This window comes from Pseudomonas pichavaramensis (assembly GCF_050473265.1).
Classification (GTDB): domain Bacteria; phylum Pseudomonadota; class Gammaproteobacteria; order Pseudomonadales; family Pseudomonadaceae; genus Aquipseudomonas.
Map to the genome: position 1 here is coordinate 1 of NZ_JBJKFJ010000021.1, position 48,858 is coordinate 48,858.

General features: G+C 60.6%; 50 protein-coding genes and 2 tRNA genes. 19 read left to right on the forward strand and 33 right to left on the reverse strand.

The features are described from left to right. Positions 1 to 152: 152 nt before the first annotated feature. From dctP to rfbB, 7 genes are all read right to left on the reverse strand, one after another. On the reverse strand, positions 153 to 1,145 hold the full coding sequence (gene dctP, locus ACJRW5_RS23675) for a C4-dicarboxylate TRAP substrate-binding protein DctP (protein ID WP_484572934.1): 993 nt from the start codon (positions 1,143 to 1,145) through the stop codon (positions 153 to 155). A 304-nt stretch (positions 1,146 to 1,449) separates the two neighbouring features. Next, complete coding sequence (locus ACJRW5_RS23680) at positions 1,450 to 2,835, reverse strand: sigma-54-dependent transcriptional regulator (protein ID WP_484572935.1); 1,386 nt, start codon at positions 2,833 to 2,835, stop codon at positions 1,450 to 1,452. Beyond that, complete coding sequence (locus tag ACJRW5_RS23685; protein ID WP_484572936.1) at positions 2,832 to 4,646, reverse strand: sensor histidine kinase; 1,815 nt, start codon at positions 4,644 to 4,646, stop codon at positions 2,832 to 2,834. The genes ACJRW5_RS23680 and ACJRW5_RS23685 overlap by 4 nt, the downstream gene beginning before the upstream one ends. A gap of 61 nt (positions 4,647 to 4,707) precedes the next feature. Continuing rightward, complete coding sequence (rfbD, locus tag ACJRW5_RS23690) at positions 4,708 to 5,571, reverse strand: dTDP-4-dehydrorhamnose reductase (protein WP_484572937.1); 864 nt, start codon at positions 5,569 to 5,571, stop codon at positions 4,708 to 4,710. Beyond that, positions 5,568 to 6,116 carry a dTDP-4-dehydrorhamnose 3,5-epimerase gene (gene rfbC / locus ACJRW5_RS23695; RefSeq protein ID WP_484572938.1) on the reverse strand — a complete coding sequence of 183 codons (549 nt, stop codon included), beginning with the start codon at positions 6,114 to 6,116 and terminating at the stop codon, positions 5,568 to 5,570. Before rfbC ends, rfbD begins: the two co-directional genes overlap by 4 nt. After that, complete coding sequence (rfbA, locus tag ACJRW5_RS23700) at positions 6,113 to 6,985, reverse strand: glucose-1-phosphate thymidylyltransferase RfbA (RefSeq protein WP_484572939.1); 873 nt, start codon at positions 6,983 to 6,985, stop codon at positions 6,113 to 6,115. The genes rfbC and rfbA overlap by 4 nt, the downstream gene beginning before the upstream one ends. A 9-nt stretch (positions 6,986 to 6,994) precedes the next feature. Continuing rightward, a complete protein-coding gene (gene rfbB, locus ACJRW5_RS23705; protein ID WP_484572940.1) occupies positions 6,995 to 8,056 on the reverse strand; it encodes a dTDP-glucose 4,6-dehydratase in 1,062 nt (353 codons plus the stop codon). Between the two features lie 536 nt (positions 8,057 to 8,592). Between rfbB and ACJRW5_RS23710 the strand changes: the two genes are divergently transcribed. Further along, a complete protein-coding gene (locus ACJRW5_RS23710) occupies positions 8,593 to 9,237 on the forward strand; it encodes a hypothetical protein (RefSeq protein ID WP_484572941.1) in 645 nt (214 codons plus the stop codon). Beyond that, positions 9,221 to 10,408 (forward strand): XRE family transcriptional regulator, encoded by a 1,188-nt coding sequence (locus tag ACJRW5_RS23715; protein ID WP_484572942.1) that lies wholly within the window; start codon positions 9,221 to 9,223, stop codon positions 10,406 to 10,408. Before ACJRW5_RS23710 ends, ACJRW5_RS23715 begins: the two co-directional genes overlap by 17 nt. A gap of 142 nt (positions 10,409 to 10,550) precedes the next feature. Here ACJRW5_RS23715 and ACJRW5_RS23720 read toward each other — a convergent pair whose 3' ends face one another. From ACJRW5_RS23720 to ACJRW5_RS23750, 7 genes are all read right to left on the reverse strand, one after another. Beyond that, complete coding sequence (locus ACJRW5_RS23720; RefSeq protein ID WP_484572943.1) at positions 10,551 to 11,345, reverse strand: hypothetical protein; 795 nt, start codon at positions 11,343 to 11,345, stop codon at positions 10,551 to 10,553. Between the two features lie 590 nt (positions 11,346 to 11,935). Next, positions 11,936 to 12,373, reverse strand: a complete 438-nt coding sequence (locus ACJRW5_RS23725; RefSeq protein ID WP_484572944.1) for a hypothetical protein — start codon at positions 12,371 to 12,373, stop codon at positions 11,936 to 11,938. A 253-nt stretch (positions 12,374 to 12,626) separates the two neighbouring features. Further along, complete coding sequence (locus tag ACJRW5_RS23730) at positions 12,627 to 12,998, reverse strand: hypothetical protein (RefSeq protein WP_484572945.1); 372 nt, start codon at positions 12,996 to 12,998, stop codon at positions 12,627 to 12,629. Positions 12,999 to 13,102: 104 nt separating this feature from the next. After that, the gene (locus ACJRW5_RS23735) at positions 13,103 to 15,073 is read right to left on the reverse strand and encodes a hypothetical protein (protein ID WP_484572946.1); all 1,971 of its coding nucleotides are present in this window, start codon (positions 15,071 to 15,073) and stop codon (positions 13,103 to 13,105) included. After that, the gene (locus ACJRW5_RS23740; RefSeq protein WP_484572947.1) at positions 15,066 to 15,284 is read right to left on the reverse strand and encodes a hypothetical protein; all 219 of its coding nucleotides are present in this window, start codon (positions 15,282 to 15,284) and stop codon (positions 15,066 to 15,068) included. Before ACJRW5_RS23740 ends, ACJRW5_RS23735 begins: the two co-directional genes overlap by 8 nt. Next, on the reverse strand, positions 15,281 to 15,415 hold the full coding sequence (locus ACJRW5_RS23745) for a hypothetical protein (protein ID WP_484572948.1): 135 nt from the start codon (positions 15,413 to 15,415) through the stop codon (positions 15,281 to 15,283). The genes ACJRW5_RS23740 and ACJRW5_RS23745 overlap by 4 nt, the downstream gene beginning before the upstream one ends. Positions 15,416 to 15,434: 19 nt before the next feature. Further along, on the reverse strand, positions 15,435 to 16,367 hold the full coding sequence (locus ACJRW5_RS23750) for a phage integrase N-terminal domain-containing protein (RefSeq protein WP_484572949.1): 933 nt from the start codon (positions 16,365 to 16,367) through the stop codon (positions 15,435 to 15,437). Positions 16,368 to 17,333: 966 nt separating this feature from the next. On the opposite strand from ACJRW5_RS23750, the gene ACJRW5_RS23755 reads away from it, so the two are divergent. Beyond that, the gene (locus tag ACJRW5_RS23755) at positions 17,334 to 17,765 is read left to right on the forward strand and encodes a hypothetical protein (RefSeq protein WP_484572950.1); all 432 of its coding nucleotides are present in this window, start codon (positions 17,334 to 17,336) and stop codon (positions 17,763 to 17,765) included. 161 nt (positions 17,766 to 17,926) lie between these two features. Here the strand turns inward: ACJRW5_RS23755 and ACJRW5_RS23760 are convergent, their stop codons facing one another. The 10 genes from ACJRW5_RS23760 to ACJRW5_RS23805 all read right to left on the reverse strand — a co-directional run bounded on the left by ACJRW5_RS23760 (position 17,927) and on the right by ACJRW5_RS23805 (position 25,425). Continuing rightward, positions 17,927 to 18,538 (reverse strand): helix-turn-helix domain-containing protein, encoded by a 612-nt coding sequence (locus tag ACJRW5_RS23760; RefSeq protein ID WP_484572951.1) that lies wholly within the window; start codon positions 18,536 to 18,538, stop codon positions 17,927 to 17,929. Continuing rightward, positions 18,528 to 18,773 (reverse strand): hypothetical protein, encoded by a 246-nt coding sequence (locus ACJRW5_RS23765; RefSeq protein WP_484572952.1) that lies wholly within the window; start codon positions 18,771 to 18,773, stop codon positions 18,528 to 18,530. The genes ACJRW5_RS23760 and ACJRW5_RS23765 overlap by 11 nt, the downstream gene beginning before the upstream one ends. 157 nt (positions 18,774 to 18,930) lie before the next feature. Then, complete coding sequence (locus ACJRW5_RS23770; RefSeq protein WP_484572953.1) at positions 18,931 to 20,001, reverse strand: tyrosine-type recombinase/integrase; 1,071 nt, start codon at positions 19,999 to 20,001, stop codon at positions 18,931 to 18,933. 106 nt (positions 20,002 to 20,107) lie between these two features. Beyond that, positions 20,108 to 20,183 (reverse strand) — tRNA-Thr (locus ACJRW5_RS23775). 292 nt (positions 20,184 to 20,475) lie between these two features. Beyond that, complete coding sequence (locus ACJRW5_RS23780; RefSeq protein ID WP_484572954.1) at positions 20,476 to 21,690, reverse strand: methyltransferase; 1,215 nt, start codon at positions 21,688 to 21,690, stop codon at positions 20,476 to 20,478. 49 nt (positions 21,691 to 21,739) lie between these two features. Then, entirely contained in the window at positions 21,740 to 22,429 is a 690-nt protein-coding gene (locus ACJRW5_RS23785; RefSeq protein WP_484572955.1) for an ABC transporter permease, read from the reverse strand. Beyond that, positions 22,426 to 23,121, reverse strand: a complete 696-nt coding sequence (locus ACJRW5_RS23790) for an ABC transporter permease (protein ID WP_484572956.1) — start codon at positions 23,119 to 23,121, stop codon at positions 22,426 to 22,428. The genes ACJRW5_RS23785 and ACJRW5_RS23790 overlap by 4 nt, the downstream gene beginning before the upstream one ends. A gap of 54 nt (positions 23,122 to 23,175) precedes the next feature. Then, positions 23,176 to 23,928 carry an ABC transporter substrate-binding protein gene (locus tag ACJRW5_RS23795; RefSeq protein ID WP_484572957.1) on the reverse strand — a complete coding sequence of 251 codons (753 nt, stop codon included), beginning with the start codon at positions 23,926 to 23,928 and terminating at the stop codon, positions 23,176 to 23,178. Between the two features lie 15 nt (positions 23,929 to 23,943). Further along, positions 23,944 to 24,717 (reverse strand): ABC transporter ATP-binding protein, encoded by a 774-nt coding sequence (locus ACJRW5_RS23800; protein ID WP_484572958.1) that lies wholly within the window; start codon positions 24,715 to 24,717, stop codon positions 23,944 to 23,946. Positions 24,718 to 25,113: 396 nt separating this feature from the next. Next, positions 25,114 to 25,425, reverse strand: coding sequence for a hypothetical protein (locus ACJRW5_RS23805; protein ID WP_484572959.1), 312 nt, complete (start codon positions 25,423 to 25,425; stop codon positions 25,114 to 25,116). 607 nt (positions 25,426 to 26,032) lie between these two features. On the opposite strand from ACJRW5_RS23805, the gene ACJRW5_RS23810 reads away from it, so the two are divergent. From ACJRW5_RS23810 to ACJRW5_RS23820, 3 genes are all read left to right on the forward strand, one after another. After that, positions 26,033 to 26,611 (forward strand): recombinase family protein, encoded by a 579-nt coding sequence (locus tag ACJRW5_RS23810; RefSeq protein ID WP_484572960.1) that lies wholly within the window; start codon positions 26,033 to 26,035, stop codon positions 26,609 to 26,611. Between the two features lie 237 nt (positions 26,612 to 26,848). Then, positions 26,849 to 27,094 (forward strand): hypothetical protein, encoded by a 246-nt coding sequence (locus ACJRW5_RS23815; protein ID WP_483856420.1) that lies wholly within the window; start codon positions 26,849 to 26,851, stop codon positions 27,092 to 27,094. Between the two features lie 7 nt (positions 27,095 to 27,101). Then, positions 27,102 to 28,097 (forward strand): ParB/RepB/Spo0J family partition protein, encoded by a 996-nt coding sequence (locus ACJRW5_RS23820; RefSeq protein ID WP_484572961.1) that lies wholly within the window; start codon positions 27,102 to 27,104, stop codon positions 28,095 to 28,097. Between the two features lie 134 nt (positions 28,098 to 28,231). Here ACJRW5_RS23820 and ACJRW5_RS23825 read toward each other — a convergent pair whose 3' ends face one another. The 5 genes from ACJRW5_RS23825 to ACJRW5_RS23845 all read right to left on the reverse strand — a co-directional run bounded on the left by ACJRW5_RS23825 (position 28,232) and on the right by ACJRW5_RS23845 (position 33,883). After that, a complete protein-coding gene (locus tag ACJRW5_RS23825; RefSeq protein WP_484572962.1) occupies positions 28,232 to 29,965 on the reverse strand; it encodes a DUF6538 domain-containing protein in 1,734 nt (577 codons plus the stop codon). A 96-nt stretch (positions 29,966 to 30,061) separates the two neighbouring features. After that, positions 30,062 to 30,137, reverse strand: a tRNA-Phe gene (locus ACJRW5_RS23830). A 187-nt stretch (positions 30,138 to 30,324) separates the two neighbouring features. Beyond that, positions 30,325 to 30,597 carry an oxidative damage protection protein gene (locus tag ACJRW5_RS23835; RefSeq protein ID WP_484572963.1) on the reverse strand — a complete coding sequence of 91 codons (273 nt, stop codon included), beginning with the start codon at positions 30,595 to 30,597 and terminating at the stop codon, positions 30,325 to 30,327. Next, positions 30,594 to 31,661, reverse strand: coding sequence for an A/G-specific adenine glycosylase (mutY, locus tag ACJRW5_RS23840; protein ID WP_484572964.1), 1,068 nt, complete (start codon positions 31,659 to 31,661; stop codon positions 30,594 to 30,596). Before mutY ends, ACJRW5_RS23835 begins: the two co-directional genes overlap by 4 nt. Next, entirely contained in the window at positions 31,658 to 33,883 is a 2,226-nt protein-coding gene (locus ACJRW5_RS23845; RefSeq protein WP_484572965.1) for an AsmA family protein, read from the reverse strand. The genes mutY and ACJRW5_RS23845 overlap by 4 nt, the downstream gene beginning before the upstream one ends. 408 nt (positions 33,884 to 34,291) lie before the next feature. Between ACJRW5_RS23845 and ACJRW5_RS23850 the strand changes: the two genes are divergently transcribed. The 9 genes from ACJRW5_RS23850 to ACJRW5_RS23890 all read left to right on the forward strand — a co-directional run bounded on the left by ACJRW5_RS23850 (position 34,292) and on the right by ACJRW5_RS23890 (position 41,845). Beyond that, positions 34,292 to 35,950, forward strand: coding sequence for an OFA family MFS transporter (locus ACJRW5_RS23850; protein WP_484572966.1), 1,659 nt, complete (start codon positions 34,292 to 34,294; stop codon positions 35,948 to 35,950). Positions 35,951 to 36,103: 153 nt separating this feature from the next. Then, the gene (gene hisB / locus ACJRW5_RS23855; RefSeq protein ID WP_061240087.1) at positions 36,104 to 36,697 is read left to right on the forward strand and encodes an imidazoleglycerol-phosphate dehydratase HisB; all 594 of its coding nucleotides are present in this window, start codon (positions 36,104 to 36,106) and stop codon (positions 36,695 to 36,697) included. Continuing rightward, positions 36,698 to 37,336 (forward strand): imidazole glycerol phosphate synthase subunit HisH, encoded by a 639-nt coding sequence (gene hisH, locus ACJRW5_RS23860; protein ID WP_484572967.1) that lies wholly within the window; start codon positions 36,698 to 36,700, stop codon positions 37,334 to 37,336. It abuts the gene before it with no gap. Continuing rightward, positions 37,336 to 37,590, forward strand: coding sequence for a DUF2164 domain-containing protein (locus ACJRW5_RS23865; protein ID WP_037055307.1), 255 nt, complete (start codon positions 37,336 to 37,338; stop codon positions 37,588 to 37,590). Before hisH ends, ACJRW5_RS23865 begins: the two co-directional genes overlap by 1 nt. A gap of 37 nt (positions 37,591 to 37,627) precedes the next feature. Beyond that, entirely contained in the window at positions 37,628 to 38,365 is a 738-nt protein-coding gene (gene hisA / locus ACJRW5_RS23870; RefSeq protein WP_484572968.1) for a 1-(5-phosphoribosyl)-5-[(5-phosphoribosylamino)methylideneamino]imidazole-4-carboxamide isomerase, read from the forward strand. Between the two features lie 86 nt (positions 38,366 to 38,451). Beyond that, positions 38,452 to 39,222 carry an imidazole glycerol phosphate synthase subunit HisF gene (gene hisF, locus ACJRW5_RS23875; RefSeq protein WP_484572969.1) on the forward strand — a complete coding sequence of 257 codons (771 nt, stop codon included), beginning with the start codon at positions 38,452 to 38,454 and terminating at the stop codon, positions 39,220 to 39,222. Positions 39,223 to 39,380: 158 nt separating this feature from the next. Further along, complete coding sequence (locus ACJRW5_RS23880) at positions 39,381 to 40,115, forward strand: substrate-binding periplasmic protein (protein ID WP_484572970.1); 735 nt, start codon at positions 39,381 to 39,383, stop codon at positions 40,113 to 40,115. Between the two features lie 84 nt (positions 40,116 to 40,199). Further along, complete coding sequence (locus ACJRW5_RS23885) at positions 40,200 to 40,955, forward strand: substrate-binding periplasmic protein (RefSeq protein WP_484572971.1); 756 nt, start codon at positions 40,200 to 40,202, stop codon at positions 40,953 to 40,955. A 134-nt stretch (positions 40,956 to 41,089) separates the two neighbouring features. Continuing rightward, on the forward strand, positions 41,090 to 41,845 hold the full coding sequence (locus tag ACJRW5_RS23890) for a substrate-binding periplasmic protein (protein WP_484572972.1): 756 nt from the start codon (positions 41,090 to 41,092) through the stop codon (positions 41,843 to 41,845). A gap of 316 nt (positions 41,846 to 42,161) precedes the next feature. Here the strand turns inward: ACJRW5_RS23890 and ACJRW5_RS23895 are convergent, their stop codons facing one another. The 3 genes from ACJRW5_RS23895 to gpmI form a co-directional block, all read right to left on the reverse strand. Further along, a complete protein-coding gene (locus tag ACJRW5_RS23895) occupies positions 42,162 to 43,478 on the reverse strand; it encodes a S41 family peptidase (RefSeq protein ID WP_484572973.1) in 1,317 nt (438 codons plus the stop codon). A 28-nt stretch (positions 43,479 to 43,506) separates the two neighbouring features. Next, a complete protein-coding gene (locus ACJRW5_RS23900) occupies positions 43,507 to 44,736 on the reverse strand; it encodes a murein hydrolase activator EnvC family protein (RefSeq protein ID WP_484572974.1) in 1,230 nt (409 codons plus the stop codon). Between the two features lie 107 nt (positions 44,737 to 44,843). Continuing rightward, complete coding sequence (gene gpmI, locus ACJRW5_RS23905) at positions 44,844 to 46,376, reverse strand: 2,3-bisphosphoglycerate-independent phosphoglycerate mutase (protein WP_484572975.1); 1,533 nt, start codon at positions 46,374 to 46,376, stop codon at positions 44,844 to 44,846. A 290-nt stretch (positions 46,377 to 46,666) separates the two neighbouring features. Here gpmI and ACJRW5_RS23910 point away from each other — a divergent pair, with 290 nt between their 5' ends. From ACJRW5_RS23910 to secB, 3 genes are read left to right on the forward strand one after another with little or no spacing between them, the layout of a single operon-like run. Then, positions 46,667 to 47,080: a rhodanese-like domain-containing protein gene (locus ACJRW5_RS23910; RefSeq protein ID WP_484572976.1), complete on the forward strand. Its 414-nt coding sequence runs from the start codon at positions 46,667 to 46,669 to the stop codon at positions 47,078 to 47,080. 1 nt (position 47,081) lies between these two features. Beyond that, a complete protein-coding gene (gene grxC / locus ACJRW5_RS23915; RefSeq protein WP_484572977.1) occupies positions 47,082 to 47,342 on the forward strand; it encodes a glutaredoxin 3 in 261 nt (86 codons plus the stop codon). Positions 47,343 to 47,370: 28 nt separating this feature from the next. Then, on the forward strand, positions 47,371 to 47,862 hold the full coding sequence (gene secB / locus ACJRW5_RS23920) for a protein-export chaperone SecB (RefSeq protein WP_484572978.1): 492 nt from the start codon (positions 47,371 to 47,373) through the stop codon (positions 47,860 to 47,862). Positions 47,863 to 47,914: 52 nt separating this feature from the next. Here secB and trmL read toward each other — a convergent pair whose 3' ends face one another. Next, positions 47,915 to 48,379, reverse strand: a complete 465-nt coding sequence (trmL, locus tag ACJRW5_RS23925; RefSeq protein ID WP_484572979.1) for a tRNA (uridine(34)/cytosine(34)/5-carboxymethylaminomethyluridine(34)-2'-O)-methyltransferase TrmL — start codon at positions 48,377 to 48,379, stop codon at positions 47,915 to 47,917. Between trmL and ACJRW5_RS23930 the strand changes: the two genes are divergently transcribed. Then, positions 48,378 to 48,821, forward strand: a complete 444-nt coding sequence (locus ACJRW5_RS23930; protein WP_484572980.1) for a hypothetical protein — start codon at positions 48,378 to 48,380, stop codon at positions 48,819 to 48,821. The genes trmL and ACJRW5_RS23930 overlap by 2 nt on opposite strands. Positions 48,822 to 48,858 lie beyond the last annotated feature (37 nt).

Here is a 48,858-nt window from a genome sequence, read left to right on the forward strand (position 1 = left end):
CCGCCGCAAGGCGTTCATGGTCGGGTCTCCCGAATGGAAAGGGCGTAGGGTGGGGCGGTCGTGGCCGACCCACCATGTGCAGCATGTCGGCGTACATGACGCCGAGGTGGGTCAGTATCTGGCGATACTGCCCACCCTACGGCTCTCCGGCCTTACTGCTGGTTGGCGGCTTGGGCGGCCTTGATCAGGTCGGCACCGATTTCGCCTTCGAACTTCTTCCACACCGGCTGCATGGCATCGCGCCATTGGCCACGTTGCTCAGGCGTCAGGGTGAGGATCTCGGTGGAACCAGCGTCCAGGATGCGTTGCTTGTCGCCCTGGTTGAGGGCGTCAGCCTGCTTGTTCACCTCGACGGTCACCTCGGCGATGATCTTGTCCAGCTCGCTACGCACGTCGGCCGGCAGACCATCCCAGAACTTGGTGTTGGTGATCAGCATGTAGTCCAGCAGACCATGGTTGGACTCGGTGATGTACTTCTGTACTTCGTGCATCTTCTGGCTGTAGATGTTCGAGTAAGGGTTCTCGGCACCGTTGACCACGCCAGTCTGCAGGCCCTGGTAGACCTCGGCGAAGCTCATCTTGCGCGGGTTGGCGCGCACAGCCTTGAACTGCTCTTCCAGCACGGCGGAAGCCTGTACGCGGAACTTCAGACCACGGGCGTCCTTCGGCTCCAGCAGGGCCTTGTTGGCCGACAGCTGCTTGAGGCCGTTGTGCCAGTAGGCCAGACCGGTGATGCCCTTGTCGGTCATGGAGGTCAGCAGTTTCTGGCCTTCAGGGCCTTTCTGGAAGCGATCGACCGCAGCCATGTCGTCGAACAGGAACGGCAGGTCGAATACCTGCAGCTGCTTGGTGTAATGCTCGAACTTGGCCAGAGACGGGGCGATGATCTGCACGTCACCGAGCAGCAGCGCTTCCATTTCCTTGCCGTCGCCGAACAGCGAGGAGTTCGGGTAAACCTCGACCTTGACCTTGTCGCCCAGGCGCTCTTCAGCCAGTTGCTTGAACAGCATGGCACCCTGACCTTTCGGGGTGTGCTCGGCGACGACGTGGGAGAATTTGATGACGATCGGGTCGGCCGCGTGGACGACGCCGGCGATGGACAGGGACAGGGCGCAAGCCAGCGCCTTGGCAGTCAGTTTGAACATGCGGATGCTTCCTCTTGTTGTGTTTATCGCATTTGCGCCGGGGCGCTGCTGACGAACGGACAAGAGCAAGTCTAGGCGGCTTGGAGAAAAACGCCGCGGCGTTAGCGAGGCCTGGACTTGTACTTGTTGGTTCGCTTGGGGCAAGTCTAGAGCAACCCTTGTGCCAGGCCTCTGTGGCATGCGCATGACAATCGTGCAAAAGCCCGTGGCAGTGGGCTTTGATGGCGTTTTGCCGATTGCAGCGCATCCTTGCGAGTAGGCATGCGCGCGCCAGTCACGAGCGGATTTGGCGGTTTGCCGCCAGTCAGTCGAAATCCTCTGGCGAGCTTCCGCCAGTTCCGGAGAAATTAAGACCGTGCTTACGCAGTTTGTCGTGCAAGGTCTTGCGGGGCACGCCCAGTGCTTCGGCCAGGCTGCGCAACGAGCCGTGCGGGCGGCTCAGCTCGCCGGCGATGAGTGCGCGCTCGAAGGCTTCCACCTGTTCACTGAGGCCACCATTCACCGGCGGTAGGTTCGGCGCATTGCTGTCCAGCGCCAGTTCCAGGCCGAGCGCGAAACGCTCGGCGGCGTTCTGCAGTTCGCGCACGTTACCTGGCCAGGGGTGTCTGAGCAGCAGTGCGCGTTGTCCTGGCTGCAGCTCACGCGACGGCAGGGCATGACGTGCGGCGGCGCCATCGGCGAAGTGTTGGAACAGCAGCAGTGCATCTTCGCCGCGCTCGCGCAATGGTGGGATCGACAATGGTGCGACGTTGAGACGGTAGTAAAGGTCGGCACGGAAACGACCTGCGTCGGCAGCCTGGCGCAGGTCTTCCTTGGTGGCGGCGATGACCCGAATATCCAGTGGGATCAGTTGATTACCACCGAGACGTTCGACCACGCGTTCCTGCAACAGACGCAGCAGTTTGACCTGCACATCCAGGCTCATGCTCTCGATTTCATCAAGGAACAGGGTGCCGCCATTGGCGAACTCGAACTTGCCGATACGGCGTTTTTGCGCGCCGGTAAAGGCGCCGGCTTCATGGCCGAACAACTCGCTTTCGACCACCGACTCGGCCAAGGCGCCGGCGTTGATGGCAACGAACGGGCCGTTTCGACGGTTGGACAGGTCGTGCAGGGCACGCGCCACCACTTCCTTGCCCGCGCCAGTCTCGCCGAGGATCAGCACGTCGGTAGCGATGCCGGCGAGTGCGCCGATCTGTTCGCGCAGACGGTGCATGGCCGCCGATTGGCCAACCAGGCGACTGGCCAGCTGTTGGCGATCGGTCAGCGCCATGCGCAGGCTGCGATTGTCCAGCACCAGGCGTCGCAGCTCGAGCGCGCGGCGCACGCTGTCGAGCAGGGCGTCATTGGCGAACGGCTTCTCCAGGAAATCATAGGCGCCGGCGCGCATTGCCTGTACGGCCAGCGGTACGTCGCCGTGACCGGTGATCAACAGCACCGGCAGTTCAGCATCGCGTTCATGCAACTGCTGCAGCAGCTGCAGGCCATCGATGCCTGGCATGCGGATGTCGCTGACCACGACCCCTGGCCAGCCGGCGGGAATGCGTGCCGCCAGCCCCTGAGCGCTACCCAGGCTGAGTACCTTGAAGCCGGCCAGGTCGAGCGTTTGGCTGAGTGCCTGACGCAGGTGAGCGTCGTCGTCGATCAGCAATACCTGGGTGCGGCTGTCGATGGCGCTGTCGCTGGTCATGGCGATGGGTCCTCTGAAGGTTGCAGGTTGACGCCGGGGCTGGCCAGGCGCAGACGCAGGGTGATCAGCGCGCCGCCGGCCGGATGATTGGCCAGCAGCAGCTCGCCGTCCAGCGCACGCACCAGACTATCGCAGATGGCCAGGCCCAGCCCCAGGCCCTGGGCGCTGGTCTTGGTGGTGAAGAAGGGCTCGCGCGCGCGCGCCAGTGATTCGGGCGAGAAGCCGGGACCATTGTCACGCAGCAGCAGGTGGAGGTGCTCGGCCTGATGCTCGACGCTGATCCAGATCCGCCGTGGCGGTGCCTTATCGATCAGGGCGTCGAGGGCATTGCCCAGCAGGTTACCGAGCACCTGGCGCAGCCGCGTTTCTCCCGCCTGAACCCATAGGGTGGCGTCCGGCAAGTCGCGTATCAGCTCGACATCCATGCTGCGGCGGCGTTTGGCCAGCAGCGACAGGGCATCGTCCAGCGCCGGCTGCAGGGCCACGCGCTCGGGGGCGTGGCGGTCGCGCCGGGCGAAGGCACGCAGGTGAGCGATGATCGACGCCATGCGCTCGGTCAGCTCGCTGATCAGCTTGAGGTTGGCGCGAGCGTCGTCGCTGCGCTGATGGTCGAGCAGGGTGCTGGCATTTTCGGCATAGCTGCGGATCGCCCCCAGTGGCTGGTTCAATTCGTGGCTGATGCTGGCGCTCATGGTGCCGAGGGCGGACAGCTTGCCGGCCTGTACCAGTTCATCCTGGGCGCGAACCAGTTCCTGCTGGGCCTGCTCGCGTTCCAGTACTTCCTGCTTGAGGCGGCTGTTGAGCAGTTCCAGGTCCAGGGTGCGCTCGGTGACTCGCTGTTCCAGCTCGGCCTTGGCCTGAGCGTCGAAGGCAATACGTTCCAGGTAATGACGGCGGCGCAGCATCAACAGGCCAAGCAGCAACAGCAGGGCCAGCAGGGCGGCGGCGCCTACGGCGACCGCGCTGCGTACCGGTCGGTCGAGCAGGATGCGCGGGGCGAGAATGCTCACCGTCCAGCCGGTTTCCTCGAGGGCGCGGCTTTGCGTCAACCAGGCGTTGCTGTCGAGATCGAGCGTGGGTGGTGCCTGGGTCGGGTAAGGCTGATTGGCCGCGATGGCGGCTTGTTCGGCCCGATCCAGCGGGCGACTGGCGTGAAAGCGCCAGTCCGGGCGCGAGGTGAGGATCACCACGCCGTTGGTATCGGTAACCAAAAGTTGTTCCGGCGTGTTACCCCAGAGGGTTTCGGTGTGGTCGAGGTCGACCTTGACCACCAGGGCGCCGATGTTCTGCTCGTCTTCGCGCACCGGGTAGGCGAAGTAGTAACCGCGTTTGCCGGACGTGGTACCGAGGCCGAAGAAGCGGCCCAGACGCCCTGCCAGCGCTTCACGGAAATAAGGGCGGAAGGCGAAGTTGCCAGCGACGAAGCTGTCCGGTTTGTCCCAGTTGGAGGCAGCCAGGGTGACGCCTCTGGGATTCATCAGGTAGATCACATCCGCGCCGGTCTGCGCCTTGACGCGTGCCAGCAGGCGGTTGGCGCTGTCCAGTGCTGCAGGCTCCTGCGGGGCATGCAGGGCGGCGCGCAGACCTGGCAGATCGCCAAGAATCTGCGGCAGAACCTCATAACGGCGTAGGGTGCCGAGCAGGTTGGCGACGTACAGGTCGAGGGTCTGACGGTTCTGCTCGATCAGTACTTTGCGGTAGTAGCTTTCGGCCAGAAAGTGCACAGGCCATAACAGCGGCGCAAGCAACAGGGCCAGCAGCAGCAGGCTGCGCCAGCGTAGGCGTCGAGGAGTGGCAGTGGTCGCGCTCATGGAAAACCGTGCACCGATGATCGGCGCATTATGCCATTGCCACGAGCCCTGCGGCCGTTGCTCAGTCTTTCTGTGCCAGGCAGGCGTCCAGTGCCTGTTGCCAGTCCGGCAGGCGCACCTGCCAGGCCTGCTCCAGGCGCTCGCCGTCCAGACGCGAATTGAGCGGGCGCTGCGCCGGCGTCGGGTATTCGCTGCTGGGGATGGGGCGCAGGCGGGCGCAGGGCTTTCCGGCCGCGCGCAGACGTTCGGCAATGGCAGTGGCGAAGCCAAACCAGCTGGTTTCACCCTGGCAGGTCAGGTGGTAGGTGCCCCAGTGATAGCGGCCTTGCTGCCATTTGTCGATGAGCTCGGCAGTGGCGCCGGCGATACTGCCGGCCCAGGTCGGCGCACCAATCTGGTCGTCGACCACTCTCAGCTCCTCACGCTCCTGCAGCAGACGTTGCATGGTCAGCAGGAAGTTGCGCCCATGCTGCGAGTAGACCCAACTGGTGCGCAGGATCAGATGATCGCAGCCGCTGATGCGCAGTGCCTGCTCGCCAGCGGCCTTGCTGGCACCGTAGACGCCCAGCGGGCGCGGTGTATCGGCCTCACGATAGGGCGTAGCCTTGCTGCCGTCGAAGATGTAGTCGGTGGAGTAGTGAATCAGCGGGATGTCCAGCTCGAAGCAGGCATCGGCCATCGCCCCCGGCGCCTCGGCATTGATGGTGAAGGCCAGCTCGCGCTCCTGCTCGGCCTGGTCGACGGCAGTGTAGGCCGCGGCGTTGATCACCAACTGCGGCCGTTCACGCAGGATGACCTCGGTCAGGCTATGCGGACGCGCCAGATCGAACTGTTCGCGCCCCAGGCTGAGCAGCTCATGTTGACGCAGCTCGCGTTGCAGGGCATGGGCAACCTGGCCGGTATGGCCTGTGATCAAAATCTTCATGCGAAGGTCTCGGCCTCGTTCAGGCTCAGGCCCTGCTGATCCTTGATGGACAGCTGCGGGGTCAGGCCGTCGAGCGGCCAGTCGATGGCCAGCCCGGCATCGTCCCAACTGATGCAGCGCTCATGGGCAGGGGCGTAGTAATCGGTGGTCTTGTAGAGGAACTCGGCGTAGTCGCTGAGGACCAGAAAACCGTGGGCGAAGCCCTCTGGAACCCACATCTGGCGTTTGTTTTCGGCCGATAGGTGTACGCCGACCCATTTGCCGAAGTTGGGCGAACTGCGCCGTACGTCGACGGCCACGTCGAAGACCTCGCCGGCGCTGACCCACACCAGCTTGCCCTGGGCCTGCTGCAGTTGATAGTGCAGGCCGCGCAGCACGCCGCGCGCCGAGCGCGAATGGTTGTCCTGGACGAAGTCGCGGGTCACTCCGGTGGCTTCGGCAAAGCGCTGCGCGTTGAAGCTTTCATAGAAGAAACCGCGTTCGTCCCCGAATACCTGAGGCTCGAGAATCAGTACTTCAGGCAATGCGGTGGTGATGACCTTCATTGCACTTCCTCCGCCAGTTTGTACAGGTACTGACCATAGCCGGTCTTACCCAGTGCCTTGGCGCACGTCAGTAGCTTGTCACGGTCGATCCAGCCCTGCTGATAAGAAATTTCCTCAAGGCAGGCGACTTTCAGACCCTGGCGTTTCTCCACCGTCTGTACGTACTGCGAAGCGTCGATCAGGCTGTCGTGAGTACCGGTGTCGAGCCAGGCGAAGCCGCGGCCGAAGCGCTCCACGCGCAGGTCGCCGCGGGCCAGGTAGGCGTTGTTGACATCGGTGATTTCCAGCTCGCCACGTGCCGAGGGCTTGACCGCCTTGGCGATCTGCACCACGTCGTTGTCATAGAAGTACAGACCGGTCACGGCGAAACTGGACTTGGGCTTGGCCGGCTTCTCCTCGATCGACAGCGCGTTACCTGCTGCGTCGAACTCGACCACCCCGAAGCGTTCGGGGTCGCTGACCCAGTAGCCAAACACGGTGGCGCCGCTGTCGTGGCTGGCGGCGCGCAGCAGCATTTCGGTGAAGTGTTGGCCGTGGAAGATGTTGTCGCCGAGGATCAGGCACACCGAGTCGCTGCCGATGAACGACTCGCCGATCAGAAAGGCCTGAGCCAGGCCGTCGGGCGAGGGTTGCTCCGCATACTGCAAGGTGATGCCGAATTGGCTGCCGTCGCCGAGCATTTTGCTGAAGTTCGGCAGGTCTTCGGGAGTGGAGATGATCAGGATCTCGCGGATGCCGGCGAGCATCAGCACCGACAGCGGGTAGTAGATCATCGGCTTGTCGTAGATCGGCAGCAGCTGTTTGGATACGCCAAGAGTAATGGGATGAAGGCGAGTGCCGGAGCCGCCGGCGAGGATGATGCCTTTCATTGAAGCTCCTTAAAGTGCGCCGAGTCGTTGGCCCTGATAGCTGCCATCCTGCACGCGGCGGCACCAGTCGAGATTATCCAGGTACCACTGCACCGTCTTGCGCAAGCCGCTCTCGAAGGTTTCCTCTGGTACCCAGCCCAACTCGCGCTCGATCTTGCTGGCGTCGATGGCATAGCGCAGGTCATGACCTGGGCGATCCTGTACATAAGTGATCAGCTCTTCATAACGCGAGATGCCTGCGGGCTTCTGCGGTGCCAGCTCTTCCAGCAGGGCGCAGATGGCATGCACCACGTCGAGATTCTTCTGCTCGTTGTGTCCGCCAATGTTGTAGGTCTCGCCGACCTTGCCCTCGCAGACCACCTTGAGCAGCGCGCGAGCGTGATCCTCCACATAGAGCCAGTCACGCACCTGCTGGCCATTGCCGTAGACCGGCAGTGGCTTGCCGGCCAGGGCGTTGAGGATCATCAGCGGGATGAGCTTCTCGGGGAAGTGGTACGGGCCGTAGTTGTTCGAGCAATTGGTGATCAGCGCCGGCAGACCATAGGTGCGCAGCCAGGCGCGTACCAGGTGGTCGGAAGCGGCCTTGCTCGCCGAGTAGGGCGAACTGGGCGCATAAGGCGTCGTTTCTGTGAACAGGTCGTCGGCCCCGTGCAGATCCCCATAAACCTCATCGGTCGAAATATGGTGGAAGCGAAAGGCTGCCTTGCGTTCGGCATCCAGCCCCAGCCAATAGGTGCGAACACTTTCCAGCAAGCTGTAGGTGCCGACGATATTGGTCTGGATAAAGGCTGCCGGACCGTCGATGGAGCGGTCGACATGCGACTCCGCTGCCAAGTGCATGACAGCATCCGGCTGGAACTCGGTCAGCGTCGCGGCGACCTGTTCGGTATCGGCGATGTCTGCGTGGACGAATTGATAACGAGGGCTGGTTTCGACTGCTTGCAGTGATTCCAGGTTGCCGGCGTAGGTCAGCTTGTCGAGGTTGAGTACCTCATGGTCGGTGTGCTGGATCAGGTGGCGAACCAGAGCCGAGCCAATGAAGCCGGCACCGCCGGTGATCAGGATGCGCATACATCTACCTCGTGCTCATGCGGTTGCGTCCTGCAACGCATTTGGGCCGGAACCGCAAACAAAAATTGCGGGAGCCATTTTTGACCTCGCTCCGCGACGGCCCGCAGGGTTGCCGCCAGGGATGGCGGGCAACAAAAAAGGCCTGCATCTCTGCAGGCCTTTGATACTAAATGGTGCCGGCACCAAGAGTCGAACTCGGGACCTACTGATTACAAGTCGTAGCCTAATGCACCGAGGCCCGACCAGTCTAGCCCCTATAAATCCCGGTTACAACACACTAACCCCTTGAATATACTGGGGTTCGATCTATTTTTTTCCGGTTACTCCCTAGAGGCACTGTACCTCCACTGTACCTTTGTGGGCGGGCTGGTTGAGACCTCAAAGGCTTGAGCGAAATGTCTGTGGAGCGCCTTGCCCTCTGAGACAGCTGCTCAGGGCGGCATCCCTAGGCCCCTTGTGAGTGAGGGTGACCTTGCTGGCGACAACTTTTCATGCCATATTTCTTGCTCATGTAATCTTGAGCTCGGAGGTGGGCGGTGAGTGGTTCAGAAAAGATTGGTGAAATCTTGTCGTCTAACCTCCCTAAGGAGTTTCTGCTCCATGTCTGGGAGAGTTTCCCAGGGGCGTTGGAGCGGGCTACAGCTTCCGCCCGAGCGGCGCATGAAGGACACCGTAGCTCAGTAGCTGGCCTGATGCGTCACTTCAACCTCAATGAGGCTTTGGCCGCATCCTTTGATGCGGTCGGCATCCCTCATGAAGCCGTTCGTGCCAACAGAGTCATGTTTGGCGCTGTGGGAATTGCCACGGTGGCTCGTGTTCATTTAAACAAAAAGGGTCCTTGGGATAACTCCACGCGGAGTGTAGGTAAGAGAAAGCTCTGTTCGCGCAATGCTCCAGCGACTCGGTTGCTTCAGCCAGATTTTTTGCAGGAGCAAGACCCCACCATCGCTGAGATCACGATGCTGTTGGTCACAGTGGGAGGGGGCGATGATGGCCAGGTGACCATTTATGTTGTCGTCACAAATGACGAAATGGATCTGAAGAGCCCGCTCTTCCGGGAGCCCATTGATGTCTTTCTGCAGCGCTATGAGCGTACGGTAGATGTGCCTGACACGGCAGTTCCAACCCTTAAACCCGGGATTCAGATCAATCCAGCGAAATCCGATGAACCGAACAATTAGTACCTTTCAGCCATCTCGTTTAGAGCAGGCCTTGGCCGCACGCGGACTGTCAGCTGTGGAGCTGGCAGCGCGTGTTGGTGTTACTTCGACCACGATTAGTCGTTGGCGCAATTCTGCTCAGGTCCCCAGTGGGGATTTGCTCTTTCGGCTTGCTGAAGAGCTTCGCGTCAGTCCGGAGTGGTTGACTCGTCAGTCTGTGGCAGGACCTGCAAGGCCCTACTACCGAGGAAGTATTGCTCAGATGAAGGCGGATCGTGCGCTTTTGTGCGCACGCGTTGAATGGTTAGCTGAGGTGGCAGCTCAGCTCGAGAGTTATGTTGACTATCCAGCGGTCAACGTCCCCCGAATGCCCTTTAAAAAGGCTAGTGAGATCTCCGATGCAGATATAGAAAATGCTGCAGAAGAGTGCCGAAGGGCCTGGGGGTTAAAAGATGGCCCAATATCCGATGCTGTTTTGCTTTTGGAGAACGCTGGTGTAATCGTCGCCCGCGAAGAAACTGGTACTGCACGTATTGAAGGGCTTTCTACTTGGACTTCTAGCGGAAGGCCGTTGGTTTTTTTGTGCGCAGATAAGGGCAATGGCTTTAGGGGGCGTTTTGATGCTGCACATGAGTTAGGCCACTTGGTGCTGCATAGCTACATTGAGGCACCAAATGATTCTGCAACGCACAAATTAATTGAGCAGCAAGCACATAGATTTGCCGGTGCTTTCTTGCTTCCTGCAAGGAGTTTCGTCGCAGAGGTGGCTGTGCCGGTAACCTTGCAAGGGCTGCTGATGCTAAAGGTTCGCTGGGGGGTGTCAGTTGCAGCGATGATTATGCGGCTTGTTGCGCTTAATTTACTGAATGAAAGCGACTACCTGAGGCTTATCAAGCTGAGGTCGGCTAAGTGGGGCAACAAGCAGGAGCCTTTGGATGATGAGCGCGCCCCAGAGGAGCCAAGGCTCTTGCGCAGAACAGTAGATTTGCTTCATGAGGCAGGCATTGTAAGGCGGGAAGCTCTCCCTGCTTTCATGGGGTTGTCTGGTCGAGATCTTGAAGGGCTCCTGGGGTTGCCTTGGGGAGTACTTACAAGACCTGCTGCAGAGGTCTTAGAGATTTCTGGAGTTACTAGCCAGCCTAGACTTAATGGTCAAACTGATAACGTCGTTTCATTTCCTAGTAAAAATTAGTGGTTTATTCCCGGGGCTGAGTCATAACCAAGATTGCGTTAGATAATACGTAAGTTGGCTTTGGGGACTGCAGTTTATACTCGTGTGATTAGAAAGAATAAATCGCCCTTAGCATGATGTCGGCTAAGGGCGATTAATTTGGTTAGTTTCTGATTGCTTGAGGGTTTCCGGCTAGGTTTCGCGTATAGCTTAAGTCATTGACCTTGACTGGATCGGCTTTTAGCCAGTAGTTTTCTGAGGTGCAATTTGTGCAGGTTAGCTTGCTGCCGTCCTCATTAAGCGTGTATCTCATTTCAGAGTCGCTAGATGGGAATACAAGCTCATCGTTATCAACTTCGAACTTTCTGTCGATTTCAATTTGTTTAACTGCATTGCTGTAGTTGAACGCCCAATGCCTGACCCCTTTCTTAGGAGAGATGGTCATAATCAGAAGCGAGTCATCCTTGAAGTGGCGCTTGGCTACCCAATCGCCATCGAATTTCGCTAGTTTTGCGGCCTCTGCTCGACGCGTTTCTTCTTCCTTGATGGCGGCCTGACGCTTTTCTTCCTGCTCTTTTAGCATTAAGTCCACGTCATAAGGCTCAGGTTTAAGTAGGGCCCATTTAGCAGGCAGCCGCAATCCACCGTCATTGCAGTTCAAACAGTCCAGCCCGCGTTCATCTGCGCCTCGTTTGAACGTTAGCCGGATGTCCTCTTTGCTAGCGTCCAGCAGCAATTTCCCATTCTTGTAATCAACCTCAAAATCAACGACTCCACTGATTTCCGCAGTAGAGCTGCTTACAAGGAAAATTTTGGCGTCATCCCCAGAGACGTTGAGAACAATCTGCTTGCCATAAGCCCCGTCGGTTCTGTAGGCGCCGCTGAAGTCTTCATCGCCGCATCCTGCCAGGTTTCCTGCAGCGAGGATTGCAGCACTAAATTTGATGGCTTTATTCACAGACTAAGTCCTTTCAGTAAGAGATTGAGCAGATTGAGTGAAGCCTGGCGGGGCTTCGGCTGAATGCTTGGTTACCGTAGATGCGCTTTTTGCGTGGCAGAAGCCAACATGGCGCTCCTGGAAGAGGGCCATGAAAAGTGGTAGATGGCATTTTGACACCAAAAAACTGGCGCAGGCCAGCTTCTACTCAAGGAGAGGCTGCTCTCGGCTCTAGAGTCGTACTTCGAAGCAACTAAGCCCGATTTCGCCGACAAGGGTGGCGAGTTTGTCGAGGCTTCTGAAGACGCGGTTTCCGCCTCGCTGTCTCTGGAGGGTGTGTAGCTCGCTTCTGAGCTGGACTTGGAGCGTCCAGCCGTCAGCAACCTTCTGGATCAAGGTGCGCTCGACAATACCGAAAGCTGCGTACTGACGCAGATTGGCCTCTTGTATTGGCATGAGACACCTTTACCACGGTTCTGAAAAAGCGGAGGGAGGAGCCCCGCAGGTTCTCCTCCCCCTCACTAGCAGCAGAGCCTCTACATACTCTGTTGCGCTGCTGTGGCCCAGTATACTCGCAGCGCACAGATCGTCAATTTTTGTCTTTTGATTGATCAAAATGCTCTTATTGGTAGTTCGCTGGCTAGTTCTATTCCGAGCTCTCTGGCTAGGCGCTCGCGTTCGAAGGCAGCATCCGCAATGGCATGCGACCAGCAGCTTTCTACTAGCTCCAGCCGGGCCTGCGATTCAGCTTCGCCCAGGATCTGCAGCAGAGTTGCGCGAGTCAGCGGCTCATCTGTCATTAGGGCGATAGCACGAAGGCGATACCGCTCCGGAATGTCAGCAGGCAGCAGAGGGCCGCAGACCATCAGGTTTATCTCCAGGCCTTGCAAGCCCGTACCCAGAGTTGTCTCCCAAACCGAGCTAGCCAGTGCTTCCATTGCCGTTTCGGCGCTCTCGCCAAGCGCCGCCAACATGGCAGCCCTAACTGCTGCATCGCCGGTTAGCAGCGCTACAAGGCGCAAGGGATTCTGTGCTTTTCCGAGATTCATCAATTTCCTCCTGGCACGAATGCGGACAGTAAAAGGGCCGCCGAGATGCCCAGAAAAATACTGTTGAACTGCTGCTTTTGGTTGGCATGCCTGTGCTTGTGAAGAGCAGCTATTGCAGTGGCTGTGGCCATCAACATGAGGGCTAGGTAGATGCTGTGTGCTGGGAGTGCTGTTAACCACGAAACTGCCTTAGCTGCCGGAATTGAGAGCAGCAGCGATGAGAACCAGCTGCGTCGGACCACCGAGGCATTCATCAGGCTTTCCCCCAATACGGTACGGTGATGGGGGGCAGCATGCTGAGTACCTGCTCGTAGTGTTCCTCGTGGATCTCTTCCTGGCGAGCATCGATCCCAGCTCGTCTATTTAGCTCGCTGACGATCAGGAACCAGTTCGTACCGTCTAGATCCGGTGAGCTGATTGGGCGGATTTCTATGGGAGTGCATCCAGTCTCGACCTGGTCATAGGCAATCGCACTCAGCTGTGGTCGCTGATGATGAGGATCGCCCCTGAGCAGCCAGCACAGGCCTCTGTGCGAGGCCGCTTGATCCAAGATGTAGCGGACGTCGATTGGGGTATCCAAATGTAATGCGTAGTCGGCGGTTAGCCAGGCAGGGAAGCTGAACATGGTGGGCTCCAGTAGGTGTTCGAGCTGCCTGTTTACTTCGCTGCGATGTGTGCCAGAAGCCCATGTCGATTTCCGACCTGGAGCGCTGAGTTCCTTTGCCGTAGTCATTTCGGCTCTTCCTTTGAGGGGCGACTCTTCTGGCTGCGAGGTGTGCGTCCAGCAGCGAATCGATCACTATTACTGGCAGGTTGGTTCAGCTGGGGCGGGCGAGATAGCTCAGGGCTAGATTTCCAGCGGTTATTTGCCGATGAGTAGGTATCTCGTGCAGTGATAGATCGGCCAGTGTGCTGTTCTTCTGTTCGGCTTCCGCCACCTCCGCCGCCCCCAGTGTTGTTGCCCGGTCGAACACGCTTAGCTTTGTTCGCGTCGACCCCAAGTCCGATTGTGGACAGAGATCTAGCGAGTAAGTTGAGGGACGCGCTGAGTGCCTGTGGTCCAGAAACCACGGAGCCTCTTGCGGCTTTAGCCAGCGCACCAATGGATACGCGAGTCATTGAGGCTGCAAGCCAGGTGCTGGCGGCTAGAAGCACGCCGAAGAGCATCTGTAGGCTGCCATACAGTAAGTCGAAGTCGGCGCCGCCGCCTTGCCATCCGGCTGAAAGTGCTGCTTGTGCCAATGCTACTGAACTCATTAATACGGACGCGCAAACCGCAAGGAGATGAGCGAAGGTGACGCATAGCACAGGGAAAAAAAGCCTTCCAATCCACTGAGCAAGGCTTTCCACACCCATTATTGGAGATATGGCTAGGGCAATGGGGCCAGTAAGGAACACCAGCCAGAAGAAACCGGCCTGGACAGCAATATAGGCGGGCAAAAGAGTCTTAAGCTCTAGCCAGTCCAAATAGGACTTGAGCATCTGCCAACTGGCGACGGTGCCTGCAAAGAGCGTATTCCAATGACCAGGCTGCTTTTCTGGGCCCCCAGCGAAAACGGCTTGCTGGATCTTCATCCAGGAGCGACCTGCTGCGATTGAGCTCGCTTCTGTACTTGTATCTTGTCCAGTGGAGGCGCTTTTGTTACCGATCTCGGTGAAGGCGCGGTATGCCTGCTCAGCTGCAAATTGCGCAACCTTGTAAGCCTCGACGCATGTTCTGGGGCTGTAACCGAGCGTCGCCTCCTTTCCCTCCTCGGGATTCCAAGCGGCAGTACGGGCAATCAATTTCTCACGAATGTCCTCTGGTGCTTCTGACAAGCTGAGATAGCTGAGCTTGGCTCCGGACTGACCAGAGGCTAATGCGGCCCAATGTTCTTTGGTGGGTAGGGTGTATGGCCGATAATCAGACTCCAAAAACAACTTATCTTCTCTTTCTAGCGCCGCCAGCCCCGCTGCGCGTCGTGTTCTTACGGCTTCTGCATCCCGAACACTATTGATCGTGTCCACCCCACCCCTATTGTTGGACCATGGGCTGAGTGCTGCTGCTATATCAGCGGCCCCGCTGCCGAGAATTTTGATTTGTGCCAACCTGCTGACTTGATCGTCAGGGATGCCCAGTCCCGCACCGCCAAGGAGTCCGATCGCGTGGTAGGCCTGCGCCTCTTCGCCTTCCGTTGGGGTTGCATAAACGGTTGATGGATCAGGGGAGCACTGTGCGTTGTAGTCGCGGATCAACCGGCCTAGATCGCTATTGGCGTACTGGGCAGCGGTGCGTTGAACGCTGTAGTCGATCAAGGCAGCTGTTGGTATGAACTGACCGTCAACACTCCCCATTGCCATGGTTTTACTAATGGCGCTATTGAGCGTCTGGTTGAGAACCATGATCAGGTTGTAGCTAATGCGCTGCGCGTGCGTTGTTTGCACCCTAGAGCCGTTGCTCAGTGTGAGCGTGGTCGGCTGTAGGCCGTAGGTAATCGCTAGGAAGATAAAAGCACCAGTGAACAGTGCCCGCCACGGCCCGTCGAACGGGAGGCGAATCATGATGTACATCAAGGCTGTGTAGCCAATAGCGGTTAGCCATCCACTCATCTCTACACCAATCATCGCCAAGAACGGCGCTGTAGACAGGATGAGGAAGTCGAGTGCTCCATCAAACAGACCGAATAGCCACGATAGACCAGCTAACGATTTGCTATCCATTACTCTCCTCCTTCGCCGTTTGCGTTGCATCGGTTGCTGGAGTGAGCCGATAGAAGAGGAGGAAACTCAGCACTAGACCCGGGGTATGAGAGAAGGGCGACAGCCATGGGAACAGCGAAGGCCCGATGATGGCTATCGATGTGCCTACGAGATAGCTGGCGGCGATCAGAACCAGGCGGAGCGGCGGGTAATCGTGACCATAGATCTTCATGCTTGATGCTCCTGGTTGGCTTCCTGTGTCCTTTCCTCAGGCCGGCGCTGTTTCTTGGGTTTCTTGCGTTTTCTCGGCGCGCTGCTGCTATCGAGACGGTTCAACATATTCAGCAAACTGCGGATGCTCATGGCATTGCTCCCAGGAAGGTCAGGTGTCGGGCGAGCCGAGGTAAGTGCTGGTAATGGCGATCCGCTCGTGGCCGAGCTCATGCGAGATAAGTAGCCGAGCTTCACGGTCGGTCAGCGGCGGAGTCATTGCTGCTTCCGCGCTGGGGATAGCGACTTTTCCGAGCCAGCCCGACTCGGCTCCTGCCAGGAGTTGGCCAGTGACTGATGCTCTTACGGCAGGTGCTTGCTTGCCGGTCAACTCGAGATAGCGCCGTTGGGCGTAGAGGTGCCGTAGCCCGTGCATCTTGGAAAGGCCTGCAGCTGCTATTTGGTGTTCATAGCGTTTGAGCTGTTGCTTGTAGCTGAGCTCAGTCGGGATGAGGCTCCCCATGCGCGTGAATGCATGTACCTCGGCGAGTAGCTCTTCCTGAGCTCGCGTGCGGATCGGGATCTCGCGAGCCTTTCCACCTTTTGTCCAACTGCCTTTGAGCTCAAGGTGGCCACCCTTGTCGGCAACCGCAGCGATGAATTTGATCGATTCCTCTCGACGCAGGCCGAACTCGGCTTGCAGGCGTAGGCTGAATCGAACGTGCGGATCGTTGATCGCTTCGAGGTTTGCCTTCGGCAGGTCTCGGGCACGGCTTTCTTTAGCGACGTATGAGCGGCGAGCGATACCCAGGTCGTCGTTGCTGATTTTGGCGACGCCAGCGCGGCCGGACTTCTCGCATGACCAACGCAGATGGGCCATGCGATTTTTGATAGTCGCAGGGGATACGCCAGAGGTTTGCCAATGTTGAACCAAGGCGCGCAGGTGGCGTTGGCCGAGCGTGGTGGCGCGTAGGTTCCGGTAGCCCAGTTCGCGCAACTGGCGAGCACTGAGGCTCAGAGTCGCTGAACGAGCGGCTTGCGTTGCATACGAGCCGTCCCGGTTATGTTTCTGTTGCTGGACGAAATCCCAGCCGAGCTTGTCCATGATCGTGATCCACTTGCTGATGAACGAGTTTCGAAACGCCAATCTCGAGGTAAGTGTTTGTTCCTGTCCCGGTCGCATTGCGGCGGGAGCTGAGCTTTCACTCAGGAGCGGAACGGCGTTTCACACAGACGGCCAAACGTGGCTCGCAACGACCAACCCGGCAGCGGGCGGTGATTGCGACGACAGGCGCTCAAATCACTTGATGAGCTGCACCGTCGTTGTCTGCGGGCATGCGAGGCATGCCATCTCGTCGAGCGTGGATCGACAAACTCAATCCGATCTCGGGGATCGGAAGGGATACCCGGACGCCACGCAGCGCCGGGGGTGGGGGCTCAAACTGAGCGGTCCCTGGTCCGTGGTGAGTCCCATCTCAACCACAAGCCGTTAACGCGGGGCACGACTCAGTTTTTGAGGTCCGGAGCTGGACCTTTTGCTCATTGTGAAAACCCCGACAGACGCTGAGCGAGCGTCTATCGGAGGGCGGTATAGCGAACGGGTCGGTTGCCAAATCGACTCGCTTTTGCCGCTCTGAATACGCGCATTAGCTACGTAAGCAGAGCGGGCTGACGATGCGTACAGGAATGCCTGCTCACATCGCCCCGTTCGCCAGCGACCAGTAACCGCGACAGGAATAGCTATCGACGATTAATTGATCGTAGTGCTGGCGAATCAGGATTCGTCACTACGCTGTCACTGCACAATACGTGAACGGTGAGGTCGCGCAACTCAAAATCGTGCCGCAAATTCACGGTGCGCGGAGCCCGCGAAAATCCGGGCTCTTCTGTCTCCCAAGGCGCCTTTTTCGGCTCGCTGTGCGAGCCGTTTGGGGCCGCTCTACGCGGCCCTACGCTGTGCGTCACTACCCGAAGGTAGTGACGCACAGCATCAGTGAGAGTACCTGCCCGCTCTAGCATCCGAACGGGATGCGCAGTTAGGCTATTAGCCATTAATCAATGAGGTGAACAAATGGGCTGGGACTCACGTGATACTGCTGCGCTGAATGCCGCGACTGCTGCTGGCATCAAATGCTTCGCAATCGGCGTCGTCGGGGATGATGGGCGCCAAGTGATGCTGAACAAAATTGAATGCCCTGGTCAGCCAGGCAGCGGGTCCCCGGAAAAGCTTCTCGCAGATGCGATCGAAGGTGTTACCAGGCTGTCCGCTGGAGGTGACTCGCTGTGGATTGAGGTCGCTGGCAACGAAATTCCACAGTACGTAGCGGATGCAGTTTCTGCACTCCGCGGCTTTGGTTGCCGAATGATTGTCACCCTCGGTAATAAATCTACCCGCGGTAATGGTGGGCTTCTCGACAGCTCTTTCTGCGAAGCTGTTGAAGCAGCGAACCAAGGCGGGGCTATTTGGCATCCACTTGATAACACGTTCGTCTTCGCAGCCTAAGCAGGGTCGGCCGGTCGTCGACCGGCCTCACCCTCAGAGCGAAGTGATGCTGCCTCTATCTATTAATCTCTATGTTCTATTTATGTCAGGTCACCAGTGACCCACCTCCCAGCTCGTGGATGACCCGCCTTGTGGGTAAAGTGGCTCATCGATGACCTGGCTCACTGATGGGCTAGGTCATCAGTGAGCTGGCTGTGGATAGGTTCTGAGAGGTTGCCGGTTCGGCGCAGATGCGACTCAATGACAGCCCTGCTGCGGGCCGATGGATAGCTCACATCGCTGTAGTCGACAATGTTGTTGATCGTGATGTTATTGACGGTGAGCTCAATCCTAATGCTGCTATGGATCTCTGCTGTGCCGTCGACCTTTCCATGGTCGATGAGCCGCTTTAACTGTTCGCGTCGAATCTGGGCCGACGAGCCCGTATAGAGAAAACGGGCGGTGCCGATCTGCTGGCCTCCTCGGGAGAGGGGGATCTGCTCGAAAAGCAGATAGCGGCTGCATTGCCCTGGGCGCTCTTCACTGCATAGATAACCGGCATTAGCCAACTCGCGTAAGCCCCGTTTGACCGTTGCTACCGAAAGGCCAGTCTCTCGAGCGAGCTGCTCATGCTGAATTTTTGCCTCTCCAGTGTCCAAGTTGGCGCGTGATTTCAGTGCGATATACACCTTCACTGCTGAGCCCTGCAGGCTTGCTAGTGCTCCACTTGTAACGAAGCTGCGGAAGACCTGGCTCCACAATAGATCCGCTTTCAGGTGCCCATCAGCGCTCATTTCGGCCACCGCTCAGCAGGGCTGCAACATCTGCAGCGGGGAAATAGATACTGCGACCGAATTTGACCTTAACGGCGTTGAGCGCAGCGGCCAATTGGCAGCCAGCTGGGTGATAGAGGGTGTGATCAAGAGCTTTCTCAGTGCGATGCAGCAGCTCTGCTAGCTGTTTCCGCGATAGCAGGAGGCCGTAGCGTTCGATCAGCTGCTGTTCAAGGTGCGTTGTTTCAATACTCATGGTGTGCATCCGCTTTTCTGTCTGGATGCAACGAATAGTGGGAAGCGACTACCCCAAAATCGGTGCTTTTAGCCCCGACAAAACCCGGTTCATGAAACTACGTCCCGATTCAGAAAGATTCTGCATGCAGAATCTTTCTGAAGGTTGGTAAGCCCCTTTAAGCCCCGCTGCGCCCCTCAATTTGGTCAAGTCGCTCGACCAGGTCCTCTGCTCTGAGGTGTGTATAGCGCCTGAGCATCTGCATCGATTTATGGCCACTGATGGCCGAGACTTGCTGATCGGATAGGCCTCCCTCGACCAGCCTGCTGACCGCTTCATGCCGCAGGTCGTGGAAACGTAGGTCGGGCATGCCGAGGTCCTTCTTCAGCAGTCCCCAGGTTTTGGTGAAGGCATAGGGGCGGCGTTTCCGGTCCTTTCCTGGCTCGCCAAAGAACACGAGGCTGCAGTCCTTGGGGCGAACGGCGTAGTCCAGAGCCGCTCTGAAAGTCTCGGTAGCAACCTTCGAGAGGGGGACGGTTCGGGCGCTGTCGTTTTTTGTATCCGCAAGGCGCACTACACGCTTTTTCAGGTCGACCTGTTGGCAGTGTAAGCCGGTGATCTCTGACGAGCGCATACCCGTTTCGATGGCGATGCGCACGATCCAGCCAAGCATAGGATTGCTGTGTGCGTTTACCGCAGCTACTAGCCGGCGCTCCTCGACAGCAGAGAGGCGGCGATCGCGGCCTTGGCCTGGACTTGGCTTACGGATATTGAGAACAGGGTTTGATGGAAGCCCAATTCGCCATTCCTGGATCGCAACCGTGAAGAGGTGGCTCAGAAGTGCTAGTTCAAGCCGGACCGTATTGGGGCTGACAAGGGTTTTGCGCCGGCTACGCTCAGCTAGCCGGGAGTCTCGATAGTCGGCCAGGATGTCCGCGGACAGGGCCGCCAGCGAGTATTTGCCCAGGCGAGGTATCAGTACCTTTGCGCTACTGGCTTCAGATTTAGCAGTCTTGGGGGCTTTGGTTGGAGAGACTTCCGCGAGGTAGCGGTTGAGAGCTTTCTCAAGCGTCATGCGCTCCGAGCTGCTGCGTTCGATATAGACGCCGCGCACCATCTCGTCTTCGGTGCGGCGTGCCCAGTCTTCGGCATCACGCTTGGTCCGGAATGACTTAGAGCAGGTTGGCCAGCCAGTCTTACGTATGACTGCTTTCCAGGTGCCGGAGGGAGTTTTTACGAGAGTCGCCATATGTTCTCCGAGGTGGGCTCGGTACGGGACTGTACCGAAACTGTACCTCGGGAACATCTGATTGCGGGGTTAGGAAATTCCGAAGCCCGCAAAGGCTTGATGTAGATGGTGCCGGCACCAGGAGTCGAACCCGGGACCTACTGATTACAAGTCAGTTGCTCTACCAGCTGAGCTATACCGGCTAAGTGGGGCGCCATTATATCCATTCGTCGGCATGAGTAAAGCCGCCTGTGAGCCTTATGTTTTCGAGGTCGGCTATCAGCAGCGATGGGCTTATGCACAAAGAGAAGGCGCTTGCGAGAAGCATGCACCGCGGTTGTGCGATCTGTCACGGTTTTCTGCAAGTTATTGTTTTGTTGAGCATTATTTTCGTGGTTGAAAAATAACCAGATATCCGCAGGGCAACTGGCTCGGGTGCTGGGGGAGTTTGCCCAAAAAAGATCAACAGAGTTATCCACAGCTTTTGTGAGCAACTCAGGAGCGCTCGGCTAGCAGTAGCAGGTTACGTGGCGTCAGCTGGTAGTCGCAAAAGCTGCCCAGTTTCACGGAGTAGCCCTGTTCGTGCAGATACAGAGCCCGATCCAGCAGTAGCCAGAGCTCCAGGGGGCGGCGGAACAGGTTGCGTAGCAGTTCGAGATTGCGCACTTCGGCCAGGCGCTGCCAGCCGCGGGCCTCCAGTGCCTGCCAGTCCTGCTCGCCAGGGGCTGGCACTTCACGCAGCGCGGCCAGGTCATGGCAGAAGCTGGCGAACGGCTTGCTGAACCACTCACTGGGCAGCGAGGGGGTTGGCAGGTATTCGTCAGCGCCCCTGAGCTGGCGTTGCAGCAGGTCGAAGGCCAGGCGCCAGGCCATCGACTGGTTGCGCTGGCGACGTACGCGGGCTCCGGCCGTCACAGTCTCGCTGAGCGGCAGGCCGAGGTCGTCACGTGATAGCTGCAGCGCCGATGTTTGCGTAGTCTGCGACATCGCCTGGTAGTGCGAGGCGGCAGTGCGGTTGTAGCAGCAGGGCGCGACTGCAAGCTGTGTGCAGCCCTTCTGGTTGGCGAGGTGCAGCAGGCGTACATGGAGGTCGCCACAGGCGTGCAGGGCGATAGGCGTCTGCCCGGCATCGAGTCGCATGGCGGCGTCGTTGTGGAGTACATCCTGGTGCAGATGCGCTGCCTGCAAGCCCTGGCGGCGGCTGAGCAAGTTGCCGGTCTCTACCAGTGCCGGGTCGTATTCCAGGCACGTCAGCCGTTGATCTTCCCAAGTCAGCCAGCGACCGAGATGGCCCTTACCCGAACACCAGTCGAGCCAGTGGCGCGGGCGCTGGCGGAACGACAGATGGCTGGCGAAGGCCTGGATCTGCGCCATCTTGCGCCCGGGTACATCGACGCTGAATGCATGCGAGCGCTGCATGCCGGTCACGTTCGGCAGTTCGCCCAGGGTGCTCAGCTCGCGTGCCTGGCGCGCCAGTTCGGTGAAGGGGGCGGGCGCCTCGAGCTGGTAGGGGCTGCTGTCACTGGCTTCCGCCTGTTCCAACGAGCGGCCGCGCAGCCAGTTGGCAAGCTCAGGAAGCTGGCTCTCCCAGGGCAGTTGCAGGTGGTGAAACGGCCGTGGCCGCCACAGGCTCTGATGCTCCAGCAGGAAGCTGTCCAGGGCCTGGAAGCGGTCGAGTAGATCGCCGGAGGTGAGGAAGGGCTCTGACATGGTGCGTGTGACGGGTGAGGGGCCGCCCGCGGAGGACGGCCCGGTTGGCTCAGCGACCCTGGCAGGCGTCGACGCGCAGCCAGCGCTCCAGAAGGCGGAATGCACGGACCAGAACGAAGGCGATGGCCAGATAGAACAAGCCGGCCGCGAAGAAGATCTCCACCGGCAGATAGGTGCGGGCGATGATGGTGCGCGCCATGCCGGTCAGCTCCAGCAAGGTAACGGTACTGGCCAGGGCGCTGGCCTTGAGCATCAGGATCACTTCGTTGCTGTAGGCCGGCAGGCCGATGCGCGCGGCGCGCGGCAGGATGATGTAGAGCATCGCCTGCGCTCGCGACATGCCCAGTGCGCGAGCTGCCTCCACTTCGCCTTGTGGTACGGCCTGAATGGCGCCGCGCAGGATTTCGGCGATATAGGCCGCAGTATGCAGGGTCATGGTGATAATTGCGCACCAGTAAGGGTCGCGCAGGTAAGGCCAGAGTGGGCCCTGGCGCACGGCGTCGAACTGCGCCAGGCCGTAGTAGACGAGAAACAGCTGCACCAGCAGCGGTGTGCCGCGGAAGAAGAAGATGTAGCCATAGGGCAGGGCGCGCACATACCAGTGCTTGGAGGCGCGAGCGATGCCCATTGGCAGTGCGACGATCAAACCGGCAACCACGGCAACGGCAACCAGCTCGAGAGTCAGCAGTGCGCCTTCCGACAGGCGCGGCAGCCATTTGATGATGACTTCCCAGTTCATGAGGCGCTCCGGACGAAGCCGCGGCTGGCGCGCTTCTCGAGGAAATACAGGCCGATCATGGCGAGAACGGTCAGGCCCAGATAGATGAAGGCCGCGACCATGTAGAAGGTGAAAGGCTCTTTGCTGGCGGTCACGGCGATCTGCGAGCGACGCATGATCTCTTCCAGGCCGATTACCGACACCAGCGCGGTGTCCTTCATCAGGATCATGAACAGGTTGCCCAAGCCGGGCAGGGCGATGCGCCACATCTGCGGCAGGATCAGCTTCCAGAGAATGCGGCCCTTGGACATGCCGAGTGCCTGGCCTGCTTCGCGGTGGCCTTTGGGGATGGCGAGGATGGCGCCGCGGAACACCTCTGTGGCGTAGGCGCCAAAACACAGGCCGAGGGCAATGGTGCCTGCGGCGAAGGCGGAAAGCTCGAGGCTCTCGACGCCCAGTAGGTCGGCCAGGCTGCGCATCAGGCCGACGGTGCCAAAATAGATCAGCAGCACCCAGAGCAACTCGGGTACGCCGCGTACGAGGGTGGAGTAGCTGCCGCCAAGCCACTGCAGGGGCTTGTATGGCGAAGTCTTGGCCAGTGCACCAAGCAGGCCGAGCACCAGACCGACCATCAGCGCAGACAGCGCCAGTTTGATCGTCATAAGAGTGCCGGCGGCCAGGGCGGGGCCGAATCCGTGGAGTTCGAAAATCATCGGAGGGCTCGGGCAACTGCGCCGCCGCGTGGGCGGCGCAATGCCTTCAGGTCATCAGTAGATGCTGAACGGGAAGTACTTGTCGTTGATCTGCTTGTAGGTGCCGTCAGCGATGATGGCCTGCAGAGCAGTGTTCAGCTTCTCGCGCAGCGGGTCGTCCTTGCGCACGGCGATGCCGATCTTGTCATTGTCGAATACCGGGTCGCCCTTGAATTCGAAGTCCTTACCGGCATCGCTCTTGAGCCATTCCCAGTTGACGAAAGTATCGGCCAGCACGCCATCGAGACGGCCGGAGGCGAGGTCGAGGTAGGCGTTTTCCTGGGTGTCGTACAGCTTGATGTCGACCACCTTGCCCAGGTTGTCTTCCAGCCAGGTGCCGGCGATGGTAGCGCGTTGGGCGCCGATCACTTTGCCCTTGAGGCTGGCTTCATCGGTTTTGAAGTCAGCGGACTTCGGCGCGATGAACTGCAGCTTGTTGGTGTAGTACGGCTCGGTGAAGTCGACCGCCTGTTTGCGCTCGTCGGTGATCGACATGGAGGCGATCAGGAAGTCGAACTTCTTGGCGTTCAGGGCGGGGATGATGCCGTCCCAGTCGGAGGTGACCACTTCGCACTCGGCCTGCATCTTGGCGCACAGCGCCTGGCCGATTTCCACGTCGAAGCCGGTGACCTGGCCGCTAGCGTCGATCAGGTTGAAGGGAGGGTAGGCGCCTTCGGTGCCGAGTTTCAGTTTGTCGGCGGCGACAGCGCTGGTGCCGAAGGCCAGAGTGGCGGCCGCGGCCAGCAGGATCTTCTTATAGTTCTGCATGCATGTTGCTCCGTGTTATCGATTGCTGGACATGAATTGTTTACAGCGTGCCGATTGCGGGTTGTCGAACACCTGTGCGGGTGCCCCTTGCTCCTCGACCAGGCCCTGGTGGAGAAATACCACTTCGCTGGACACCTGACGGGCGAAACTCATTTCGTGGGTAACCAGCAGCATGGTGCGACCCTCGTCGGCAAGCGCGCGAATCACATTAAGCACTTCTTGTACCATCTCCGGATCAAGGGCCGAGGTGGGTTCGTCGAAGAGGATTACCTTCGGCTGCATGGCCAGGGTGCGGGCAATGGCTGCGCGCTGTTGTTGGCCGCCGGAAAGCTGGTTGGGGTAAACGTGACGTTTGTCGGCGATACCGACCTTGGCCAGCAGTGCTTCGGCTACTTCGGTGGCCTCGGCCTTGCTTTGCCCCAGCACGCGGCGCGGCGCCTCGATGATGTTGTCGAGCACGCTCATATGCGGCCACAGATTGAAATTCTGGAAGACGAAGCCGATCTCGCTACGCAGGCGGTTGATCTGCTTGTTGTCGGCAGCTACCAGTTCGCCGTTCTTCGCAGACTTGAGCTTGAGCTCCTCGCCTGCGACGAAGATCTGACCCTGATGCGGGTTTTCCAGCAGGTTGATGCAGCGCAGGAAGGTGGACTTGCCGGAGCCGGAGGAACCGAGAATGGAGATGACGTCGCCGTCTTTGGCCGTCAGGGAAATACCCTTGAGCACTTCGAGATCGCCGTAGCGTTTGTGCAGGTTGCGGATTTCCAGCGCGGGCGTCGCCTCGGCCATGGGGTGGGGTCCTCTTCTTCTTCGAATGCGCTCCGGCGTACGGCGGGCCGTCCTGGCTGGCGGCCAAGCTAGCATAGCGTTTCCGTGACCGCCAAGCCGTTTGCCGGGCTGTGGCTCGCTCTATGGTCAGGGTGTCGCCTGGCTGCAGTTGCTTGTCGCGCAGGCGAAATAATGGCACGAGAAATTTGCTGAAGGCAGAAAGCAAAAAGCCCCAGCGCATGGCTGAGGCTCTTTGTTATTTATCAGTGGTGCCCAGGGACGGAATCGAACCGCCGACACTGGCTGAATACCTGTAAGCCCGCGTGATAAGCGCCCTCCGGGGAGGTCGTAGGGTGCGCAGTGTACTCGCCGGGTGTACTCGTGACTAGCGGCGCACAATCCCGCAGTAGCTGTGGGTCACTCATATTTCGAGTCGACCGGCATCATCATACGAACCATGTCTTCACAGAGTTCTTTGGATGGGTAGAAGAAGTTGCCGGTTGTTCCATCGGCGGTTTCGTACTTCACGGCCACAATCCCGTCGCGGTAATCATCCGAAGGTGTAGCGTGTATGCCTCGTGAGGCCAAGCGGCGTACATGGTCTGCTGGGGAGCCAAGGTTCTTGCACTGGTAACTATCATCGACGGTGAACCAGGTTTTAGCGTCAGCGTTTGACGCCACGAGCAGAAAAACTACTGCGCACATACGTGCCTTTTGATGCTGGGTCATGCGGTATGCGTCCCTTGTAAACTTATTTTCGTCTTTTCGAGGTCGTTTGGTCGTATTGCACCGATGGGTGAGCCCTACCCCTCCATGCAGCGACTCTTTTGTCTCAATCCTACCTGAGCCGCTGCGTCTGTTGGCATCGATGCCAATGAGGAGGCAGGCCTATTTTCTGGCGAAAAATCTGAGCGGCCTTTAGTAATGAAGGTCGTGGCCGCTGCCCCCCGTACCCCCGGCCCTGGCCTTTGAATCAGCGGAGCATCCCCCCTTATCGAGGGTATGCAGGTTGCGGCGACCCTCCAGGCCAGCAGCGACTGTCAGCCCCAAGGATGGCGGCCAGCGACACTCCTCCTCGATGACACGCATGGCACATGCCACGGACGGGCCTCCGCTCAAGGAGGGCGACACCGACACACGCCACTCCGGCAAGGGAGACAGCACCAGCGCCGGCACCTCAATACCTGGCTCACTAACTACACCTTATGAGCCAGGCTGGGCGGCCTCGCGGAGGCACGGAAGAATGAGGTCTTCAGGGTGGCTCAAATGTGTTGCTTTTAATTGAGCTACGCGGTAGGTTGTGAGCCTACTTTATGAGCCACCGGAGCGTGACACCTTGACCGCCATCCTTGCCTATACCCGAGTCAGTAGCGACGGCCAGTCAGTCGAGGCCCAGCGCCATGCCATCGGCCAGCGCCACAACGTCAGCGAAGATGGATGGTTCACCGACGAAGCCACCAGCGGCACCACCAAGGCCCTGGAGCGCGAGGGCTTCAAGGCGCTGTTCACCTTTGCCAGGAAGGGCGACACCGTTATCGTCGCGGCCATCGACCGCCTGGGCCGGAACACCATCGACGTCCTGGAGACAGTCGAGGCGCTGGCGAAGAAGGGAGTCACCGTCGTGTCCCTGCGTGAGGGGTTTGACCTATCCACGCCCACCGGCAAGCTCATGCTCACCCTCCTGGCGGGCGTCGCCGAGCTGGAGCGGGAGAACATCAAGGCCAGGCAGATGGCCGGCATTGAGAAGGCCAGGCAGGACGGTCGCAAGCTGGGCAAACCCAAGCAGCATGACGACGCAGCAATCGCCGCCTGGCGGAAGGAGAACGGCGCCAGCATCCAGGGCACCGCCGACCACTGGAAGGTATCCACAGCCACCGTGAAGCGGGCCTGCAAGGCGCACCCGGTCGTGGTGTAAGCGCCCCTCCAAGCGTCTCCTTGGGCTATTTGGGCCCCCCATAGGACAAACCGACGAGCCCTGGCACTTCTTTGCCAGGGAAAATTGCGGCCACCCCTAGGCGAATACGACGCAACCTGCTCCAGCGGGGTGCGCCTCAAGCCCGACTCAATCCATCCAGCGATGACCACGACACCCTACCCGGAGCCCTCCAGGCGGGGCGCTGGCGTTCGCTCTATCACCAAGGACTTCGATCCAATGAACACCACCACCAAGCTGGTGCGGTTGAACCTGCACCTGCGCCCTGACCACATCGACCGCCTGACCACCCTGGCCTGCGCCTTGGGCAAGAAGAAGTGCCGCGACACACGCCTGGCTGAAGCCATGGAGCTGGCCCTTACAGCGGGCTTTTCCTGGGAGGATGACGACCTCCTGGACTTGGCTCGTAGCGACCGGGAGGAGCCGCGCTGGCTCGCCCTGGGCCCTATCGTTCGGACGCGGTGAGGTAGCTATGACGGGACGACTTCAATCTATTCCCCTGGACACAATCCAGACCGACCCGCAGTTGCAGAACCGCAATGTCGGTATGCAGAAGTACAAGGAGCACAGCGATGCCAAGCGCTACAAGGACCACGTCAATCAGCTCCGACGCAGCATCAAGGCCGACGGCCAGCAAGTCCCCCTGCAGGTCGTGCCGGCTGAGGAAGGTGGTGTCTACGAGCTTGCTCCAGGGGCCGACAGGCCGCACCACGTCCCCGCCCATTTCTGGCTGGTGGACGGACACCACCGTCTGGAAGCGCTAAGGAAAGCGGGAGTAGCGGAGGCGTTGGTCGAAGTCCTGCCTGGGCTCGGCTTCGCGGACGCTCTCGATGCCTCCCGGCTGGCCAACCAGCAGATCGTCCAGGCTCTATCACCACTGGAGCGAGTCGAGAACGCCTGGGGCGCCTTCAACCAGGAGCGCGACACCTACCGCAAGATGCCGGTCAAGGAAGCTTCCGTCCTGCTGGGCGTCTCCGAGAACACCGTCAAGCGCTTCCGCGACGCAGTCCGCCAGGAGGGCATCAACGTCGGCAAGATCGACCGTGACGCGCCAAGGGACAAGGCGGAACAGCAACTCCAGGCCTACTGGCAGCGGAAGACGACGTGGCGACGCCTTTCCATCATCTCCTGGAGGATGTTCCAGAAGCAGCGCCAGGACGGCGGGAAACGAACCAGCCCGGCAGCCCTGAAGCATGGCGTGAAGATGGCCGCCATCCAGGCGTTGTTCGGTGAGGACGGGCGCCACGACGACAAGAGCATACTGGCAGGCCTTGTCGAACTGGGCCGCGAGGCTGACCGTCCCGACGGCATTGCGTTCCTGCGTACGAAGTACAAGCCGAAGGTTCATCAACCAGTGACGACGGACGACGACGAAGCCGTGGATAGCGACGTTGACCACAGCCAGTTGGGCGTGGAGCTTGCCCGCATGCACGCGGAAGGCACCTCCAGGGCGCCTGGCGACTTCTAACGGGAGCCCCACATGAGGGGCCCTCAGAGCCCTCGAATGGCTGCAGGCCCCGTCGTTCCTGGAGCTGCCCCTTCAAACCTATCACGCGCCCAAGGGGGCTGATGGACGTTCGCGTGTCCGTCCCCCTGGCGCTTTCAGGTGGGCAGCAGTCCGGCCATGCGGGCGATGCTTGGGAGCCGCTTTAGCTGTTCGGCCTGCACGGAAAGTAGCTGACGGTCGCCATACTTGCGGCTAACCCGTCCGTCGTCGTGCCCCGTGATGGCGTCGTGAATCTCCTCGGGGACACCCGCTTCCCTACACATGGTCTTGAAGGCGTGGCGGAAGCCATGCGAGGGGGCCACCGGCGTATTCAGGCCAGCGACTTTCTTCAGATAGTCCGACCAGCGCTTCCCGAAGTTGTGGCCGAACCAGCCACCGGGGTTGGCCGTGAGGCCTGGAAACAACGGACCTTTCGCAGGGAGTGAACGGACGTAATCCAGGAGGCCCAGCTCTATCATGTCCGGGTGGAGCGCCACGACGCGGTGACTACCAAGGGTCTTGACCGTGCGGTCTAAGTCCTCGCCATCATCATCCGGTGTAGCCAGCAGGCTCAAATGCCATACGCCCTCGACGCTTTCGCGAACCTCGCCTACCTGAAGCTGTGCGATTTCTTCCCGACGAGCCCCTGTGTAGCAGAGTAGGAGGGGTATCCAGAACCATGCGTCCCCGAAGGCTGCGCGGGGGGAGCGCCAGCCGCTGGTGTAGATCGGGCTGGAGAATATCTGGATCAGCTCCCCTTGTTCGTAATGTAGGCGTTTCGACCTGCGCCCGGCTTTGTTCGCCGCTTTGGCCAATTGCTTGGTGATGCCGCTGGCGGTAACGGGGTTCTCGGTCATCAGCTCCATGCGGGCGGCATAGGAAAGGACGGAGGACAGGTGCATCAGCCGGTTCTTTACCCTGGCTGTGCTGAGCCGTGGAAGGCCATCGGCATCGGCCTTGGCGATCTGTTCCTTGGCGGTGAGTGACCGTATCCCGGCTCCCTTACTGGGCATCCGGCGGAGCTGGCTTTGGAACTCCTGAATCGTGACACGCCGGATACTTGTTACAGGGAGGTCGCCCTGCAGTTCGATAAACCGCTGGATGGTGGGCCCATACTCCGAGATACGCTTCAGTACATCGCGACCTTCACCGTCTGCATCGCGTGTCCATTTGCACCAATCGGCGAATACCTTAGAAAGTAGGTTTTCCGGGGCTGGGCGGCGTGCTAGATCAACGCTAAGCGGTGCCTCCTTGGGGAGGTGCAGGTCTGTGGCGTGGTCGTCGCAGGAGCGCTTGTAGGCGATACCTGACAGCTCCTGCATCCGTGCCACGAATGCGACTAGGAGGTGGCGGTAGAAGTCGCTGTCCTCCCGAGGGGGCAAAAGACCGTTGCGGCTTAGTTCGTCATGGATGTGAGGGGTCACGTTTGCAGTCCATGCTCGCCCGGCGTCATCCGACGCAATCAAGTCCCTGGCCGCGCCGTCGCCATAGAGGTAACCGAGGGTCGTTGGGCCGTCGCCAAGATCAACCAGCCAACGGGCGAAGTCGCCGGACTGATCCATTTCCTCCAGCTCGCGCTTCGCCCAGCGGGCGGCAAGTTGAACAGCGTCGCGGGCTGTGGGCTGATAGGTGCCGCTGGACTGAAGGCGAGCGAGGTCGAACAGCTCCTGCGACTTCACCCACTCGGCGGCGAAGCGGACTTTGGCGTCCTGGGGGCAGGTCGTCTCTAGGCTACGTTTGTAGAACTCGCCGAAGTGGGCTAGGTGGGGCTTCGCATCCTTTGGGACGCGGCGGCGAATGTAGTAAATGCCGCTTCTTGGGTCTTTCCAGGGTTGGGCCATAAACGCCATCGTGTACCCGCCGTGTGTACTCAAGTGGGGCGGGCTACAGCTCCTCCAGAAAGACAAAACCCCTGAAACCTTACGGAATCAGGGGCTTACGTGTCTTGGTGCCCAGGGACGGAATCGAACCGCCGACACGGGGATTTTCAATCCCCTGCTCTACCAACTGAGCTACCTGGGCCAACGGGGCGCTATTAGACGGATTTGAAGGATCAGTGTCAAGCGCAGGTTTGAAAAATATTTAATTATTTCGGGCGCTTAGGTTCATGAGGGGTAGGGTGCGCCGTGCGCACCGCTATCGAGAGCCTGCGGCTGGTGCGCGGGCATACCCGTCCTTATCGCGGCTAAAGCCCCTCCCACGGGTGTCGTCACTCGCTCGGTGGTACGTAGCCTTCGGCCTGGGCGTATTCCTCGCCGGAGAGGAACTTGTCCATCTCGGCCTGGAGGAACTTGCGGTCCTCGGCATTCATCATGTTCAGGCGACGCTCGTTGATCAGCATGGTCTGGTGCTTCTGCCACTCGTCCCAAGCTTGTTTGGAGACGTTGTTGAAGATGTCCTCGCCTTTGGCGCCAGGGTAGGGCGCGCGGTCCAGGCCGGGCAGTTCCTGTTTGTATTTGCGGCACTGTACGGTGCGAGTCATGTCGGTTCTCCAGCGGTAATGGCTTGCGCCGCGCGTTTCAGCAATTTTTTAACCGGGGCGGCGAGCCCGAGGCGCGGCGGGGTGGCGAGGTTATACCAGAGCCAGTCGTCCTCGGCCACGCGGCTCGGCCGCTCGGTCACCTGCACCAGCCAGGGCTCGATCGCCAGCTGGAAGTGGCTGAAGGTGTGGGTCAGGCCTTCTAGTTCGCGGCACTTGCCGAGCTCAAGCTGTTGCTGCATGCCGAGGTCACCGAGCTGCTCGAGGCCGTCCAGTTCCGGCAGGCTCCACAGTCCACCCCACAGCCCCGTCGACGGCCTGCGATAGAGCAGGATGTCGCCGGCTGTGTTGACCAGCAGCGGCATCAGGGTGCGCTTTTGCGGCAGGGTCTTGCGCGGCTTGGGCACCGGGTAGCGAATCTCCAAGCCGAGCAGATGCGCCTGGCAGCCACTACGTACCGGGCACAACAGGCAGGTCGGCTTGCTGCGGGTGCAGAGGGTAGCGCCGAGATCCATCATCGCCTGGGTGTAGTGGTTGACCCGCTCGTGTGGGGTGAAGCGCTCGGCCACGTCCCACAGTTCTTTCGCCACTTTCGGTTCGCCCGGATAACCCTCCTGCGCCACGTAGCGCGCCAGCACGCGTTTGACGTTACCGTCGAGGATCGGCGCACGCACGTCCATGCTCAGGCTGGCGATGGCGCCGGCGGTGGAGCGGCCGATGCCGGGCAGCTCGCTAAGCGCCTCGACGCTGCGCGGGAACTCGCCGCCATGCTCGCGCATGATGATCTGTGCGGTCTTCTGCAGGTTGCGTGCGCGGGTGTAGTAACCCAGTCCCGTCCACAGGTGCAGCACTTCATCCTCGGGGGCTTCGGCCAGGTCGCCCACGGTGGGGAGCGCGGCCATAAAACGGTCGAAATAGCCGAGCACGGTGCTGACCTGGGTCTGCTGCAGCATGATTTCCGAGACCCAGACGCGGTAGGGCGTGATGTTCTGCTGCCAGGGCAGATCCTTGCGTCCGTGCTGGTCGTACCAGGCCAGCACGGCGCCGTTGAACTGCTCTGGGCTCATCGGTTGAACAGGCCCTTGAGTGCGTCTTTCAGCTCCGGGCTGACCTTGTCACCGAGTTTCTCTTCGAGCTTTTCGGTCAGCTTGTTGCCAGCCAGGCGTGCGGCGATCTTGCCGAGGCCATCCTGGTCCAGACGGCAAGCCTTGGCGCCGAGCTCCAGCGGGCCACGGCAGCGCAGCGGCCACTCGATGCCAACATAGCGCTCGTTGACTTGGCAGGCCGGGTCGGGCATCTCGCGCTGGTCACCTTCGATGGTGATGCCGACCTTGTAGTCGAGGCCGAGTACGCGCAGGTCAAGATCGCCGTTACCGCTTACCGCCAGGCCTGGAATCTGCGCTCTCATGTCCGGGTTGTGGGCGACACCATCGCGCACGCTCAGGCTGCCTTTGAGTTCGCGGAATGGCGTGTCCTTGCCGCTCGGCGGATTGCTAATGGACTTGCGGTTGAGGGTGGCGATGCCACGGCACAGTTGCTGCTCGAGGTTGGCGTCGACCAGCACGCCGTCGTTGAGCACGAAGCTGGCGGTGCCGTTGAGCGCTTCTACCCAGGCTTTCTGGCTGTTACCGCGGGTGTTGAACTTGGCGTCGAGATCCAGCAAGCCGCGGACAGGGGAGGCCTGATCGTCCTTTTTCAGGAAGGGCTCGACGGGCATCCTGCTAAGGCGCTTCTCCACACTGAGCATCGGTTCGGCCTGGCGCACGTCGATGCGGCCATTACCGCTGAAACTGCCGCCCTGCAGCTTGCCGCGTACTTCTTGCAGGGTGATCAGCCCGCCGCGTCCGTTGGCCTTGAGGGTCACATCGGTGAACGGCTGCTTGTCGAAAGTCAGTTGATCCAGGCTCAGCGCCAGTTGCAGATCGAGCTTGCGCAATTGGTCGACCGGGAGAACCTTGTCATCGCTCCAGGCTTGCTGGGTCGGTGCGTTGGGCAGTGGTGTGCTGCCATCCTTGCCGGCGCTGGAGATGCTGTCTTTGACCTCGGCCTGGCGTGCAGCGGAGGCGCTGTCCTTGGTCTCCGGTGGCAGGTAGGCGTCCAGGTTCAGCTTGTCGCCCTTGAGGTCAGCGCGTAGCGCCTGGCGGGCGAAGTCGGCCACGCCCAGGCTGCCGGTAAAGGTGCTGCCGTCGAGTTTGAGGGTAAGGTCTTCGAGCATCATCGAGGTCGGCGAGCCATTCAGGCGGCTGACCAGCTCGAACTGCTTGAGACTCTCTGCGTCGCGTGTCTTGGGCAGCTCGACGCCTGAGCCTTCGAGGAATTCCCGCAGGTTGAGCGGTGCTATGGACAGGCCACCGGACAGCTTGGCGTCCTTGTCCAGATCGCGCGCCTTGAGTTCGCCGAGGGCGCGCAGCTGGTTGGCGGAAAGCTTCAGGCTGTTCCATTCGGCGATGTTGGCCGCGAGGTCGACCAGCAGCTGACCCTGGGCGGAGAAGTTCAGCGTCTTGCCATTGAGCGGCTCGCCAGAGGCTTCGCCGGCCAGCTTCAGGTCTTCGAACTGGTAGCGCTTGAGCGCGCGGTCGAAGCGCAGTTGGCCCTCGACTTCGCTACGGGCGCGCAGTACCGGCTGATTGGTGCCGAAGAAGGCGCTGAACTGCACTGGAATGCTCGAGCCTTCGCGGATGGCGCCGGTCTTCAGTTCAATGTTCTCCAGGGTGAATTGCTGGCCTTTCTGCGCGTCGCTGTAGTCGATGCGCGAGTTGCTCAGGGTCAGGCTATCGATGTCCAGCTTCAGTGGCTGGCCGGCAGGCTTTTCGCTCGGCTGCTCTGCTGGTGCAGCGTCACCTGAGGCTCGTTCTTCTGGCGTTTGCTGCGCAACGTTGGTCTCGGCGGGGCGGCCGACGCCTTCCCAGTTGCCATGTCCCTTGTCGTCGCGCTGCAGGTTGAGGTTGAGGCCGTCGACGCGGATGTCGCTCATCTGCACTTCTTTGCGCAGTAGCGGCATCACACGCACGGACAGCCCGATCAGGCGCAGGTCAGCGAAGGGTTTGTCCGGCGTGTCGGCGCTGGCCAGGGTGGCATCGGTCAGTTCCAGGCCGAGCCAGGGGAACAGGCTCCAGCCAATGTCGCCTTTGAGTTGGAGGTCGAGGTTGGCCTTGTCGTGGGCGATCTGGCGAATCTCGTCCTTGTAGTCGTTGGGGTCGAACAAGTGGGTCAGGGCAAACAGCAGCGCCACTATGATCAGCAGCAAGCCGAGAAAGAAAAGGCCCAGGATCTTGCCTAGCGCTTTCATGAGCGGGGTCCTTGGTTTCGATGGCTGGAATGGCGGGAAGCAGGCGGTCGCCGATTATAGCCTCGTGTGCAGCCGCGAGGCATTCGCAGAGGGCCAGGTCGCGGTACTTGGCAGGGCGTTGGATCGAAAACCTCATGGGCGGTTCCCCATAATCGCAGTTGGCGCGTCCTCTGATTGGGCGCGCTGTTCGCCAGGGAAATCTGGATGTGCATCGATGCGGTCTATCGTGCGATAGATAAGGTCTTTCGGCTTTTTGCTGAAATTTCATAAAAAGTGCTGGAAACGCTAAAAAACAGTCTTGTGCGCGGCGATTTGTCGCGCCCGAATGCTACTCTCTGCAAACTTTGGCTGCGGTGCGTTGTCGCGCCCGCCTTGGTTTGCTTGCCAACATAAAAAGAGAAATTCCCTATGACTGACGCCTTTGCATTGGACGGTGTTGCGGCAAAGCCTGCATTTCTGTCCAAGGAACGCATCATCGCGAAATCCGGCTTCAACCGCTGGCTGGTTCCGCCTGCTGCCCTTGCCATCCACCTCTGCATCGGGATGGCCTACGGTTTCTCCGTATTCTGGCTCCCGCTGTCCAAGGCTGTGGGCATTACCGCCGCCACCGCTTGTGCGCCGGAGATGGGCTTCTTCGAGCAGGTATTCGCCAGCAACTGCGACTGGCAGATCTCCATGCTCGGTTGGGTCTACACTCTGTTCTTCGTCTTCCTCGGTTGCTCGGCTGCCATCTGGGGTGGCTGGCTGGAACACGCTGGCCCGCGTAAGGCCGGTGTCGTTTCGGCGCTGTGCTGGTGCGGCGGTCTGCTGATTTCCGCGCTGGGTATCTATACCCACCAGATCTGGCTGTTGTGGCTGGGTTCAGGGGTTATCGGTGGTATCGGTCTGGGCCTGGGCTACATCTCCCCGGTGTCGACCCTGATCAAGTGGTTCCCGGACAAGCGTGGCATGGCCACCGGCATGGCGATCATGGGCTTCGGCGGTGGTGCGATGGTCGGTGCGCCGCTGGCAGCCATGCTGATGAACCATTTCGCCACCCCGGAAAGTGTCGGTGTCTGGCAGAGCTTCGTGGTCATGGCGGCGATCTACTTCGTCTTCATGATGGGCGGTGCCCTGGCTTACCGCGTGCCGCCGACCGGCTGGAAGCCGGCTGGCTGGACCGCTCCGGCAGCCAAAGCCAACAACGCGATGATCACCAAGGGCCACGTACACGTGAATACCGCGTGGAAGACCCCGCAGTTCTGGCTGGTCTGGGCCGTTCTGTGCCTCAATGTCTCCGCCGGTATCGGCATCATCGGCATGGCTTCGCCGCTGTTGCAGGAAGTCTTCGCCGGTAAGCTGATCGGTGTCGATCTGGCCTTCAACGAGCTCAGTGCTTCGCAGCTGGCCGAAATCGCCGCCATCGCTGCCGGTTTCACCGGTCTGCTCAGTCTGTTCAACATCGGCGGTCGCTTCTTCTGGGCCTCCTGCTCGGACTTCATCGGTCGCAAGGGCACCTACTTCGTGTTCTTCGGTCTGGGTCTGGCGCTCTACGCTTCGGTGCCGATGCTCGGTCACCTGGGAAGCCTGGCGCTGTTCGTGCTGGCTTTCTGTGTGATTCTGTCGATGTACGGCGGCGGCTTCGCTACCGTGCCGGCCTACCTGGCTGACCTGTTCGGTACGCAGAACGTCGGCGCCATTCACGGTCGTCTGCTGACTGCCTGGGCTGTCGCCGGTGTGCTCGGCCCGGTACTGGTCAACTACCTGCGCGAGTACCAGTTGAGCATCGGTGTGGAGAAGGCTGCGGCCTACGACATCACCCTCTACATCCTCTCCGGTCTGCTGGTGCTGGGCTTCATCTGCAACGCCCTGGTGCGTCCGGTGGCGCCTAAATACTTCATGAACGAAGCTGAACTGGCCGCCGAGCGCGCCCATGGCGAGAAGTCGGTGCCGGCGGCGAGCGAGCTGGAGTGGTCGGCTGATCCTTCGAGCAAGCCAATCGCTGTATTCGCCTGGCTGGTTGTGGGTATTCCGCTGGCCTGGGGTGTGTGGATCACCCTGCAGAAGACCGTCGTACTGTTCCAGTAATCCGGTCCTCCCGCCAAAGCCCGTGCAGGCATCTTGTCTGCGCGGGCTTTTTCGTTGTTGCGCTGCGTTCAACCGACCATCGCCGGTAGCCCTGGCGGCCCCGGCGCGCCTATAATACCGGCCTTTTTCCGTTGGTAATTCGTGGAGCTGGTGATGGCCGAACGTACGGCATTCGTCGAGCGCAACACTCTGGAGACCCAGATCAAGGTCTCGATCAACTTGGATGGCACCGGTAAGGCGCGCTTCGATATCGGTGTGCCCTTTCTCGAGCACATGCTCGACCAGATCGCCCGTCACGGCCTGATCGACCTCGATATCGAATGCAAGGGCGACCTGCATATCGACGATCACCACACTGTCGAGGACGTCGGCATCACCCTGGGCCAGGCCTTCACCAAGGCCATTGGCGACAAGAAGGGCATGACCCGCTACGGCCATTCTTATGTGCCGCTGGACGAGGCGCTGTCGCGCGTGGTGATCGACTTCTCCGGTCGTCCCGGCCTGCAGATGCATGTGCCGTTCACCCGCGCGGTGGTTGGCAACTTCGACGTCGACCTGTTCCAGGAATTCTTCCAGGGTTTCGTCAACCATGCGCTGGTGTCGCTGCACATCGACAACCTGCGTGGACACAACACCCACCACCAGATCGAAACCGTGTTCAAGGCCTTCGGCCGCGCGCTGCGCATGGCCGTTGAGCTGGACCCGCGTATGGCCGGTCAGATGCCGTCGACCAAGGGTTGCCTGTAAATGCAGACGGTAGCCGTAATCGACTATGGCATGGGCAACCTGCACTCCGTCGCCAAGGCGCTGGAGCACGTAGGGGCCGGCCGCGTGCTGGTGACCTCGGATGCCAAGGTGATCCGCGAGGCAGACCGTGTGGTGTTCCCCGGTGTAGGCGCGATTCGCGACTGCATGGGCGAGATCAAGCGTCTGGGCTTCGACGAGCTGGTGCGTGAAGTCAGCGCCGACCGCCCGTTCCTCGGTATCTGCGTCGGTATGCAGGCGCTGCTCGAACGCAGCGAAGAAAACGACGGTGTCAACTGCATCGGCCTGTTCCCGGGCCAGGTTCGCTTCTTCGGCAAGGACCTGAGTGAGGATGGCGAGCGCCTCAAGGTGCCGCACATGGGCTGGAACGAGGTCAGCCAGGCTGTGAAGCACCCGCTGTGGCATGACATTCCTGACCAGGCGCGTTTCTACTTCGTGCACAGCTACTACATCGAGGCCGGCAAGCCGCAGCAGGTGGTCGGTCGCGGTCACTACGGCAAGGTCTTCGCTGCCGCGCTGGCCGAAGGTTCGCGCTTCGCCGTGCAGTTCCATCCGGAGAAAAGCCACACCCACGGCCTGCAACTGCTGCAGAACTTCATCGCCTGGGACGGCCGCTGGTAATGGCGCGCGCCAAGGTGCCCAGTCTGGCGCTGGAGCCTGCCCAGGAGCAGGCCGCGCTGCTGCTGTTGCAGCGCTTTCTCGATGAGCGTTTCGAGCTGCAGCTGGGGACCTTCGAGGTTCAGGAAGTGCTGGATCTGATCACCCGCGAGCTGGCACCGCACTACTACAACAAGGCGATTCTCGATGTGCAGGCGCACCTGAAAGACAGGTTCGAGAGCATCGAGAGCGACCTCTGGGCGCTCGAAAAGAACTGAGCGCCTTACCGAACTCAAACTTGAACAGGTTCAACCGATGCTGATTATCCCCGCTATCGATCTCAAGGACGGCGCCTGCGTGCGTCTGCGCCAGGGCCGTATGGAAGACTCCACGGTGTTTTCCGATGACCCGGTGAGCATGGCGGCCAAGTGGGTCGAGGGCGGCTGCCGTCGTCTGCACCTGGTCGACCTCAACGGCGCCTTCGAAGGTCAGCCGGTCAACGGCGAAGTGGTCACCGCCATCGCCAAGCGTTACCCCAACCTGCCGATCCAGATCGGTGGCGGCATCCGTACCCTGGAAACCATCGAGCACTACGTGCGCGCCGGCGTCAGCTACGTGATCATTGGCACCAAGGCGGTGAAAGAGCCGGAGTTCGTCAGCGAAGCGTGCAAGGCCTTTCCGGGCAAGGTCATCGTTGGCCTGGATGCCAAGGATGGCTTCGTCGCCACCGACGGCTGGGCCGAGGTTTCCAGCGTGCAGGCCACCGATCTGGCCAAGCGTTTCGAGGCTGACGGCGTTTCCGCCATCGTTTATACCGACATCGCCAAAGACGGCATGATGCAGGGCTGCAACGTCGAAGCCACTGCTGCCCTGGCCGCTGCCAGCAAGATCCCGGTGATTGCCTCGGGCGGCATCCATAACCTGGGTGACGTCGAGAAGCTGCTGCTGGCGCGTTCGCCCGGCATCATCGGCGCCATCACCGGCCGCGCCATCTATGAAGGCACCCTGGACGTCGCCGAAGCGCAGGCCTTCTGCGACAACTTCAAAGGTTAATGGGTAGGGTGTGTGGGGCCATCTAGGCTGCGCACACCGCTGACGGTTTACCGGTGCGCACGGCGCACCCTACGAGAGAAGTCGACATGGCACTGGCCAAACGCATCATCCCTTGCCTCGACGTGGACAATGGCCGCGTGGTCAAGGGCGTCAAGTTCGAGAACATCCGCGATGCCGGCGACCCGGTGGAGATCGCGCGCCGCTATGACGAGCAGGGCGCAGACGAGATCACCTTCCTCGACATCACCGCCAGCGTCGATAACCGCGATACCACGCTGCACACGGTCGAGCGCATGGCCAGCCAGGTGTTCATCCCGCTGACCGTGGGCGGTGGCGTGCGTACCGTGCAGGACATTCGCAACCTGCTCAATGCCGGCGCCGACAAGGTGTCGATCAATACCGCGGCTGTATTCAACCCCGAGTTCGTCGGCGAGGCAGCCGCGCGCTTCGGCTCGCAGTGCATCGTCGTTGCCATCGACGCCAAGCGCGTATCGGCGCCGGGCGAGCCGGGCCGCTGGGAAATCTTCACCCACGGCGGGCGCAAGCCGACCGGTCTCGATGCCGTGGAGTGGGCGCGCAAGATGGAAGGCCTTGGTGCCGGTGAGATCCTGCTTACCAGCATGGATCAGGACGGCGTCAAGAGCGGTTACGACCTGGGCGTGACCCGCGCCATCAGCGAAGCGGTGCGTGTGCCGGTGATCGCGTCAGGCGGCGTCGGCAACCTGCAGCACCTGGCAGACGGCATCATTGAAGGCAAGGCCGATGCCGTGCTGGCGGCGAGCATCTTCCATTTCGGCGAATACACCGTGCCGGAAGCCAAGGCCTATCTGGCCAGCCGCGGCATCGTCGTGCGCTGATTGTGCCAGAGCGACTGGTCCGTAGCGCAAAGCTGCGGGCAAGTCGACGGCAAAGTGCCAGCGATCCCGCTAGCATTCCCCATCATTTCTGAATCCTTCGGCCCTCTGCTTCTGGTGGAGGGCTGTCTTTTGCCGAGCATTTTCGGCACGGAGTCTTCATGTTCCTTCTTCGCTGTGTGACCGTCCTCGCCCTGGTGTGTGGCTGCAGTTTGGCGCGGGCAGAGCCGCTGGTATTGCTTACGGAAAACCTGCCGCCATTCAACATGTCGGTCAGCGGCAACAACTTTGCGCGTGACGGGAATGTAACGGGCATCAGCTCCGATATTCTGCGTGCCGTTTGCCAGCGTGCCGAAGTGCAGTGTCAACAGATTCTGCGTTTCCCCTGGCAGCGCGTGTACCAGCAGACTCTGGATGATGCCGGCTACGGGCTGTTTTCCACGGCGCGGACGCCTGAGCGCGAGAAGTTGTTCAAATGGGTAGGGCCGATTGCCAAGAATGAGTGGGTGTTGTTCGCCAAGCCTGACAGCACCATCCAGTTGTCCTCTTTGGAGGGCGCGCGGCGCTATCGCATCGGTGGCTACAAGGGCGACGCCAAGACCCAGTTCCTGCTGGACCGGGGGCTGGAAGTGCAGACCGCACTGCGTGATAACGAAAACGTACGCAAGCTGGAGCGCGGGCAGATCGATCTGTGGGTCACGTCCAACCAGGCCGGACGTTTCGTTGCACGTCAGGAGGGGCTGGAGGGGCTCAAGGTCGTGCAGCACCTGCACTCGGCCGAGCTCTACCTCGCCCTGAATCTGCAGACGCCGGATGAGCTGGTGCAGAAGTTGCAGCAGGCACTGGACTCACTGCGGGCAGAAGGTGCTTTGACGAGCATCGAAGCCCGCTATTGAGGCAGTGTGCCAGTAATCGCTGGGCCGGGGAGGGCATGGCGGTTATGCTGATGGCGTCTGCCTTGTAATAGAAAGAGAAACGTCATGCTCAAACGCCTGCTGATCGCGCTGGGTGGCACTCTTGTGGTGCTGGCTGGCGCTGCGCGCGCCGAAGTGGACCCGGATTACACCGTGGTGCTGCTGACCGAGAACTTCCCGCCCTACAACATGGCGATCAACGGCAAGAACTTCGCCCAGGAAGACAATATCGACGGCATTGCCGTGGATATCGTCAAGGAAATGTTCAAGCGTGCCGCGATCAAGTACAACCTGACCCTGCGCTTCCCCTGGGACCGTATCTACAACCTGGCGCTGGAAAAGCCGGGCTACGGTGTATTCGTTACCGCACGTTTGCCCGAGCGCGAATCGTTGTTCAAATGGGTTGGGCCGATTGGCCCGGATGACTGGGTGATGCTGGCCAAGAACGACAGCCCGATCAATCTGACCAATCTGGATGAAGCCCGCCGATATCGTATCGGCGCCTACAAGGGCGATGCCATTTCCGAATACCTGACCGAAAAGGGCGTCGAGCACAGCACCTCGTTACGCGACCAGGAGAACGCCCGCAAGCTGGATGCCGGGCAGATCGACCTGTGGGCCACCGGTGACCCGGCAGGGCGCTATCTGGCAAAGCAGGAAGGTATTTCCGGGCTCAGAACCGTACTGCGTTTCGACAGTGCCGAGCTGTATCTGGCGCTGAACAAGGAAACCCCAGACGAAGTCGTCGCCAAGTTGCAGGCTGCGCTGGAGCAAATGCGCAGTGAAGGGTTCGTCGACGATATTCTCAATAGCTACCTGTAACACCGAATACGCGTCCGGCCACGAGCCGGACGCTTGCCATGGATGGCTGAGCCGCTGAGTGCCAATGACTGACCGGGCTCTGACCTCATGCAAGGATGCCGCTAGCCATAACCAATCTGCGAGCGGTGCGTCTTATGCTGAAAACTCTGAAGAAAAGCCTGTTTGTCGCCTTGTTCCTTGCCTGTGGCTCCGCTCATGCGGATCTGCCGCAGGACTACAAGGTGGTGCTGCTGACCGAGAACTTCCCGCCCTTCAACATGGCGGTGGACGACAAGAATTTCGCACGCGACGACAGTATCGACGGCATCAGCGCCGATATCGTGCGCGAAATGTTCAAGCGTGCCGGCATCGACTACACCCTGACCCTGCGCTTTCCCTGGGACCGCCTCTACCGTCTGACGCTGGACAAGCCCAATTACGCGCTGTTCTCCACCACGTACACCCCTGAGCGTCAGCCACTGTTCAAGTGGGTCGGGCCCATCGCCAAGACAGGTTGGGTGTTACTGGCCGCCCCGGGTAACGACATCAAGGTGTCGAGCCTGCAGGACGCTGCCAAGTACCGCATCGGCGCCTACAAGAACGATGCGGTCAGCCAGCATCTGGAGAGTCAGGGGTTGGAGCCGATCAACGCGCTGCGTGACCAGGAGAATGTGAAGAAGCTGGTGCGCGGGCAGATCGACCTGTGGGCCACCACCGATCCGGTGGGCCGCTACCTGGCCAAGCAGGAAGATGTCAGCGGCCTCAATACCGTGCTGCGCTTCAACGATGCCGAGCTGTATCTGGCGCTGAACAAGGACACGCCGGACGAAGTCGTGCAGCGCCTGCAAAAAGCGCTGGATGAACTGCGCAATGAAGGCTTCATCGACGACATTACCGAGAACTATCTGTAACCCTTCTCCACTGCCAAAACCCCAGGGTGCGCCATGCGCACCTGCAAGGTGTGAAGGTCGCCGCAAAGCACGTTGACAAGAAAAAGCCCGGATAATTGTCCTAATGCTGTTCACATAAAAATTGGTCGGACGCGATTAGTCCCCTCGCCCCTTTGGGGAGAGGGTTAGGGAGAGGGGAAACTGGCAGTTTTGCGGCACTTTCAGCCCTCTCCCCCAGCCCCTCTCCCATAAATGGGAGAGGGGAGCCAACGTCTGTAACCATAAATGAACAGCATTACGGATAATTGTCCGGGCTTTTTCGTATGGCCAGCTCGCCTCAGTTGCCGCGTGTGACGCTCAGCCCCTTGAGCAGGTTCAGGGCCTGGCTCAATTGGTAGTCCTCGTCCTGCGGACGGTCGCTACGTGCTGGCTGCATGCCGCGGCTCGGGCGGTCTGCCCCGCCGTTGCCGTTGCCCAGGTGACCCTGCAGGTCGGCTTCCTTGATGCCTTCGTTATCCTGCTCACGCGTGACCTTGGCGCGCGCCACTTCGATGTCGGGGACGATGCCTTGCGCCTGGATCGAGCGGCCGTTCGGGGTGAAGTACAGCGCGGTGGTCAGCTTCAGTGCGCGATCGTTGTTCAACGGCAGCACGGTCTGCACCGAACCCTTGCCAAAGCTGTCGGTGCCCATCAGCACGGCGCGCTTGTGGTCCTGCAGGGCGCCTGCGACGATTTCCGATGCCGAAGCGCTGCCACCGTTGATCAGCACCACCAGCGGCACGCCTTCGCTGGCATCGGCCGGGTCGGCATTGAAGCGCAGCTCGGAGTTGGCCAGGCGGCCCTCGGTGTAAACGATCAGCCCGCTCTTGAGGAAGTGGTCGGCCACTTCTACGGCAGACTGCAACACGCCACCAGGGTTGTTGCGCAGGTCCATGACCAGGCCGCGTAGCTTCTTGTTGCCGTTGTCCTGGCGCAGTTTGGTCAGTGCCTTGCCGACTTCCTCGCCAGTGTTGACCTGGAACTGCGAGATACGCAGGTAGCCGTAGCCATCCTCGAGCATCTGACTCTTCACGCTGCGCACCTTGATCACGGCGCGGGTCAGGGTCAGTTCGAATGGGCGGCCGCCGTCACGCACCAGGGTCAGCTCGATCTTGCTGCCGGCCTTGCCGCGCATCTTGTCCACCGCTTCCATCATCGACAGGCCCTTGGTCGGCTGGCCGTCGATCTTGACGATCAGGTCACCGGCTTCGATGCCGGCCTTGGATGCAGGGGTGTCGTCGATGGGCGAGACCACTTTGACGAATCCATCCTCCATGCCGACCTCGATGCCCAGGCCGCCGAATTCGCCGCTGGTGCTTTCCTGCAGCTCTGCGAATGCCTCCGGTTCGAGGTAGGCCGAGTGCGGGTCGAGGTTGCTGAGCATGCCCTTGATGGCGTTCTCCAGCAGTGTCTTGTCGCTGACCGGCTCGACGTAGGCGGCCTTGATGCGGTCCATCACCTCGGCGAAGGTGCGCAGCTCATCCAGGGGCAGCGGCGCCTTGCTGCTCGTCGCCGCTGCCGGCGCGGGGGCAGGCTCAGCAGCGTGCAGGGCGGGAGCGCCGAGCAGCAGCCCAAGGGCCAGGGCCAGGCAGGTGGGGCGAAAGCGATGAGACATTAAGACAACTCCTAAATGGATGAAGCGCTTATCCCTGCGCGCGGCACCACTGTGCCGGATCACTCGGGCGACCGTTCTGGCGAATGGCGAAGTACAGCGCCGATGTTTCCTGACCACCGCTCTTGCCAACGGTGGCAATGGGGTCGCCGGCCTTGACCACGTCCCCTGCATTTCTGAGCAGGCTCTGATTATGGCCATACAGGCTCAGATAACCATTGCCGTGATCGAGAATGACCAACAGGCCAGCGCCACGCAACCAGTCGGCGAATACCACGCGACCACCGTGCACGGCGCGTACCTGGCTGCCAGCTGGCGCGCCGATCAGTACGCCGTCCCACTTAGTACGAGCGTCGCCGCCGCGTGGGGTTCCGTAGCGTGCTACCAATCGGCCATCGACGGGCCATGGCAGTTTGCCGCGGGCACTGGAAAAGGGGCCACCGTAAGTGGCGCCGGATGTCACCACTGGGCCGCTTGGCGTGGCGCCCGGGCGAGCCTGTTGAGCGGCCAGGGCCCGTTTGCGCGCCTCTTGCGCCTCGCGAGCCTGGCGCGCCAGGGTTTCTTCGATGGTCTTGAGCACGTGCCCGAGTTCTGCCTGTTCCTGCTGGCGCGCCTTGAGGCGCTGATCGCGGTTGGCGACGTCACGATTGAGTTTGGCCAGCGCCTGCTGGCGTTGCTTGCGCACATCGGCGAGCTTGGCGTGGCGCTCGTCCAGGCCGGCTTTCTGTGCTTGCAATTGAGCCTGATGGCTGGCGATTTCCTGTTCGACATTGGCCAGCTGGCGCAGGGTCTCGTTGAACGCCGATAGCTGTTCGAGGCGGGCGTGGCTGAGGTAGTCGTAATAGGTCAGGGTGCGCGAAAACTTTTCCGGGTTCTGCTGGTTGAGCAGCAGCTTGACGTACTCCTGGCGGCCGCTCTGGTAGGCGGCGCGGGCCTGGATGGCGATCAGTCGTTGCTGTTCAGTGCGCGCGCTCTGGAGTTTTTTTTTCTCCTGATCCAGGCGCTGGATTTCCTGCTCGCTGTCCTTGAGCTCGTGCTGAAGGTCATTGACCTGGCTCTCCAGCTCGCCCATTTCCGTCTCGGTCTTCTTCAGTTGCTGCTGCACGCCGGATTTCTCCTGCTGCAGTTTCTCCAGCAGCTTCTTCAGCTCGGCGACATCCTGGCGCGCGGCTTCCAGCTGGCGCTGGGTATCGGCGCGCTGATCGGCAAAGGCGGGAGCGATCAGGCTGCTGAGCAGGATCAGGGCGAGAATGCGGAGCATGGGCGAGGCGGCACCGGAAGGTGAATTAAGGCCTAGTATGCCCGCGCGGCCGGGCAAAAAAAACGCCCCGGGCCTTATGGCGCGGGGCGTTTCTTGTTTTCTGTCGATTAGTTGAGCTCGACGATGGTCTTGCCGGTCATTTCTGCCGGCTGCTCGAGGCCCATCAGCGCCAGCAGGGTGGGCGCCACGTCGGCCAGAACGCCGCCGTCACGCACGCGGGCCGGGCGCTTGCCGACGTAGATGAACGGCACCGGCTCGCAGGTGTGCGCGGTGTGCGCCTGGCCGGTGCATTCGTCTTCCATCTGCTCGACATTGCCGTGGTCGGCCGTGATCAGTGCTTCGCCGCCGACCTTCTCCAGCGCCTCGGTGATGCGCCCGACGCAGGCGTCGAGGGTTTCCACGGCCTTGACCGCCGCCTCGAATACGCCGGTGTGGCCGACCATGTCGCCGTTGGCGTAGTTGACGATGATCACGTCATAACGCTGGTTCTCGATGGCATCGACGATCTTGTCGGTGACTTCAGGGGCGCTCATCTCCGGCTTGAGGTCGTAGGTGGCGACATCCGGCGATGGAATGAGGATGCGTTCTTCGCCCTCGAACGGTTCTTCGCGGCCGCCGGAGAAGAAGAAGGTGACGTGGGCGTACTTCTCTGTTTCGGCGATGCGCAGTTGGGTCTTGCCGTTTTTCGCCAGGTATTCGCCGAGCACGTTGGTCAGCGCTTCCGGGGCGAAGGCGCTCGGTGCCGGGATGCTCGCGGCGTACTGGGTGAGCATGACGAAGCCAACCTGCGGCGCGCGCTTGCGCGCGAATTCCTTGAAGTCCGGTTCGACGAAGGCGCGGGTCAGTTCACGGGCACGATCGGCGCGGAAGTTCATGAACACCACGGCGTCGCCGTCTTCCACCTGCACCGGTGCGCCGATGGTGGTGGCCTTGACGAATTCATCGCTCTCGCCACGTTCGTAGGCGGCCTGCAAGCCTTCTACCGCGGAAGCTGCATTGAACTGGCCGGCGCCGTCGACGATCAGGTTGTAGGCCTGTTCGACGCGGTCCCAGCGATTGTCGCGGTCCATGGCGAAGTAGCGGCCGGTGAGGCTGGCGATGCGGCCCTTGCCCAGGCGGACGAAGGCCGCGTCGAGCAGTTCGATGGACGGCTGCGCGCTTTTCGGCGGGGTGTCGCGGCCGTCGAGGAAGGCGTGCAGGTAGATCTTCTCGGCGCCACGCTTGGCGGCCAGTTCGGCCATCGCAACGATGTGATCCTGATGGCTGTGCACGCCACCATCGGAGAGCAGGCCGAGGATGTGCACGGCCTTGCCGGCTGCCACGGCCTTGTCTACGGCTGCATTGATCGTGGCGTTGTCGAAGAACTCGCCGTCACGAATGGCCTTGGTCACGCGGGTGAAGTCCTGGTACACCACGCGCCCGGCACCGAGGTTCATGTGGCCGACCTCGGAGTTGCCCATCTGCCCATCCGGCAGGCCGACGTCCATGCCGCTGCCGGAGATCAGGCCATGCGGGAAGGTGGCGCGCAGGCGATCGTAGACCGGCGTGTTGGCGGCGTGGATGGCGTTGTACTCGGGGTTGTCGCTGTGACCGAAGCCGTCGAGGATGATCAGAACCAAGGGTTTGGGCGTGGCGCTCATTGAGGCTGGCTCGCTCTGGGTCGATGGGCGGGAAACTGGGAGCTTGTTCAAATGCTGCTGCGCGTCGGCCCTGCTGCGTTAAAAACAGGCTCGGAATGCTCATGTACAAAAGTACGCTCCGCTTCCTCGCCTTTTTTGGCCTTGCATGGCTCTAGCTCGCCAGCATTTGAACAAGCTCCAGGGCCGGGCATTCTACGGCCAAGTGCCTGGCGCGTCACTGCCGGACGGGGTTTGGCCGACCTGTGGGCCTGTGTATACTGGCCGGCATTTTACCGTCCTGGGCCCTATAGATGTTCGCCAACCTGATTGAATTCATCATTAACCACTATGTATTGAGTGGATTGTTCGCCGTTCTGCTGGTGCTGCTCATCGTCACCGAGATGCGCAAGGGCGGTCAGAGCCTGTCGAGCCGCGAGCTGACTGCTCTGGTCAACTCCGACAAGGGCGTGGTGCTCGACGTGCGTGCGCAGAAGGACTTCTCCGCCGGGCATATCGTCGACGCGCTGCACATCCCGTACGACAAGGTGAACGCGCGTATCGCCGAGCTGGAAAAACACAAGGCCAAGACCATCGTCGTGGTCGACGCCGCTGGCCAGCACGCTGGCACCATCGCCCGCGAACTGCAGAAAGCCGGTTACACGGCCGCCAAGCTCTCCGGTGGCATTGCCACCTGGCGCGCCGACAACCTGCCGCTGGTGAAGTGATATGAGCAAGGTCGTTATCTACTCCAGCGACTGGTGCCCCTACTGCATCCGGGCCAAGCAACTACTGGTCAGCAAAGGGGTGGATTTCGAAGAGATTCGTGTCGACGGGCAACCATCCGTACGCGCGGAAATGGCCCGCAAGGCCGGACGCACCTCGGTGCCGCAAATCTGGATCGGCAGCACCCACGTCGGTGGCTGTGACGATCTCTACGCCCTGGAGCGCGCCGGCAAGCTCGACGCCCTGCTGCAGAGCCCCGCTTGAAACCGCAACGTTAAGGAAGGCAAACGCCATGACCGAGCAAGCCAACAGCGGCGCCGCCGCTGCCGACTCGCAAAACCCGCAATTCTCTCTGCAGCGTATCTACGTCAAGGATCTGTCCTTCGAAGCGCCGAAGAGCCCGGAAATCTTCCGTCAGGAGTGGACGCCGAGCGTCGGCCTGGACCTGAACACCCGTCAGAAGGCCCTGGAAGGCGACTTCCACGAAGTGGTGCTGACCCTGTCGGTGACCGTCAAGAACGGTGAGGAAGTGGCCTTCATCGCTGAAGTGCAGCAGGCCGGTATCTTCCTGATCAAAGGCCTGGACGCTGCGTCCATGAGCCACACCCTCGGCGCTTTTTGCCCGAACATCCTGTTCCCGTACGCGCGTGAAGCGCTGGACAGCCTGGTGACCCGTGGTTCGTTCCCGGCGCTGATGCTTTCTCCGGTCAACTTCGACGCCCTGTACGCCCAGGAGCTGCAGCGCATGCAGCAGGACGGTCAGGCCGAAACCACCGCCCACTGAGGCGAGCTGGTTCAATGAAAAAGCGCCCTGCGGGGCGCTTTTTGTTTTTGGCTCATTCGCTGTCGGCGAAGCCGTTCTGGCGCCAGGCTTCGTAGACGGTCACCGCTACGGTGTTGGACAGGTTCAGGCTGCGACAGCCGGCGCGCATGGGCAGGCGCACGCGTCGCTCCACGGGCAGCGCGTTACGAACTTCCTCCGGCAGGCCACGGCTTTCCGGGCCGAACAGGAAGGCGTCGCCAGGCTGGTAGGCGATCTCGTGGAAAGGCTGCGAGCCCTTGGTGGTGAAGGCGAACACACGCGGCTGGCCGATGCTGTCGAGGCAACTCTGCAGATCGGGATGGCGCTTGAGCGTGGCGTATTCGTGATAATCCAGGCCGGCACGGCGCAGGCGTTTGTCATCCAGCTCGAAACCCAATGGTTCGATCAGGTGCAACTGACAGCCGCTGTTGGCACACAGCCTGATAATGTTGCCGGTATTGGGCGGAATTTCCGGTTGAAAGAGGATGACGTGAAACATGCAGCACTCCGAGCACTGGGATGAACGCCATTCTACGCCGCCAGAGGACCCACGGCCGCGTTTGCGCTGGCGTTTCATGCTCTCGGTGATGCTGATCGCCTTTCTCGTCGGCACTATGATCGGTCGGGTATTCGACCCGCCCCGTTTGCGTATCGAGAGTGCCGAGCCCTGGGAGCAGGGGCTGCAGCTTTGGTTCAACCGCGAGCCGCAAGCGCTGGCCGAACATGCTGACGGCGCGCTGAGATATCGCTTCGAGGATGCTTACGGACGTGAGCGTGATGGACAGTTGAGCCTGCCGTTGGGCTTGGTGAACTGGCGTGTCGAGCGTGACGGGCGGGATTTGTTGCTGGTGCTGGTTTCACCCCGTCCGCTGGACGGGGAGTGGCGCGGGGCGCAAGAGGATGGACGTTGGCGCGTGCAGCTGGCACTGCGCTCGGAATAAAGAAGGGATTCCCCGGCCTGCCTGTACCAAGGTCCCC

Coding starts and splice junctions, on each gene's coding strand:
- dctP (WP_484572934.1), bottom strand. CDS start 1,145: ATGTTCAAACTGACTGCCAAGGCGCTGGCTTGCGCCCTGTCCCTGTCC.
- ACJRW5_RS23680 (WP_484572935.1), bottom strand. CDS start 2,835: ATGACCAGCGACAGCGCCATCGACAGCCGCACCCAGGTATTGCTGATC.
- ACJRW5_RS23685 (WP_484572936.1), bottom strand. CDS start 4,646: ATGAGCGCGACCACTGCCACTCCTCGACGCCTACGCTGGCGCAGCCTG.
- rfbD (WP_484572937.1), bottom strand. CDS start 5,571: ATGAAGATTTTGATCACAGGCCATACCGGCCAGGTTGCCCATGCCCTG.
- rfbC (WP_484572938.1), bottom strand. CDS start 6,116: ATGAAGGTCATCACCACCGCATTGCCTGAAGTACTGATTCTCGAGCCT.
- rfbA (WP_484572939.1), bottom strand. CDS start 6,985: ATGAAAGGCATCATCCTCGCCGGCGGCTCCGGCACTCGCCTTCATCCC.
- rfbB (WP_484572940.1), bottom strand. CDS start 8,056: ATGCGCATCCTGATCACCGGCGGTGCCGGCTTCATTGGCTCGGCTCTG.
- ACJRW5_RS23715 (WP_484572942.1), top strand. CDS start 9,221: ATGAACCGAACAATTAGTACCTTTCAGCCATCTCGTTTAGAGCAGGCC.
- ACJRW5_RS23725 (WP_484572944.1), bottom strand. CDS start 12,373: ATGAATCTCGGAAAAGCACAGAATCCCTTGCGCCTTGTAGCGCTGCTA.
- ACJRW5_RS23730 (WP_484572945.1), bottom strand. CDS start 12,998: ATGTTCAGCTTCCCTGCCTGGCTAACCGCCGACTACGCATTACATTTG.
- ACJRW5_RS23735 (WP_484572946.1), bottom strand. CDS start 15,073: ATGGATAGCAAATCGTTAGCTGGTCTATCGTGGCTATTCGGTCTGTTT.
- ACJRW5_RS23740 (WP_484572947.1), bottom strand. CDS start 15,284: ATGAAGATCTATGGTCACGATTACCCGCCGCTCCGCCTGGTTCTGATC.
- ACJRW5_RS23745 (WP_484572948.1), bottom strand. CDS start 15,415: ATGAGCATCCGCAGTTTGCTGAATATGTTGAACCGTCTCGATAGCAGC.
- ACJRW5_RS23750 (WP_484572949.1), bottom strand. CDS start 16,367: ATGGACAAGCTCGGCTGGGATTTCGTCCAGCAACAGAAACATAACCGG.
- ACJRW5_RS23755 (WP_484572950.1), top strand. CDS start 17,334: ATGGGCTGGGACTCACGTGATACTGCTGCGCTGAATGCCGCGACTGCT.
- ACJRW5_RS23760 (WP_484572951.1), bottom strand. CDS start 18,538: ATGAGCGCTGATGGGCACCTGAAAGCGGATCTATTGTGGAGCCAGGTC.
- ACJRW5_RS23765 (WP_484572952.1), bottom strand. CDS start 18,773: ATGAGTATTGAAACAACGCACCTTGAACAGCAGCTGATCGAACGCTAC.
- ACJRW5_RS23770 (WP_484572953.1), bottom strand. CDS start 20,001: ATGGCGACTCTCGTAAAAACTCCCTCCGGCACCTGGAAAGCAGTCATA.
- ACJRW5_RS23780 (WP_484572954.1), bottom strand. CDS start 21,690: ATGTCAGAGCCCTTCCTCACCTCCGGCGATCTACTCGACCGCTTCCAG.
- ACJRW5_RS23785 (WP_484572955.1), bottom strand. CDS start 22,429: ATGAACTGGGAAGTCATCATCAAATGGCTGCCGCGCCTGTCGGAAGGC.
- ACJRW5_RS23790 (WP_484572956.1), bottom strand. CDS start 23,121: ATGATTTTCGAACTCCACGGATTCGGCCCCGCCCTGGCCGCCGGCACT.
- ACJRW5_RS23795 (WP_484572957.1), bottom strand. CDS start 23,928: ATGCAGAACTATAAGAAGATCCTGCTGGCCGCGGCCGCCACTCTGGCC.
- ACJRW5_RS23800 (WP_484572958.1), bottom strand. CDS start 24,717: ATGGCCGAGGCGACGCCCGCGCTGGAAATCCGCAACCTGCACAAACGC.
- ACJRW5_RS23805 (WP_484572959.1), bottom strand. CDS start 25,425: ATGACCCAGCATCAAAAGGCACGTATGTGCGCAGTAGTTTTTCTGCTC.
- ACJRW5_RS23815 (WP_483856420.1), top strand. CDS start 26,849: ATGAACACCACCACCAAGCTGGTGCGGTTGAACCTGCACCTGCGCCCT.
- ACJRW5_RS23820 (WP_484572961.1), top strand. CDS start 27,102: ATGACGGGACGACTTCAATCTATTCCCCTGGACACAATCCAGACCGAC.
- ACJRW5_RS23825 (WP_484572962.1), bottom strand. CDS start 29,965: ATGGCGTTTATGGCCCAACCCTGGAAAGACCCAAGAAGCGGCATTTAC.
- ACJRW5_RS23835 (WP_484572963.1), bottom strand. CDS start 30,597: ATGACTCGCACCGTACAGTGCCGCAAATACAAACAGGAACTGCCCGGC.
- mutY (WP_484572964.1), bottom strand. CDS start 31,661: ATGAGCCCAGAGCAGTTCAACGGCGCCGTGCTGGCCTGGTACGACCAG.
- ACJRW5_RS23845 (WP_484572965.1), bottom strand. CDS start 33,883: ATGAAAGCGCTAGGCAAGATCCTGGGCCTTTTCTTTCTCGGCTTGCTG.
- ACJRW5_RS23850 (WP_484572966.1), top strand. CDS start 34,292: ATGACTGACGCCTTTGCATTGGACGGTGTTGCGGCAAAGCCTGCATTT.
- hisB (WP_061240087.1), top strand. CDS start 36,104: ATGGCCGAACGTACGGCATTCGTCGAGCGCAACACTCTGGAGACCCAG.
- hisH (WP_484572967.1), top strand. CDS start 36,698: ATGCAGACGGTAGCCGTAATCGACTATGGCATGGGCAACCTGCACTCC.
- ACJRW5_RS23865 (WP_037055307.1), top strand. CDS start 37,336: ATGGCGCGCGCCAAGGTGCCCAGTCTGGCGCTGGAGCCTGCCCAGGAG.
- hisA (WP_484572968.1), top strand. CDS start 37,628: ATGCTGATTATCCCCGCTATCGATCTCAAGGACGGCGCCTGCGTGCGT.
- hisF (WP_484572969.1), top strand. CDS start 38,452: ATGGCACTGGCCAAACGCATCATCCCTTGCCTCGACGTGGACAATGGC.
- ACJRW5_RS23880 (WP_484572970.1), top strand. CDS start 39,381: ATGTTCCTTCTTCGCTGTGTGACCGTCCTCGCCCTGGTGTGTGGCTGC.
- ACJRW5_RS23885 (WP_484572971.1), top strand. CDS start 40,200: ATGCTCAAACGCCTGCTGATCGCGCTGGGTGGCACTCTTGTGGTGCTG.
- ACJRW5_RS23890 (WP_484572972.1), top strand. CDS start 41,090: ATGCTGAAAACTCTGAAGAAAAGCCTGTTTGTCGCCTTGTTCCTTGCC.
- ACJRW5_RS23895 (WP_484572973.1), bottom strand. CDS start 43,478: ATGTCTCATCGCTTTCGCCCCACCTGCCTGGCCCTGGCCCTTGGGCTG.
- ACJRW5_RS23900 (WP_484572974.1), bottom strand. CDS start 44,736: ATGCTCCGCATTCTCGCCCTGATCCTGCTCAGCAGCCTGATCGCTCCC.
- gpmI (WP_484572975.1), bottom strand. CDS start 46,376: ATGAGCGCCACGCCCAAACCCTTGGTTCTGATCATCCTCGACGGCTTC.
- ACJRW5_RS23910 (WP_484572976.1), top strand. CDS start 46,667: ATGTTCGCCAACCTGATTGAATTCATCATTAACCACTATGTATTGAGT.
- grxC (WP_484572977.1), top strand. CDS start 47,082: ATGAGCAAGGTCGTTATCTACTCCAGCGACTGGTGCCCCTACTGCATC.
- secB (WP_484572978.1), top strand. CDS start 47,371: ATGACCGAGCAAGCCAACAGCGGCGCCGCCGCTGCCGACTCGCAAAAC.
- ACJRW5_RS23930 (WP_484572980.1), top strand. CDS start 48,378: ATGCAGCACTCCGAGCACTGGGATGAACGCCATTCTACGCCGCCAGAG.
- trmL (WP_484572979.1), bottom strand. CDS start 48,379: ATGTTTCACGTCATCCTCTTTCAACCGGAAATTCCGCCCAATACCGGC.